General features: G+C 72.0%; 50 protein-coding genes (1 of these 50 only partly in view). 32 read left to right on the forward strand and 18 right to left on the reverse strand.

What is annotated here, in order from left to right; translation table 11 throughout:
- Positions 1–316 precede the first annotated feature (316 nt).
- On the forward strand, positions 317–1,627 hold the full coding sequence (locus AB0J64_RS34975; protein ID WP_364036766.1) for an MFS transporter: 1,311 nt from the start codon (positions 317–319) through the stop codon (positions 1,625–1,627).
- On the opposite strand, the gene AB0J64_RS34980 is transcribed toward AB0J64_RS34975, so the two are convergent.
- Both AB0J64_RS34980 and AB0J64_RS34985 read right to left on the reverse strand, forming a co-directional pair.
- A complete protein-coding gene (locus tag AB0J64_RS34980; RefSeq protein WP_364036769.1) occupies positions 1,575–2,507 on the reverse strand; it encodes an SPFH domain-containing protein in 933 nt (310 codons plus the stop codon). The two genes, AB0J64_RS34975 and AB0J64_RS34980, sit on opposite strands and share 53 nt — an antisense overlap.
- Positions 2,508–2,581: 74 nt before the next feature.
- Entirely contained in the window at positions 2,582–3,916 is a 1,335-nt protein-coding gene (locus AB0J64_RS34985; protein ID WP_364036772.1) for an MFS transporter, read from the reverse strand.
- A gap of 96 nt (positions 3,917–4,012) precedes the next feature.
- Between AB0J64_RS34985 and AB0J64_RS34990 the strand changes: the two genes are divergently transcribed.
- The 5 genes from AB0J64_RS34990 to AB0J64_RS35010 are packed head-to-tail and all read left to right on the forward strand — an operon-like array spanning position 4,013 to position 6,665.
- Complete coding sequence (locus AB0J64_RS34990; protein WP_364036775.1) at positions 4,013–4,687, forward strand: GntR family transcriptional regulator; 675 nt, start codon at positions 4,013–4,015, stop codon at positions 4,685–4,687.
- Between the two features lie 10 nt (positions 4,688–4,697).
- The gene (locus AB0J64_RS34995; protein ID WP_364036778.1) at positions 4,698–5,060 is read left to right on the forward strand and encodes a DUF2203 domain-containing protein; all 363 of its coding nucleotides are present in this window, start codon (positions 4,698–4,700) and stop codon (positions 5,058–5,060) included.
- Positions 5,061–5,100: 40 nt separating this feature from the next.
- A complete protein-coding gene (locus AB0J64_RS35000; RefSeq protein ID WP_364036781.1) occupies positions 5,101–5,853 on the forward strand; it encodes an SDR family oxidoreductase in 753 nt (250 codons plus the stop codon).
- A 1-nt stretch (position 5,854) separates the two neighbouring features.
- Complete coding sequence (locus AB0J64_RS35005; RefSeq protein WP_364036784.1) at positions 5,855–6,190, forward strand: metalloregulator ArsR/SmtB family transcription factor; 336 nt, start codon at positions 5,855–5,857, stop codon at positions 6,188–6,190.
- Positions 6,183–6,665, forward strand: a complete 483-nt coding sequence (locus AB0J64_RS35010) for an SRPBCC domain-containing protein (protein WP_364036787.1) — start codon at positions 6,183–6,185, stop codon at positions 6,663–6,665. The genes AB0J64_RS35005 and AB0J64_RS35010 overlap by 8 nt, the downstream gene beginning before the upstream one ends.
- On the opposite strand, the gene AB0J64_RS35015 is transcribed toward AB0J64_RS35010, so the two are convergent.
- A complete protein-coding gene (locus tag AB0J64_RS35015; protein ID WP_364036790.1) occupies positions 6,644–12,883 on the reverse strand; it encodes a CHAT domain-containing tetratricopeptide repeat protein in 6,240 nt (2,079 codons plus the stop codon). The genes AB0J64_RS35010 and AB0J64_RS35015 overlap by 22 nt on opposite strands.
- Positions 12,884–13,080: 197 nt before the next feature.
- Here AB0J64_RS35015 and AB0J64_RS35020 point away from each other — a divergent pair, with 197 nt between their 5' ends.
- Entirely contained in the window at positions 13,081–13,485 is a 405-nt protein-coding gene (locus AB0J64_RS35020) for a nitroreductase family deazaflavin-dependent oxidoreductase (RefSeq protein WP_364036793.1), read from the forward strand.
- A gap of 48 nt (positions 13,486–13,533) precedes the next feature.
- On the opposite strand, the gene AB0J64_RS35025 is transcribed toward AB0J64_RS35020, so the two are convergent.
- Positions 13,534–16,869 carry a S8 family serine peptidase gene (locus tag AB0J64_RS35025; protein ID WP_364036796.1) on the reverse strand — a complete coding sequence of 1,112 codons (3,336 nt, stop codon included), beginning with the start codon at positions 16,867–16,869 and terminating at the stop codon, positions 13,534–13,536.
- A 91-nt stretch (positions 16,870–16,960) separates the two neighbouring features.
- On the opposite strand from AB0J64_RS35025, the gene AB0J64_RS35030 reads away from it, so the two are divergent.
- Positions 16,961–17,962, forward strand: a complete 1,002-nt coding sequence (locus tag AB0J64_RS35030; protein ID WP_364036799.1) for a helix-turn-helix domain-containing protein — start codon at positions 16,961–16,963, stop codon at positions 17,960–17,962.
- Between the two features lie 13 nt (positions 17,963–17,975).
- On the opposite strand, the gene AB0J64_RS35035 is transcribed toward AB0J64_RS35030, so the two are convergent.
- A complete protein-coding gene (locus AB0J64_RS35035; protein WP_364036802.1) occupies positions 17,976–18,536 on the reverse strand; it encodes a DinB family protein in 561 nt (186 codons plus the stop codon).
- Positions 18,537–18,580: 44 nt separating this feature from the next.
- Positions 18,581–19,753: a glycogen synthase gene (glgA, locus tag AB0J64_RS35040; RefSeq protein ID WP_364036805.1), complete on the reverse strand. Its 1,173-nt coding sequence runs from the start codon at positions 19,751–19,753 to the stop codon at positions 18,581–18,583.
- A 157-nt stretch (positions 19,754–19,910) separates the two neighbouring features.
- Here glgA and glgC point away from each other — a divergent pair, with 157 nt between their 5' ends.
- On the forward strand, positions 19,911–21,146 hold the full coding sequence (gene glgC, locus AB0J64_RS35045; RefSeq protein ID WP_364036808.1) for a glucose-1-phosphate adenylyltransferase: 1,236 nt from the start codon (positions 19,911–19,913) through the stop codon (positions 21,144–21,146).
- Here the strand turns inward: glgC and AB0J64_RS35050 are convergent.
- On the reverse strand, positions 21,143–21,697 hold the full coding sequence (locus AB0J64_RS35050) for a TetR/AcrR family transcriptional regulator C-terminal ligand-binding domain-containing protein (RefSeq protein WP_364036811.1): 555 nt from the start codon (positions 21,695–21,697) through the stop codon (positions 21,143–21,145). The two genes, glgC and AB0J64_RS35050, sit on opposite strands and share 4 nt — an antisense overlap.
- Before the next feature lie 116 nt (positions 21,698–21,813).
- On the opposite strand from AB0J64_RS35050, the gene AB0J64_RS35055 reads away from it, so the two are divergent.
- Positions 21,814–22,440: a VC0807 family protein gene (locus AB0J64_RS35055; protein WP_364036814.1), complete on the forward strand. Its 627-nt coding sequence runs from the start codon at positions 21,814–21,816 to the stop codon at positions 22,438–22,440.
- 50 nt (positions 22,441–22,490) lie between these two features.
- Here the strand turns inward: AB0J64_RS35055 and AB0J64_RS35060 are convergent, their stop codons facing one another.
- The 4 genes from AB0J64_RS35060 to AB0J64_RS35075 all read right to left on the reverse strand — a co-directional run bounded on the left by AB0J64_RS35060 (position 22,491) and on the right by AB0J64_RS35075 (position 27,702).
- Complete coding sequence (locus AB0J64_RS35060) at positions 22,491–22,793, reverse strand: hypothetical protein (protein ID WP_364036817.1); 303 nt, start codon at positions 22,791–22,793, stop codon at positions 22,491–22,493.
- A gap of 109 nt (positions 22,794–22,902) precedes the next feature.
- Complete coding sequence (locus AB0J64_RS35065; protein ID WP_364036820.1) at positions 22,903–24,951, reverse strand: alpha/beta hydrolase-fold protein; 2,049 nt, start codon at positions 24,949–24,951, stop codon at positions 22,903–22,905.
- Positions 24,952–25,108: 157 nt separating this feature from the next.
- Complete coding sequence (locus AB0J64_RS35070; protein ID WP_364036823.1) at positions 25,109–26,065, reverse strand: hypothetical protein; 957 nt, start codon at positions 26,063–26,065, stop codon at positions 25,109–25,111.
- 113 nt (positions 26,066–26,178) lie between these two features.
- Positions 26,179–27,702, reverse strand: a complete 1,524-nt coding sequence (locus AB0J64_RS35075; protein WP_364036826.1) for a hypothetical protein — start codon at positions 27,700–27,702, stop codon at positions 26,179–26,181.
- A gap of 152 nt (positions 27,703–27,854) precedes the next feature.
- Here AB0J64_RS35075 and AB0J64_RS35080 point away from each other — a divergent pair, with 152 nt between their 5' ends.
- The gene (locus AB0J64_RS35080; protein WP_364036829.1) at positions 27,855–28,517 is read left to right on the forward strand and encodes a response regulator transcription factor; all 663 of its coding nucleotides are present in this window, start codon (positions 27,855–27,857) and stop codon (positions 28,515–28,517) included.
- Positions 28,514–29,629 carry a HAMP domain-containing sensor histidine kinase gene (locus tag AB0J64_RS35085; protein ID WP_364036832.1) on the forward strand — a complete coding sequence of 372 codons (1,116 nt, stop codon included), beginning with the start codon at positions 28,514–28,516 and terminating at the stop codon, positions 29,627–29,629. Before AB0J64_RS35080 ends, AB0J64_RS35085 begins: the two co-directional genes overlap by 4 nt.
- Positions 29,630–29,773: 144 nt before the next feature.
- Here the strand turns inward: AB0J64_RS35085 and AB0J64_RS35090 are convergent, their stop codons facing one another.
- A complete protein-coding gene (locus AB0J64_RS35090; RefSeq protein ID WP_364036835.1) occupies positions 29,774–30,748 on the reverse strand; it encodes a sporulation protein in 975 nt (324 codons plus the stop codon).
- Positions 30,749–30,872: 124 nt separating this feature from the next.
- Complete coding sequence (locus AB0J64_RS35095; RefSeq protein ID WP_364036838.1) at positions 30,873–31,547, reverse strand: GntR family transcriptional regulator; 675 nt, start codon at positions 31,545–31,547, stop codon at positions 30,873–30,875.
- A 261-nt stretch (positions 31,548–31,808) separates the two neighbouring features.
- Between AB0J64_RS35095 and AB0J64_RS35100 the strand changes: the two genes are divergently transcribed.
- The 7 genes from AB0J64_RS35100 (at position 31,809) to AB0J64_RS35130 (ending at position 39,058) form a co-directional block, all read left to right on the forward strand.
- Positions 31,809–33,125 carry an MFS transporter gene (locus AB0J64_RS35100; RefSeq protein ID WP_364036841.1) on the forward strand — a complete coding sequence of 439 codons (1,317 nt, stop codon included), beginning with the start codon at positions 31,809–31,811 and terminating at the stop codon, positions 33,123–33,125.
- 3 nt (positions 33,126–33,128) lie between these two features.
- A complete protein-coding gene (locus tag AB0J64_RS35105; RefSeq protein ID WP_364036844.1) occupies positions 33,129–34,025 on the forward strand; it encodes a dihydrodipicolinate synthase family protein in 897 nt (298 codons plus the stop codon).
- Positions 34,022–35,158, forward strand: a complete 1,137-nt coding sequence (locus AB0J64_RS35110; RefSeq protein WP_364036847.1) for a mandelate racemase/muconate lactonizing enzyme family protein — start codon at positions 34,022–34,024, stop codon at positions 35,156–35,158. Before AB0J64_RS35105 ends, AB0J64_RS35110 begins: the two co-directional genes overlap by 4 nt.
- An 85-nt stretch (positions 35,159–35,243) precedes the next feature.
- Positions 35,244–35,792 (forward strand): RNA polymerase sigma factor, encoded by a 549-nt coding sequence (locus tag AB0J64_RS35115; protein WP_364036850.1) that lies wholly within the window; start codon positions 35,244–35,246, stop codon positions 35,790–35,792.
- Complete coding sequence (locus AB0J64_RS35120) at positions 35,789–36,664, forward strand: hypothetical protein (RefSeq protein ID WP_364036853.1); 876 nt, start codon at positions 35,789–35,791, stop codon at positions 36,662–36,664. The genes AB0J64_RS35115 and AB0J64_RS35120 overlap by 4 nt, the downstream gene beginning before the upstream one ends.
- Before the next feature lie 47 nt (positions 36,665–36,711).
- A complete protein-coding gene (locus tag AB0J64_RS35125) occupies positions 36,712–37,584 on the forward strand; it encodes an NAD(P)H-binding protein (protein WP_364036856.1) in 873 nt (290 codons plus the stop codon).
- 94 nt (positions 37,585–37,678) lie between these two features.
- Entirely contained in the window at positions 37,679–39,058 is a 1,380-nt protein-coding gene (locus AB0J64_RS35130) for a xylan 1,4-beta-xylosidase (protein WP_364036859.1), read from the forward strand.
- Positions 39,059–39,073: 15 nt separating this feature from the next.
- Here the strand turns inward: AB0J64_RS35130 and AB0J64_RS35135 are convergent, their stop codons facing one another.
- Positions 39,074–39,655, reverse strand: coding sequence for a TetR/AcrR family transcriptional regulator (locus AB0J64_RS35135; protein WP_364036862.1), 582 nt, complete (start codon positions 39,653–39,655; stop codon positions 39,074–39,076).
- A gap of 80 nt (positions 39,656–39,735) precedes the next feature.
- Between AB0J64_RS35135 and AB0J64_RS35140 the strand changes: the two genes are divergently transcribed.
- The 9 genes from AB0J64_RS35140 to AB0J64_RS35180 all read left to right on the forward strand — a co-directional run bounded on the left by AB0J64_RS35140 (position 39,736) and on the right by AB0J64_RS35180 (position 49,929).
- Positions 39,736–40,536 (forward strand): alpha/beta fold hydrolase, encoded by an 801-nt coding sequence (locus AB0J64_RS35140; RefSeq protein ID WP_364036865.1) that lies wholly within the window; start codon positions 39,736–39,738, stop codon positions 40,534–40,536.
- 78 nt (positions 40,537–40,614) lie between these two features.
- Complete coding sequence (locus AB0J64_RS35145) at positions 40,615–41,112, forward strand: pyridoxamine 5'-phosphate oxidase (protein ID WP_364036868.1); 498 nt, start codon at positions 40,615–40,617, stop codon at positions 41,110–41,112.
- A 125-nt stretch (positions 41,113–41,237) separates the two neighbouring features.
- A complete protein-coding gene (locus tag AB0J64_RS35150) occupies positions 41,238–42,641 on the forward strand; it encodes an L-fucose/L-arabinose isomerase family protein (protein ID WP_364036871.1) in 1,404 nt (467 codons plus the stop codon).
- A gap of 216 nt (positions 42,642–42,857) precedes the next feature.
- Positions 42,858–44,978: a SpoIIE family protein phosphatase gene (locus tag AB0J64_RS35155; protein WP_364036874.1), complete on the forward strand. Its 2,121-nt coding sequence runs from the start codon at positions 42,858–42,860 to the stop codon at positions 44,976–44,978.
- A 101-nt stretch (positions 44,979–45,079) separates the two neighbouring features.
- Positions 45,080–46,582, forward strand: coding sequence for an ABC transporter substrate-binding protein (locus AB0J64_RS35160; protein WP_364036877.1), 1,503 nt, complete (start codon positions 45,080–45,082; stop codon positions 46,580–46,582).
- Entirely contained in the window at positions 46,582–47,547 is a 966-nt protein-coding gene (locus tag AB0J64_RS35165) for an ABC transporter permease (protein ID WP_364036880.1), read from the forward strand. The genes AB0J64_RS35160 and AB0J64_RS35165 overlap by 1 nt, the downstream gene beginning before the upstream one ends.
- Complete coding sequence (locus AB0J64_RS35170; RefSeq protein WP_364036883.1) at positions 47,544–48,338, forward strand: ABC transporter permease; 795 nt, start codon at positions 47,544–47,546, stop codon at positions 48,336–48,338. The genes AB0J64_RS35165 and AB0J64_RS35170 overlap by 4 nt, the downstream gene beginning before the upstream one ends.
- Entirely contained in the window at positions 48,335–49,126 is a 792-nt protein-coding gene (locus tag AB0J64_RS35175; RefSeq protein WP_364036886.1) for an ABC transporter ATP-binding protein, read from the forward strand. Before AB0J64_RS35170 ends, AB0J64_RS35175 begins: the two co-directional genes overlap by 4 nt.
- Positions 49,123–49,929 carry an ABC transporter ATP-binding protein gene (locus AB0J64_RS35180; RefSeq protein WP_364036889.1) on the forward strand — a complete coding sequence of 269 codons (807 nt, stop codon included), beginning with the start codon at positions 49,123–49,125 and terminating at the stop codon, positions 49,927–49,929. The genes AB0J64_RS35175 and AB0J64_RS35180 overlap by 4 nt, the downstream gene beginning before the upstream one ends.
- Before the next feature lie 36 nt (positions 49,930–49,965).
- Here AB0J64_RS35180 and AB0J64_RS35185 read toward each other — a convergent pair whose 3' ends face one another.
- Positions 49,966–50,478, reverse strand: coding sequence for a GNAT family N-acetyltransferase (locus AB0J64_RS35185; RefSeq protein WP_364036892.1), 513 nt, complete (start codon positions 50,476–50,478; stop codon positions 49,966–49,968).
- An 89-nt stretch (positions 50,479–50,567) separates the two neighbouring features.
- Here AB0J64_RS35185 and AB0J64_RS35190 point away from each other — a divergent pair, with 89 nt between their 5' ends.
- A complete protein-coding gene (locus tag AB0J64_RS35190; RefSeq protein ID WP_364036894.1) occupies positions 50,568–51,557 on the forward strand; it encodes a sulfotransferase in 990 nt (329 codons plus the stop codon).
- A gap of 118 nt (positions 51,558–51,675) precedes the next feature.
- On the opposite strand, the gene AB0J64_RS35195 is transcribed toward AB0J64_RS35190, so the two are convergent.
- Positions 51,676–52,575 (reverse strand): hypothetical protein, encoded by a 900-nt coding sequence (locus AB0J64_RS35195; RefSeq protein WP_364036897.1) that lies wholly within the window; start codon positions 52,573–52,575, stop codon positions 51,676–51,678.
- Positions 52,576–52,704: 129 nt separating this feature from the next.
- Here AB0J64_RS35195 and AB0J64_RS35200 point away from each other — a divergent pair, with 129 nt between their 5' ends.
- Positions 52,705–53,439 (forward strand): MBL fold metallo-hydrolase, encoded by a 735-nt coding sequence (locus AB0J64_RS35200; RefSeq protein WP_364036900.1) that lies wholly within the window; start codon positions 52,705–52,707, stop codon positions 53,437–53,439.
- Positions 53,440–53,525: 86 nt separating this feature from the next.
- On the opposite strand, the gene AB0J64_RS35205 is transcribed toward AB0J64_RS35200, so the two are convergent.
- Positions 53,526–54,284, reverse strand: coding sequence for an SDR family NAD(P)-dependent oxidoreductase (locus AB0J64_RS35205; protein ID WP_364036903.1), 759 nt, complete (start codon positions 54,282–54,284; stop codon positions 53,526–53,528).
- Between the two features lie 61 nt (positions 54,285–54,345).
- Here AB0J64_RS35205 and AB0J64_RS35210 point away from each other — a divergent pair, with 61 nt between their 5' ends.
- Complete coding sequence (locus AB0J64_RS35210; protein WP_364036906.1) at positions 54,346–54,807, forward strand: MarR family transcriptional regulator; 462 nt, start codon at positions 54,346–54,348, stop codon at positions 54,805–54,807.
- Positions 54,808–54,848: 41 nt separating this feature from the next.
- Here AB0J64_RS35210 and AB0J64_RS35215 read toward each other — a convergent pair whose 3' ends face one another.
- A complete protein-coding gene (locus AB0J64_RS35215) occupies positions 54,849–56,195 on the reverse strand; it encodes a cytochrome P450 (RefSeq protein ID WP_364036909.1) in 1,347 nt (448 codons plus the stop codon).
- Between the two features lie 405 nt (positions 56,196–56,600).
- Between AB0J64_RS35215 and AB0J64_RS35220 the strand changes: the two genes are divergently transcribed.
- Positions 56,601–56,637, forward strand: partial view of a TerC/Alx family metal homeostasis membrane protein gene (locus tag AB0J64_RS35220; protein WP_364036912.1) — the 5' portion only. 1,001 nt of this gene lie beyond the right edge of the window; 37 of the gene's 1,038 nt are visible here — the first part of the coding sequence; the start codon lies at positions 56,601–56,603; the stop codon falls past the right edge of the window.

Here is a 56,637-nt window from a genome sequence, read left to right on the forward strand (position 1 = left end):
GGCGAGCACGAGCACAGGGGCGTCCGGCGGCAGGGACGTAGGCACAGGACGGCGGTGGCGGCCGCCGCCCGGCCGGGGGGAACGTTCACGTACAGGCAGGCTCACAGGCGCGCAGTTTATGCCTATTCGGGGGCGGTTGTTCTGGGAATAGATGGCGATTCCGTCACAACGCGACGGGTGTGAACGAGATCACATCGTGATCCCTCAAAACGTTGACTTACCCGTACAAAACGGAAAGCTTGGAGCCACTAGAAACGCGTTCTAGAGCGACATCCCGCCCGACACAGTCCGAGGACCGTACGCCGGAGGATGGGGAATGAAGCCGTTCTATGTCCGCGAGCTCAGCGTGTACCCGGTCGGCGGCCGCCGGATCTTCCTGCTGGCGATAGCCGTGCTGGCCAGCCTGGTGGCCAACTTCGAGACCACCGTCGCCACCATCCTGCCGCTCCTCATGGACGACCTGAGGATGTCGCTCACCGAGTACGGGCAGATCGCGGCGCTGTCGGTGCTGATCGGCGGGCTCTCGGCCGGGTTCGGCGGCATCCTGTCCGACCGGTGGGGCCGGGTGACGATCCTGGTGCCGACCCTGACCGTCACCGCCGCCTGCAACTTCCTGCTGGCCACCGTGGACAGCGTGGCCGGGCTGTTCTGGGTCCGCTGCCTGATGCTGTTCATCGAAGGGGCGGGCATCACGATCACCGCGTCGCTGGTGCGGGACTTCTCTCCGCGCATGGGGCGGGCGCAGGCGTTCGCGTTCTGGACGTGGGGGCCGGTCGGGGCGTCGTTCCTGGCCTCGTTCATCGCGGGGTTCACGCTGCCGCTGTTCGGCAACGCGTGGCAGTCCCAGGCGATCATCATGGGCGTCCTGTCGCTGGCGATGTGCGGGGTCGTCATCTGGCAGATCGCCGAGCCGTCGGCGGCGCTGCGGGCGCAGGTGCTGCAGGCCGAGCAGGCCGTGCAGGCCGAGGGGCACACCCAGCACGGACGGCTGGGAGAGCTGTTCAGGCACCCCCACCTGTGGGCGCACGTCTTCGGCAACACCGGCTGGCAGGTGCTCTACTGGACGTTCGCCATCTTCGGCCAGACCATCCTGAGCGGCGCGTTCGGCATGGACGCGGCCGCGGCCAACCGTGTCGTGGCGCTGGGCATCGTGCTCAACGCCCTGGCCGTGGTGGTCGTCGGCCGGATCTCCGACCGGATCCAGCTGCGCAAGCCGTTCACCGCCGCCGGCACGGTCCTGACCGTCGCGGCGCTGGCGTACTTCATCGCCATCGTCGGCCCCGGCGTGCCGGCGGCGCAGGTCACGATCGTGTACGCGCTGCTCTACCTGTTCATGGGCATCGCGTACGTGCCCTGGATGGCCAACTTCTCCGAGGACGCCGAGGACGTCGAGTCCCGCCTGCAGGGCTCCGCGCTGGGCATCTGGGGCATGGTCGTCCGCGTCATGATCGTGGTCCTGCTGGTGGTCTCCCCCGTCGTGGTGAAGGCCGGCGGCTGGCAGACGTGGCTGACCGTGGCGCTCGCCGGCCAGGTCGTGTTCCTGGTCTCGATGGCCGCCTTCAGAGGCAGGTGGTCTACCGGGCCGGCACCACGACCGACTGCGGATTACCCGGGGCGTACACCGTGATGCCCTGCGGCAGCGACTTGAGCTTCTCGATCTCGGCGCAGGCGGGGCACTTGTCGTAGCCCTCCTGCCTGGCCCGGTTCGCCTCCGCCTCGGCCTTGGCCTGGGCGACCTTCGCCTGGGCCTCGGAGACGGCCGCCGAGGCGGCCAGCGAGCGGTCCACGGCCTGCTGCACCTCGCCCGGCAGCGTCACCTTGACGAGCGTGAAGCGCAGCCCGGTGAAGAAGTCGCCGCCCAGCGTCGCCGGCAGGTCGCGGGCCAGCGTCGCGTTGACCGCGTCCTGGACCTTGACGATGTTGGTGTTGCTGTCCTGCGGCTTGAGCGCGGCGCTCTCCAGCAGCGCGCACGACGGCACCAGCTCCGCGCAGCGCATGGCGCCGATCTGGCCGCGCAGCGCGTTGTCGATCACGGGCCGGACGGCCTGGCCGAAGAAGGCCGACCAGCCGTCGTCGCCGTCCCACGGGTAGAGCGAGCTGTCGTCCTGCGTGCGGAAGGTACGGGTGCCGTACTTGTCGTCGAACGTCTTCAGCGTCGCGTGGTCCAGGTTGAGCGTGAAGTAGAGGGTGCCTTCGATGCCGAGGTTCACACCGTCGCTGCTCGGCACCGTCACCACGTCCACGCCGAGTCTCGTGGCGCGCTTGGCGTCGGCGGTGATCGTGTAGAAGCGCTGCTGCGCCGGGTAGAGGTGGGTGGACGACCACATGCCGGTCCAGGTCAGGCCCGAACCGGGGTCGATCACCTGGCGTACCTTGTTGTCGTCGAGGGGGCCGCCGTCGCGAATGACGGCCACCTCGCCGCCGCCCGTGCTCTCCAGGCCCCCCACGCCCCCGATCAGCAGGGGGACGGCGATGAGCGCGGCGATGATGATCAGGGTGATTCTCATCCGGGCCCTTCCGCGCGGGCGGCGGAGGCAGCCGCCGCCCGCGGCTTTCGCGGCGTTTCAGGGGAAAGTGCGTGTCAGGCGAACGGTCCCACCTGGCCGGGCATGGGCGCTTTGGCCTGGGGCGCCTCGGCGAGGTCGAGGTCGAGGTCGCGGGTCTCCGGGGCGATGGCCAGGCCTAGGGCCGTGACCGCCAGGGCGACGACCACGTAGATCGACACCGCGAGCGTGGATCCGTACGCCTCGAACAGCTTGAGCGCGATGATCGGGGCCAGCGCGCCGCCGACGATGCCGGCCACCTGGTAGCCCATGGAGGCTCCGCTGTAGCGCAGGCGCGTGCTGAACAGCTCGGCGATGAACGCCGCCTGCGGCCCGTACATCGCGGCGTGGGTGACCAGCGCCACCACGGCGGCCAGCGCGATCAGCGGGAACGACCTGCTGTCGAGCAGCGGGAAGAACGCGAACGCCCACACCGCCGCGCCCACCACGCCGGCGAGGTAGACGGGCCGCCGCCCGAACCGGTCGGACAGCGCGCCGGACAGCGGGATCAGCACGAGCTCCAGCGCGGACCCGATCAGCACCGCGTTCAGCGCGTACGAGCGCGGCAGGTGCAGCACAGTAGTGAGATAAATGATGATGTACGCGGTGAAGATGTAGAAGGCCGCATCCACCCCGATCCGCGCGGTGAAGGCCGACAGCAGGGCCCGCGGGTGCGTACGCACCACCTCGAGCAGCGGCATCCTGGCCTTGGCGCCCCGCTCCTCGACCTCGGCGAACAGCGGCGACTCGCTGATCTTCAGCCGCACCCACAGGCCCACGAACACCAGCACCCCCGACAGCAGGAACGGCACCCGCCACCCCCACGACAGGAACGCCGCGTCGGACATCGCGAACGACAGCACCGTGAGCAGCCCGGTGGCCAGCACGTAACCGGCGGGCACGCCGACCTGCGGCCAGCTGGCGTTGAAGCCGCGCCGCCGCCCGTCGCCGTGCTCGAGTGACATGATCACCGCGCCGCCCCACTCGCCGCCGAGCCCCAGACCCTGCACGAACCTGAGCAGCGCCAGCAGGATCGGCGCCGCCACGCCCACGCTCGCGTAGCCGGGCAGCACGCCGATGAGGAACGTCGAGACGCCCATCACCAGGAGCGTCACCACCAGCACGGTCTTGCGGCCCGCCCGGTCGCCGAAGTGGCCGAACACGACGCCGCCGAGCGGCCGGGCGACGAACGCCACGGCGTTGGTGGTCAGCGACGCCAGCGTCGCGTTGAACGGGTCGAGCGAAGAGAAGAACAGCTTGGGGAAGACCAGGGTCGCGGCCGTGGTGTAGAGGAAGAAGTCGTACCACTCCAGCGACGTGCCGATCAGGCCGGCGAGGATCACCCGCCGGGTCTGTTGCGCGGAGCCTGTCATTCGATCGCTCCTCGATGTCAGCTAAGGGGGCTCTCCTCAACATAAGAATCGTTGAACAATTCGACAAGAGGTTTGCTCCATGATTCCCTGTGAAATGTGGATGACGTGGTTGCCGACCTCGCCCAGGACCGCTCCCGGCTGGGCCGCACCAGCACGGCGGAGCGGGTGGCCGACATCCTGCGCGACCGCATCAGCGAGGGCTTCTTCCGCCCTGGGCAGCGACTGTCGGAGGAGTCGATCTCTGAGGGGCTCGGCGTTTCCCGCAACACGCTGCGCGAGGCGTTCCGGCTGCTCGGTCATGAGCGGCTGCTCGACCACAAGCTCAACAGGGGCGTCTTCGTCCGGCTCCCGTCCGCCGAGGACGTCGCCGACCTCTACCGGGTGCGCCGCGTGCTCGAAGGGGCCGCGGTACGCCTCAGCCCGCCCCCCGAGGCGCTGGCCGTGATCAAGGAGGCCGTGCTCGACGCCGAGCGGGCCGCCGCGCAGGACGACTGGCAGGGCGTCGGCACCGCCAACATCCGCTTCCACCAGGCGCTCGCCGCGCTCAACGGAAGCCCACGGATCGACGAGGCCATGCGCCAGCTGCTGGCCGAGCTGCGGCTGGTCTTCCACGTGATGGAGAATCCGCGGTCGTTCCATCAGCCGTTCGTCGACCGCAACCGCGCGCTGCTCGGCCTCATGGAGTCGGGACAGCCGGAGAAGGCCGCCGCGTACCTGGACGACTACCTCGACCACGCCGAACGGCTGCTCATCGACGCGTACGCGCCGTAACGTGTGGCGCATGGACCGGATCTTCACCGTTGACGAGGCCCGCGCGCTGCTCCCCGAGGTCATCGAGGACGCCCGCGCGGTGATCGCCGCCCGCGCCGACCTGGCCGAGATCGAGTACGACCGGCGCACCGGGGGCGCATCACCGCTCGGCGGCCTGCCGGAGATCAAGGGGCTGCAGGCCCGCATCGAGGAGATCATCAGCGGCTGGATCGAGCGGGGCATCGAGGTCAAGGGCATCGCGCCGGTGCTGGTCGACTTCCCCGCCGTGCTGGAGGGGGCGTCCGTACGGCTCTGCTGGATCGAGGGCGAGCGCGAGCTCGGCTGGTATCACCGTACGGAACTGGGCTTCACGGGGCGCCGGCCCCTGGGTTAGCATTCAACTCATAGGTTGATAAACCGAAGGGTTGAATGCCATGCTCCTTCAGGACAAGGTCGCCGTGGTCTACGGCGCGGGCGGCCCGATCGGCGGCGCGGCGGCGCGGGCCTTCGCCCGCGAGGGCGCGCGGGTCTTCCTCGCGGGCCGCACCCAGGCGCCGCTCGACCAGGTCGCCGCCGGCATCCGCGCCGCCGGAGGGACGGCCGGGACGGCTCTCGTGGATGCGCTGGACGAGGAGGCGGTCGGCGCGTTCGCCGACTCGGTGGCCGAGCGGGCCGGCGGCATCGACGTCTCGTTCAACGCCATCGGGGTCCAGGACGTGCAGAAGCCGCTGCTGGAGATCTCCGCCGCGGAGTTCCTGCGGCCGATCGAGGTCGCCGCGCGGACGCAGTTCCTGACCATCAGGGCCGCCGTCAAGCACATGATCCCCCGCGGGTCCGGGGTGATCCTGCTGTTCGGCGGCGGCGGGCCCCAGACGCAACCCGGGCTCGGCGGGTTCAAGGTCGCGCTCGACGCCATGGAGGGCATCCGGCGGCAGTGGGCGTGCGAGGCCGGCCGGTACGGCGTCCGCGTCGTCACCATGATCACGGGCGGCGTGCCGGAGAGCCTGCCGGGCGACTTTCCCGGCAGGGACGAGCTCGAGGCCGCGCTGCGCGAGCCGACCCTGCTCCAGCGGACCGCGACGCTGGCCGACGTGGGCGACGTCGCCGCCTTCGTGGCCTCGGACCGGGCCAGGACCATGACCTCCGCGACCGTGAACGTCTCCTGCGGCGCCATCGTGGACCACTGACGTGCCCGACGACCAGCTGAGCCGCACCTTCGCCGCGCTGGCCGACCCGACGCGCCGCGCGATCCTCGCCCGGCTGGCCGAGGGCGAGGCGACGGTGAACGAGCTGGCCGAGCCGTTCGACATCAGCCTCCAGGCCGTCTCCAAGCACCTCAAGGTGCTCGAACGCGCCGGGCTGATCAGCCGGGGCCGCGACGCGCAGTGGCGGCCCTGCCGCCTGGAGACGGCTCCGCTGGACAGCGCCGCGGAGTGGATCGTCCGCTACCGCGACCGCTGGAGCGACCGGTTCGACCGGCTCGAGCAGGAGATCAGGAAGATCCAGAGGGGTGAGCATGAGTGACACGGAGTTCGTCATCGAACCCGGCCGCCAGGACATCGTCATGATCCACGTCTTCCACGCGCCCCGTGAGGTGGTGTTCCGGGCGGTCACCGACCCGGAGCTGGTGCCCCGGTGGTGGGGGCCACGCTTCCTCAGCACCCGCGTCGACGTGATGGAGGTCCGGCGGGGCGGCCTGTGGCGGTACGTGAACGTCGACGCCCGTGGCCGGGAGTACGGCTTCCGTGGCGTCTATCACGACGTGGTGGCGCCCGAGCGGTTCGTACGGACGTGGGAGTTCGAGGGCACGCCCAGGGACGTCGCGTTGGAGACGGTCACCCTGGAGGAGGTCCCTGGCGGGACGCGCTACGTCGCCCGATCCGTGCACCCGTCGGTGGAGGCGCGGGACGCGATCGTGCGGGCCGACGGGGCGCGGGGCGGGCGCGAGTCCATGGAGCGCCTGGCCGAGGTGCTGGCTCAGAGGCCCACCAGGACGTAGGGGGCCCACAGGTCGGGCTCGGCGGGGCCGTACAGGTCGCGGAGTTCCAGTACGGCCGCGCGCAGCGCCTGCGCGGGGGCCGTGCCGGAACGCAGCCTGGTGTGGAAGTCACGCATCAGGGCCGCGGCGACCTCGGCGGAGACCGGCCACAGCGGGAGGAGCACCGATCTGGCGCCCGCGTGCAGGAGCGCGTGGGTCAGCCCGGCCAGGTCGTCCCCGCTCGTGGCCCCGCCCTCCTGTGCGGTGAGGACGACGAGCCTGGCGTCCACGTTCATGCTCATGAGCTGCCTGGCGGTCAGGAGCCCATCGGCGAGCCTGATGCCCGATCCGAACGGGTCGCGGGCGTCGAACACGGCCTGGCACGACAGGTGCACCACGTCCCAGGTGCCGGAAATGGTGGTCGCGGTGGCGTCCGGGCCGGTGAGGGGCTGGGTGCCGAGCAACGCGGCGACGTCTTCGAGCCCGGCCTGGCTCTTGGGTTCCGTGGTGCAGCCGAGCGCCAGTGACCGGGTCGCGGTCGAGGAGGCCCGCTGTGCGAGGCGGGTCAGGGCGGCGACGGAGGGGGCGTACGTCACGGGGAAGCGCTCGATGAGTGGGCGGCCGTTCGGGGCGAGGGCGTGGAGCGGGACGCGGTGGAGTCCGGCGTGCGGCACCAGGTAGAGGTGGTCCAGGCCGTCCTTGAGCGCGTCGAGCGCGTCCGCGAGGAGGAGGTCGGCCAGGCGGCGCCAGAGGGCGGCCCGGTGGCGGCGCGCCTCGATGTCCAGCAGGTCCGGCCGCCGCCCGTCGATGGTGGCGGTGAAGGCGGCCAGCAGGTCGTGGCCCACGATGGTGGGGAAGACGCGCGGCTCGGGCCAGCCGGTGCGGTGGGCGAGCACCGTCACGCTCTCCTCGCCGACGTGGAAGCCGACCAGTGCGGTCGCTCCACCCGCGTGGCCGGGGGCGGTCGCTGCGCCTGCCTGGCCCGGGGCAGTCGCTCCGCCCGCGTGGCCCGGGGCGGTCGCTCCGCCTGCCTGGCCGGGGGCGACGAGGGCGTCGAGCTGAAGCCGGCCGGGCGGGGTGCCCCGGCGCAGCGCCACGTGGCCGGGGGCGAAGGGCTCCATGCGCCGCCACAGCGCCTCGACATCGGCCCGCGCGGCACGAGCCCGCCGGATGAGCGCCGCGGCCTCCGCCGGGTCGCGGGTGTTGCGGGCGGCCGCCACGAGCGTCCGCACGGCGTCGAGCCCGCGCCGCTCGTCCTCCAGCAGCTCGCCGGGCACGTCGCCGCCGCCTTGTGCCACCCCGAGGCCGAGCTGTGCGGCCGGCGTGCGGGACTTGGCCTGCTCCACGTACCTCCAGGCCGTCATCCCGCGTCCCAGGCGGACGGCGAGACCGATGGCCCTGTCGGAGTCGTGGCCCAGCTCGCGGGCGCGTTCTGCGTCGGCGAGCGCGCCCGGCAGGTCTCCGAGTTCCTCCGCCGCCAGAGACCGGTGGTGCAGGGCGAGGCCCAGCTCCAGGTCGTGACCGAGCTCCTCGAGCAGCTCCACGGCCTCGGTCAGCCGCCAGTGGGCACGGGTGTACGACCCGGAGGCCAGGTCGAGCGCGCCGAGGCGGCCCAGGGCGAGCGCCGCCCCCGGCCAGAAGCCGATGTGCTGGGCCAGATCCGCGGCCTCCTCCAGAGAGACCTCTGCCCTGGCGGGGTCCTCGAGGCGGGCACGCATGATGAGGGCCAGGACCACGCCGCGGGTCCGCCCGCCGGCGCGTTCGAGCTCCACGGCCCGTTCGGCGAAGCCGCCGGCCTGCTCCCTCTCGCCTCGCAGCGCGCAGACCAGGCTGAGGTCGGCGTAGGCGTCCGCGAGGTCCGGCCGGCCGCCCAGCTCCTCCCCGATCGCGATGGCCTCCCGGTACCGGGCCTCGGCCTCCGCCGGCTCGTCCAGCTTCAGGTGCAGCGCGGCGCGTCCGGCCAGCAAGGAGACCCGCATCGCGCGCCAGATCGGCGAGGACACCAGCCCCAGGCCCTCGTCGAAAGCCTCGGCGGCCTCCTCCCAGCGGGCCTGGTCGGTGCGGACGCGGCCGAGCAGGTCGAGCGCCCGTACGAGATCGGCGGGGAGCGCGGCGTCCGCGTCGCGGGCCAGGGCGACCGCCTGGGCGAGGTGCTCGGCGGCTTCGTCCGTACGGCCCAGTCCCCTGTCCGCCGCGCCCAGGTTGCGCAGGTGGTCGATCACGAGGTGGTCGCGCAGCTCGTAGCCGCGGGCGGCGTACGCGTGGGCGGCTTCCAGGTCCCCCAGCGCGCGGCAGAAGGCGGAGAGCTTGACCAGCAGGAACGAGCGGTGCCGGGACGCGGTGGAGCGTCCGCCCGCGCTCAGCTCGGAGACGACGGAACGGCTGTTCAGGGCGCGCTCGGCAAGGGTGCGGGCGGTCTCCAGGTCGCCTGCGGCCTCGGCCTCCTCGATGAGGAGCCATGTCTCCAGCCGCTCCGTCTGGTCGCCGCCCGCCCTGATCGCCTCCGCCAAGGTCGCGTGGCCGCGGGTGACGTCCCCGAGGGTGAGCTGGATGCTCGCCAGCCGCGCCAGCAGCTCCGCGTCCAGCCCTCCGCCTCCGCCCATGGCCGCGATGAGCTCGAAGGAGCCACCGGCCTCCGCCGAGCCACCGGCCTCCGCCGGACCGCCTCGCTCCGCCGGCTCGCCACTGCCGGGGCCGCCGTCTTCACGCGAGCCGCCCGGCTCCATGGAGCCGCCACGCCCTGCCAAGCCGCCGCCTCCACGCGAGGCGCCCGGCTCCATCGAGGCGCTGGAGCCCGCCGGGCCTCCGCGCCCCGCCAAGCCGCCGCTCCCGGTCGAGCCGCGGCCGACGTGTGTCGGGTGGAGGCCGGCGCGCGTCCGGCCGAGGCCGTCGCGTGGCGAGTCGACGCCGTCGCGTGTCGGCTCGACGCCGTCGCGGCCTCGGCCGACACCGTCACGTGGCGGCTCGACGCCGTCGGAGGTCGGCTCGACGTCGTCCAGTGCCGGGTCGAGGCCGGTGAGGCCGGATTCGAGGGCCGTGCGGGCGCGGTGGAACTCGCCGCGTGCCTCCAGAGCGAAGCCGAGCTTGATCGAGGTGAGCGCCGCCAGCTCCCGCAGGCCGCTCGCCCGGAAGCCCGCAGCCGCCGCCTCCAGCGCCTCCACCTGCGCATCCAGGTCACCGGTACGGGCGGCCAGCGCGGCCAGCCGGTCGTGGACGACCGCCTCCTTGAGCGGGTCCCCGCCGGCCAGCCTCAGGGCCGAGCCGAGCCGTTCCCCGGCCTCCTGCCACGAGCCCAGCCGCGCGTCCAGCTCGGCCTGCCCCAGCGTGGTGGTGAGCAGGGTGGCCACGTCGCCCTCCGCGGCGGCCAGCTCCAGCGCGCGCTCCAGGTCCGCCGACGCGTCCTCGAAGCGGTCAAGGAGGATCAGGCAGGAGGCGCGCATGGTCAGCGCCGAAGCCTCCTTCGCGGCAGCGCTCAGCCGGGCGAACGCCTTCCCAGCCGCCCCGAACTCCTCCAGCGCCCGTTCCGTGTCCCCCTCCGCGTACGCGAGCACGGCCAGGTTGTAGCGCGCCGAGGCGGCCCCGTCGTAGTGGCCGAGGGCTTCGTACTCGCGTTCGGCCAGCTGAAAGGCCATCCTGGCGCCGCCCGCGTCGCCGCGTTCGCGGCGGCGGCGCGCGATGCGGTACCACTCGTCGGCGGGCTCGCGCCGCTCCCCCCTGCGCCGCACGATCTCCACCAGCCGCGTCTCGCAGGCGGCCGCCTGGCCGGGGTGGCCGCGACCGGCCAGGAGCACGGCCTGCGCGTCGAGCGTCCTGCAGGCCTCCTCCCACGCCCCGGCCGCCTCCAGCTCGATGGCGCACGCGGCGATGCGCTCGCCCGTGGCCGTGAGGTCGTCCTGGTCGAGGGCCGCCCTGGCGGCGGGCACGAGCACCAGGGCCGCCTGCCGGGCGTCGCCGAGCCCGAGATAGAGGTCGCGGGCCCTGGCCGCGCAGGAGACGGCGCCGACGGGGTCGCCGGCGGCCAGGCAGGCCTCGGCCGCGTACCCCTGCTGGGCCGCCTCCTCCGCGGCCAGCCCGGCGTCCTCGCACAGGGTGGCGGCCCGCTGGTGGTGTTCGAAGGCGCGGGCCGGGTGCCCCGCCTGGAGGAGGACCAGGCCCATGTGCCCGAGCTGGAGCGCCTCGGAGCCGGCCGCGCCCAGCGAGCGGTAACCGGCCGCCGACCGGTCGAAGGACTTCAGAGCCAGGTCGAGCTCGCCCAGCTCCTGGTGGACGAGCCCCTGCTCGGACAGCGCGTACGCCATCCGGGCTCCCCCGCCGAACGCCTCCGCGGCCCGCCCCAGCACAACGCAGGCCGTGCGCCGCCGCCCGAGCTCGCGCAGCCGCTGCCCGGCCTCCAGCAGGAACTCGCCGGGTGAGTCGGCCTGCCGCTCGGCGTAGCGCAGCAGCTTGACCGCCACCTCGCCGTCCGGGGAGTCCGGCAGGGCCAGAGCCAGCTCGGCGGCGGACTGGGCGAGCCGCGGGTCCGGCGGCAGCGGCCCGTCGAGCACCGTGCCGAGCCGCGACAGCAGCTCGGGGTCCCCGTCCCTGGCGAGCGTGAGCACCTCGTCCAGGTCGCGCGGGTCGCCCTGGGCGGAGAAGCGCGCCAGCAGCGCCCGGCACAGCACGCGCCGCGCGGAGCCGCCCCGCCCGTCCTCCGCGCCCCCGTCGGAGTCCGGCGCCTGGTCGCGGGGGGTCTTCACGGCCGGCTCGAGGCCCTGGCGGGCGGCCTCCACCGCTTCGTGCAGGTCCTCTACCTTCCCCGTCTGCGCGGCCCGCCGGCGCAGCACTTCCGAGACCAGCTCGTACGCCTCCGCCCGGAACGCCGGCCGCTCACCGGCCGCCAGGGCCTCGCGCAGCACGGCGACGGCCTCGTCGGCGTGGACCGGGCTGAGGTCCAGGTGGAGCGCCCGGCCCAGCGTCAGAAGCGCCTCGGCCCTGGCCGGGTCCCGCTCATCGTGTGCCGCGAGCGCGGCGCGGGCGGCGACGATGGGCTCGGCCGGGTCTCCCCCGGCCACCGTCGCCCGCTCGAGCAGCGCGTTCGCCAGGTTCGCGAGCAGCCTGGCGCGGTCCGGGTGACCGTTCGGCACGAGCTCGGCCGCCTCGCGCAGGACCTCGACGGCGCTCTCCAGGTCGGCCGGATCCCCGGTGACGCCGTAACGATTCCAGCGGCGGTCGCCCAGCAGGCCGAGCCGGACGACCGGGTCGGTCCCGAGCCCCCGCGCCGTCTCGTCGGGCGCCACATGGAGGGCCTCCAGCATCTCGGTGCCGGCCTCCAGCGAGCGCTCGTCGCCCGTGACGACGAACCACTCCACCAGCCCGGCCGCGTACGGCGCCAGCACACCAGGATGGGCCCACTGCTCGTGCCAGAAGTCCAGCGCGCACTGCCCCACCCTGATGAAGGCCAGCAGGTCGCGGTCGGCGAACGACCCCGCCGACCGCGCGTGCGCCAGCTCGACCAGCGCCAGCAGGGCCCGTGACCTGTCCTGGCCGCGCGGCGCCGTCTCCGTGGCCGCCAGGTACGCCCTGACCAGCTCCTCGTCCCCGAACGCCGCCATGCCGAGCGCCGTGGCCAGCTCACCCGCGTGGGACGGCTCGGCCAGCGCCGCCCTGAACAGCACGTGCACCGCGTCGTCGATGTGCTCCCGCTCCCCCGTCACCCCGAACAGCCGCACCAGCCCGCCGCCCAGCACCGCGAGCGCGCCGGGCGCCCAGGCGGGGTCGGGCGAGCGCACCGACTCCTGTAACAGCAGCTCTCCGAGCCGGTCGGCCACCTCGGGCGTGGGGTCGGCCATGGCCCGCGCCACCAGGGCCTGGACGAGCAGCCCCACATGCGGGTACGTGGCCGGGTCGACGTGCTGGAACACCTCTTCCAGCAGCCCCGCCCACGTGTCGGCCGAGTCCTCCGACAGTGCCTTCGAGCCGCGCAGCCGCTCGGGAAGCCGCCTGGGATCGGCCACGGCCACGGCGGCGAAGAACGCGCCCGCGACCGCGGCGTCCTGCGTGATGCGCTGGTCAAGCCGGTAGCGGGCCAGGTGCAGCATGCCGATCAGCCGCCAGGTGGCCGCGTCGGACCGGTCGCCGGCGCACGCGCGCATCGCCTGCTCGGCCTCGGCCGGCGCCGCGGGATCCCAGATCAGGCCGGGATCCGCGCTCTGCTCGAACCGCTCGATGCGGGCGGCCAGCGCGGCGGCCGGTTCGGTCATGGGCACAGGCTCTCACCGGGGTGCGTACCCGTACAGAACCGTGCCTTCGACCACATCGCCCCGTACGGTATCGCGCCCCGGCGCGCGCGGTCGCCCCTTTACGGTGTCAGCCGCCTTCACCTCGTGACTTGTTAAGTTCTCGCCCAGGCCTCGGACAGCACCGGTGAGGTCGCGCCCGCGATGGGTAGCCCGGGATCATGCTCTACGGCAAGGAACACGTACAGCGTTATCAGGAGACCAACGGCGCGGAGGGACACGACTGGAACAACACCACTGTCCTGCTGCTCACCACCAAGGGCCGCAAGTCAGGCCGGCCCTACACGACACCGCTCATCTATCAGAAGCACGGCGAGGACCACGTGGTCGTGGCCTCCAAGGGCGGGGACCCGGATCACCCGCAGTGGTACAAGAACCTCCTGGCCGACGCCGAGGCGGAGGTGCAGGTGCTGGGCGACAAGTTCAGGGCCCGCGCCCGCACGGCCTCGCCTGAGGAGAAGCCGGAGCTCTGGGGGCTGATGACCCGGACCTGGCCGGACTACGACGAATACCAGAAGAAGACCGACCGCGACATCCCGATCGTGGTCCTGGAGCGCGTCGGATGACGCCTCGATCACAAGAGCCCCGCCGTCGCGCGGCGGGGCTCCCTGAACTCACCTGATCTCGTAGGCCCTGACGACGGTCTCGGTGAAGGCGTTGCCGCCGCGGTCGGCGGCCGTGACGCGGAGCGAGGCGAACTTGCCGCGCGCGCTCACCGGGTGCCAGGTCTCGGCGGACCAGGCGTTGCCGCCTGACGGGTGCACCAGCGTGGGCAGCCAGGTGCGGCCGTCGTCGTAGGAGATCTCCAGGGTGAGCGTGCGCAGGCTCAGGGCGGGCGAGCCGCTCTGGCGCTGGACGCTCAGCGGGATGCTCGCGTGACCCGCGGCCGCCCGGTTGCGCTCGTCCAGTTCGGGGGCGATCTTGACGGTCAGCAGCGGCAGCACCTGCCGCTTGCCTGTCCCGGGCGACTTCGACCTGAACCGCCACTCGGCACTGACCCGGGTGGACACCTTGGTCTGCTCGGCGTCGCGGTCGGCGGTCATGGTCAGCCGATATTCGCTCTCCTTGGTCTCCGTGGGCACGTCGACCGGGCCGATCAGGTAGTCGGCTGCGAAGATCTCCTTGCCGTCGCGGTAGACCTTGGCCTGCGGCGCGGTGTACTCGCCGTAGGAGATGCGCTCGGGCGTGCTGTCCTCGAACAGGCCGGCGGAGAACTGCAGCATGTTCTCCTCGCGCCAGTTGTAGTCGCCGTGGGGGTCGAGCGCGGCGGCGAAGACGCCGGTGTTCCACCGGTCGGTGGTCTTCTCACCGGCCCGGTAGACCTTGGTGGCGCCGAAGAAGAACTGGTCGGTGTCGTTCCAGCCGTCCGGCGGCGTGCGGTACTGGATGAAGGAGGGGTACCAGCCGGTGTCGGCGGGCGTGTAGTACTCGGTCCTGCGGAACGGGAGCGCGAACCGGGACACCTGGCCGTACGGCGTCCACGCCATCGTCGACCCGTACAGGACGGGCAGGGCGAAGCGCTCGCCGAACTTGACGTCGTTCTGCGTGGCGTACGTCGAGGTGACCTGGGCGAGGTCGCGGCGGCGCGGGCGGTAGCCGGGGTCGGCGGGGATGCGCGGCTCGGCCTTCATCAGGTGGTAGAAGTACGGGCTGTCGTCGAAGCCGCCGTCGCCCTTCGGCCTGGCCCACTGCGTCCAGCGGTAGAAGGCGAAGTTCTTGCTGACCGTGCGGCTCGTCGGGATCGCCTTGATGCCTTCGACGCGGTCCGCGCCCTCCATGCCGGCCAGGTCCACGTCCACGCCGAAGGGCTGCTGGCCGGGGACGAGCTGGAGCAGGCCGAGCATGCCGTAGGCCAGCCGCGCGGTCGGCTCCTCGGTGCGTACGTCCACCGGCCTCGCCTTGCGGGCGTCGGCGGCGACGGTACGGTCGGCGTCGAGCGTGAACTCCGGATCGGCGCCCATCACCATGGTGCCGTCGCTGTCCAGCAGGAGGCTGACCACGCTGTAGCGGTGGCCCCGCTGCAGCCTGAGGTCCAGCGTGCCGCTGGAGATGTCGTAGTTGCGCTGGTCCTTGGCGTCGAGGTCGATCACCCCGGCGAACGCGGCCTGGGCGGGGCGGCCGTCCGTGCCGGTGAAGGTCAGCTTGACCGAGCGCTTCTCCGGCTCGACGCGCATGCCGATGCCGGTGCGTACGGAGACCTCGGCGTTCCTGGCGATGACCGTGCCGCTGAACATGCCGACCGGGCCGGGCTCGGCGCTCACCTTGACCTGGGCGGTGCCGTGCACGGGCACCTCCACCGCCGTGGCGCCGAGCTTGAACGGCGTCACCGTCGCGCCCTCGCCGTCCTTGGCGATCACGCTGAGGTCCAGCCGGACCGCGGCGTCGCCGTCGTTGCGGTAGGTGAGCGTCTTCTCCCTGGGCCCGGAGCCGGGGAGCTCGACCTCGCCCATGTCCAGGGTGGCCGGCTCGGCGGTGACCTGCTGGGTGATGGCGCGGGCGACGTCCACGCGGCCGGAGCCCTGGACGTACGCGCCCAGCTCGTCGCCGGACGCGGTGGAGGCCATCAGCGCCGCCTTGATCTGGCCGGCCTTCCAGCCGGGGTGCTGCCCCGCGACGATCGCGGCGGCGCCCGCCACGTGCGGCGTGGCCATGGACGTGCCGCTCAGCGCCGTGTAGGAGTCGTCCACCGGGCTGCCGAGCGAGGTGCCCGCCGCCCTGGCGGCGACGACGCCGACACCCGGCGCGATCAGGTCGGGCTTGACGGCGGCGTCGCCCTGGCGCGGGCCCGTGCTGCTGAACTGCGCGACCGTGTCGTTGTCGCGGTAGGAGGCGCCGACCGAGAGCGCGCGGTCCGCGGTGCCCGGCGAGCCGAGGCTCTGGGGGCCGTCGTTGCCCGCCGCGATGACGAACAGCGTGCCGTACGTGTCCGACAGGCTGTTGACGGCCTGCTCGACCGGGTCCTCGCCGGGGGAGTCGGGCTCTCCGAGGCTGAGGTTGGCCACGCGGGCGCCGTTCTCGGCCGCCCAGGTCATGGCCTCGATGATGGCGGAGTCGGGGCAGTAGCCGCTCTGCACGCAGACTTTGCCGATCATCAGCTTGGCGCCGGGCGCGACGCCCTTGTACCTGCCGCCCGCGGCGGCGCCGGAGCCGGCGATGGTGGCGGCGACGTGGGTGCCGTGGCCGTTCAGGTCGCGTACGTCGGGCTCTTCGGTGAAGTTCCGGGCCTTGGTGACCAGGCCCTGGAGGTCGGGGTGGTCCGGGTCGTAGCCGCTGTCGAGCACCGCGACGGGGACGTCCTTGCCGGTCTGTCCCGCCGCCCACGCCTGGGGCGCGCCGATGTGCGGGACGCTGACGTCGAGGGAGAGCTTGGCCTTGCCGTCCAGCCAGATCTTCGCGGGCGCGGCCGCCGCCGTCCTGGCCTGACCGGTCAGGCTCTTCCAGAGCGTGCCGGCGCCGGTGCGGGGCTCGCTCCGGGCGATCCCGTTGATCGCGGGCAGCGGGCGCCCGCCGTCGGCGCGCAGCGTGGCCGCTCCGCTCTCGTCCGGGTACGTCAGGATCAGCGGGAGCGACGGGCTGGCCGCGTCGTCGTAGCCGAGCGCGGCGAGCCGGGTGACGTTGAACAGCCTCGGGTCCAGCCTGCCCGCGGCCAGAAGGGGCATCGCGTCCGCGGGGACGATGCTGAGCCCGTCCTTCGCCCGGCGGTGCACGAAGGTGACCTTCTCCCTGCCGGGGCCTGGCTTGACGTCGAGCTGGGTCTGCTTGCCGGGCAGCTCGCGGAGGGTGACCTTGTCGCCGGTGATGAGGGTGATCGTCTTGGGCGGCCCGGCCTGGGCGGGGGCCGGAGTCGCCTTGACGGACGGGGCGGGGGTGGGAGCCGCCTGGGCCGGTGTGGCGGCCGCTACGGCGGCCGTCAGCACGACGCCCAGAATGACGGACTTTCTCTGAAGCACACCCCGGTTTCTAGTTGTCAGGGAAAATAGGTGACAAGGTGGTTTCTGTGGCCTATTGCGGCAACTGCCGGAAGTGGCCAAGATCGAGGGCATGCTTGAGGACGGCCGGGCGCTGGAAGTCGTGGGGATCAGCGCCTTCGACGAGCGGATCTACCGCGGGGTGCTGGCCTGTCCCGGCATCACCGTTCAGGAGCTCGTCAGGCGGAGCGGGGAGAACGCGGGGCGCATCCAGTCGTCGCTGAGCAGGCTCCGCGCCAAGGGCCTGGTCAGCCGCTTGTGGGGGCGCTCGCCCCGCTGGACGGCGACGAACCCCGGCACCGCGATCCGTTCACTGGTACGCGGCCTGCAGAGCGAGCTGGACCGGCTGACCGACACGGCCGACGAGCTGGAGGCGGCCTTCCGCACCGTCGGCCAGAACCCGGAGGAGGGCGGGCAGCTCGAGGTGCTGGCGGGGCCGGAGGAACAGGCCCGCTGGTACGTGCGGCTGCAGCAGGAGGCCAAGGAGGAGGTGCTGACCTTCGACCGGCCTCCGTACGTGCTGGACTACCACAACCCGCTGCAGACCGGCCTGCTGCGCAGCGGCGTCCGCTACCGGACCATCTACACGCCGGAGGCCTTCGATCACGCGGGGGCGTTCGACGAGGTGGGCACCCTGATCAAGGCGGGCGAGGAGGCGCGGATCCTGCCGGAGCTGCCGTTCAAGATGGCCATCGTCGATCGGTGGCGGGCCGTCATGCCGCTGAGCATGGATCCGCCGCTCACGCGCGGGGTGCTGATCATGGGGTCCACCATGGTGGTGGCGCTGGTCGAGCTGTTCGAGCGGCTGTGGCGGGAGGCGCTGCCGGTACGTCCCGAGCTGTGGCAGGAGCCCGGCGCGCCGGAGCCCGACGGCGAGGCGGCGTCCGAGCTGGGCGCCGAGGATCGCCGGCTGCTGGCGCTGCTGGCGGCCGAACTCAAGGACGACGCCATCGCCCGCCAGCTCGGCACCAGCCCGCGCAGCCTCCGGCGCCGCCTGCGCCACCTGCTGGACGAGCTGAACGCCGAAACCCGCTTCCAGGCCGGCGCCCAGGCCAGCCGCCGCGGCCTGGTGTAACGGGCCGCCGTCCCTACTGCCCTACCCGGCCGTCGACGCATTCGCGGAGCAGGTCGGCGTGCCCGCAGTGGCGGGCGTACTCCTCGATCCGGTGGATCCACAGCTCCCGCAGAGCGATGCCGTCCCGCCCCACCCGCTCGCCCAGATCCGCATACTCGGCCAGCGCCGCATCGGTGGCCGCCTGTTCGCGAGCGAGGTCGGCGAATGCGCCGTCGACCAGCGCCTGCTCCCCGACGGCTCCCTCGAAGTCGGCATCGCGTGCTCCGTACAGCTTCGGCGCCGCGTCTCCGGGCACGATCCAATTGCGCCAGTCGCGCTCCACCTCGGCAAGATGGCGGACCAGACCCAGCAGGGACATGGTCGAGGGTGGCACCGACCGGCGCGCCAGCTGCTCCGGATCCAGCCCCTCGCACTTCATCCGCAGGGTCAGCCGATAGTTGGCCAGGTAGTCCTGCAGCGTCGCCAGCTCGCCGTCCGGGCTGGCACCCTCGTTGTTGCGGGGATCCTTGTCGGGGTCGGCCCACATGTCGGGGTAGACGCTGGCCTGGGTCCACCGCTCGGGTACGTCGCTCATCGGGCTGATGATGCTGAGCGGCGGCCCGGCACGCAAGCGAATATTCAGGCGCGCAGGGCCGCGTACAGGTCCATCGTGCGGTGGGCGATGCGCTCCCAGGAGAAGTGCTCGACGGCCCTCGCCCGCCCCGCCACCCCGAGCGCGGTCGCCCGCGCCGGCTCGCGGAGCAGGGTGTTGACGCGCTCGGCCAGGTCGGCGGCGAACCGCTCCGGGTCGTGCGGCGTGCCGTCGGGGCCCTGGGAGATCGGGACGAGCAGGCCCGTCTCCCCGTCGGCCACCACCTCGGGGATGCCGCCGGTGGCCGTCGCCACCACGGCCGTCTCGCAGGCCATCGCCTCCAGGTTCACGATCCCCATGGGCTCGTACACCGACGGGCACACGAACACCGCCGCGTGGGTCAGCAGCTGGATCACCTCGGGCTTGGGCAGCATCTCCTGGATCCAGAACACCCCGTCGCGGTCGAGGCCGCGCACCAGCTCCGTGACCTCCGCCGCGATCTCCGGCGTGTCCGGGGCGCCGGCGCAGAGCACGAGCTGGGCGTCGCGGTCGAAGGAGCGTGCCGCGCGCAGGAGGTGGACCAGGCCCTTCTGCCGGGTGATGCGGCCCACGAAGATGACGTACGGCCTGCGCGGGTCCACCCCGTGCCTCTCCAGCACGTCGGTGGCGAAGTCGGGGGCGTATTCGGCGGTGTCGATGCCGTTGTGGATGACGCTGACCTTCTCCGGCGGGATCTCCGGGTAGGCGGACAGGACGTCGCGGCGCATGCCCTCCGACACCGCGATGACCGCGTCCGCACTGGCCAGCGCGGTCCGCTCGGCCCACGACGAGATCGTGTAGCCGCCGCCGAGCTGCTCGGCCTTCCACGGCCGCAGCGGCTCCAGGCTGTGCGTGGTGATCACGTGGGGCACGCCGTACAGGAGCTTGGCGACGTGCCCGGCGAAGTTGGCGTACCAGGTGTGCGAGTGGACGACGTCCGCGCCCTCGCAGGCGGCGGCCATCTCCAGGTCCACGCCGAGCACCTGCAGCGCGGCGTTGGCCCCGGTCAGCCCGTCGGGCACGCGGTAGGCCGAGACGCCGGGCTCGGCGCGTTCGGCCCCGAAGCAGCGCACGCGTACGTCGGCCAGCTTCCGCAGCTCCCTGGCCAGGTATTCCATGTGCACCCCGGCCCCGCCGTAGACCTCCGGCGGGTACTCCCGGCTGAGCAGATCAACACGCATGACATGACCTTATTGGGGCCGTGTCCGGTGGGCCACAGCGACAAGCCGAAGATCAGGGGCTCCCGATCGTGCATTGCACAACAAATCTGGACACGAAGGAAGTTCTCCATGCCGGGTTTCGTCGATAGATCGGCCATTTGGGGGTAGCGTCCTGGACATGAAGTCCCGAAAGGTGCTCGCGGTTGTGCTGGCAGGTGGAGAGGGCAAGAGGCTCATGCCGCTCACGGCGGATCGGGCCAAACCGGCCGTGCCGTTCGGGGGGATGTACCGACTCGTGGATTTCGTGCTGTCGAACCTGGCGAACGGCGGCTTCCTGAAGATCGTCGTACTGACGCAGTACAAGAACCACAGTCTGGACCGGCACGTCTCGCGGACCTGGCGGCTGACCGCGATGCTGGGCAACTACGTGACCCCGGTGCCCGCGCAGCAGCGGCTCGGGCCGCGGTGGTTCTCGGGTTCGGCGGACGCCCTGTTCCAGAACCTCAACCTGATCTACGACGAGATGCCCGAGCACGTGATCGTGTTCGGGGCCGACCACATCTACCGGATGGATCCCCGGCAGATGGTCGAGCAGCACGAGGACTCGGGCGCCGACGTGACAGTGGCGGCGATCAGGCAGCCGCTGTCGCTGGCCGACCAGTTCGGCGTGATCGAGACCGATCCTGAGGGGCGCAGGATCGTCGCGTTCAGGGAGAAGCCGAAGGACGCGGTGGGCCTGGCGGACTCGCCCGACGAGGTGTACGCGTCGATGGGCAACTACGTGTTCAAGACGCAGTCGATGATCGACGCGCTGCGGGAGGACGCCCTCGACCCCACCAGCAAGCACGACCTGGGCGGCAACATCATCCCGATGCTCGTCAAGTCGGGCGGGGCCGACGTGTACGACTTCGCCAACAACATCGTGCCCGGCTCCACCGAGCGCGACCGCGGCTACTGGCGCGACGTGGGGACGCTCGACGCCTACTACGAGGCCCACATGGACCTCATCTCGGCGCATCCCATCTTCAACCTCTACAACGACAAGTGGCCGATCTTCACGGGCCACGACCCGCTGCCTCCGGCCAAGTTCGTGCACAACGAGGGCGACCGCGTGGGGCACGCGATCGACTCGCTGGTCTCCCCCGGCGTGATCGTCTCCGGCGGCACGGCGATCAGGTCGATCCTGTCGCCCAGCGTCGTGCTCCACTCGCACTCGCTGGTGGAGGACTCCGTGCTGATGGAGAACGTCAAGGTCGGCCGGGGCGCCATCGTCCGTAAGGCGATCATCGACAAGAACGTCGTGATCCCGGACGGGGCGCGGATCGGGTTCGACCTCGAGTACGACCGCACCCGGTTCGCGCTGACCAGGGGCGGCGTCGTGGTGATCGGCAAGAACGAGATCGTCGACCGCTAGCCGCGCAGCCTCAGCAGCCGGTCCACGTACGTCCTGGCGTGCTCGGGACCGATCGGCCGGTTGAAGAAGATCGCGTGGTAGTAGATCGGGGCGAGGACCAGCTCCATGAGCTCCAGCAGCTCGGGCGGGTCCTCGCCGCGCCGCCGCGCCCGCTCCAGCATCGCCTCCAGCTGCACCGCCCGGTCCGTCATGTAGGTCCCGTAGTCGTCGCCGCGGGTGCCGATGTGCGCCGCGCGCACGTACAGCCGGCCCAGGGGGCCGGCGACGTCCGCCGCCACCTGCGTCGCGTACGCCTCCAAGTCGCCGCGGAGCGAGCCCGTGTCGGGCACCGGCGAGCCATTGGAGAGCTGCTCGGTCACCGTGTCGTCGACCAGCGCGGGCAGCGTGCCCCAGCGGCGGTAGATGGTCGCCTGGTGGACGCCTGAACGCTCGGCCACCCGGGCGATGCTCAGCGTGTCCCAGTCCTCCTCGCGCAGCAGCTCGAGGACCGCGTCGTGAACGGCCGCCCGGACCTTCGCGCTGCGGCCGCCGGGCCGTCGTGCGGGTTGCATGCCTCTTACTTTAAGGCGAAATCTCTTGCGTTAGCACTCGACCAGGCCTATCTTGAAGCGAAATTCTTCGCATTAAGGGGCGGGGCGTTGGCCGCGCCCCCGGAAAGGACGTGGTCGTGAACCGTTCCGTCATCAAGGTCATCGTCTGGGACGTCCTCCCGTCGGTCGCCGCTTACTACGCGTTACGTGCGCTGGACGCGAGCGAGTACGTCGCCCTGCTGTCCGCCGCCGCGGTGGGCTTCGTACGTGCCGCCTATGTCGGGATAAGGGAGCGCAAGCTTGACGGCTTCGCCGCCTTCATGGGCCTGATCTTCGGTCTGGGACTCGCCCTCGCCTTCGTCACCGGCGACGAACGGTTCCTGCTCACCGTCAAGTCCGTCACCACGGGCTCGGCAGCGGCCGTGCTGGCGGCCACGTGCCTGGTAAGGCGCCCCGCGGCGTACGGGATGGCCAAGCGGTTCGGCGCGGAAGACGCCGCCACGGCCGCCCGCTGGGACCGGCTGTACGAGGCGGACGCCCGTTTCCGGCGGGTTTACGTGGTCATGACGCTGACCTGGGCCGGGGCCCTGCTGGCCGAGTCGGCGGTCCGCATCCCGCTGATCTACCTGCTGCCCGTGGACGTCATGGCCGGCCTGTCGTCGGCGCTGCTGATCGGCACCCTCGTGCTGCTGGCCGCCTGGAGCGCCTGGTACGGCCGCCGCGGCGAGCAGGCCGCCACCGCCGCCCAGCAGCAGGCCACGTGATCCGGGGACACGCCGCAGCGCACCCCCGGAGAACGCAGGCGTACGGGAGCTCAGCCGCCGTCGTCCCAGGCGCTGCGGGCGCTCCACCCCGGACCGCCCCACCGGATGACCCAGGCGGGCTGCGGGGGCCGGCTCGGGTGACGGTCGAGGTAGACCGGGCCAGGGTCGCCGGCGAGGTGCGGGTCGCGGCCCCAGACGGTGCGGTACCAGGTCTCGTAGTCGTCATCACACACCGGATGTGACACGCCGGCTGCGTCCAGCTCGCAGAGACCGGCCTCGGCGGCACCGGCCGGGCCGAAGAGCGCGGCACCGGCGATCAGCACTCCACCTGCGGCTACGACCTTACCTTTCATGATCCCCCCTGTAATCATGACGTGACGACACGACCACTGTAGGAAGCGACGTCCGTATCGCGGCGGAACGGCACGCTGCGAGCCTGCATTCTGTATGGCAAATGGTCTTTTAAGACGTTCTGACCAGGAAGACGTCGCCGTTGCCGAGCGCCACGCCGCCCTTCGGGGCGCCGTAGGTCAGGCCGGTGATCGCCACCTCTCCCGAGGGGGTCGTGGTGGCGTACAGGTTGGGCTCGGCGAACGGGTCCACGGCGTCGTCCCTGGCGGTGCCGAGCTGGGCGGCGGCGAGCTGCCTGCCCCTGCCGTCGAGACGGAGCGTCAGCACGTCGGCGCCGCCCGCCTGGACGCTCACCCGGCCCCGGGTGTAACCGGCGACCTCGACCTCGCCGCCGGCCAGCGGGGTCACGGCGGCGCCCTCGTCGGCGGCGGGGGTCGCGAGCGTGTGCTGCCAGCGCCGCGTGCCCTGGCTGGTGTAGGCGACGGTGCAGGCGTCGCCGCCGCTGCGGCCGGTGGCCACGGCCAGGCCCGTGGTGGTGATCGTCACCGCGTTCAGCCGGTCGTCGGCCGTGCCTCCTGCCGTGGCGGCCCACTTCCTGGTGCCGTCCGTGGTGAATCCGGCCAGCCAGCCGCCAGGGCCGGTCGTGCCGGGGAGGGCGGCGCCGGCGCTGCCCGTGACGTAGACGTTCGAGGCGTCCGCCGCGATGCCGTAGGCCTTGTCCTCGCCCGTGCCGCCGTACTGGCGGATCCACGACACCTCGCCGCCCGGGGCGAGGCGGGCGAGGATCGCGTCCTTGTCGCCGTTGCTCGTGCCGTCGAGCGAGCCCTTGGTGTAGCCCGCCACGTACGCGCCGCCGTCTGGCGCGGCGGTCAGGGCGTAGAGGCGGTCGGCCACGCCGGGCACGCCGAACTGGGTGATCCACCGGACGGCCCCGCTCGCGTCGAGAGCGGCCACGAACGCGTCGTCCGTGGTGTTGCCCGCATGCCGCCCGTCCAGGTCGCCCTTGGTGTACCCGGCCGCCAGCACGCCGCCGTCCGGCAGGGCCGCCACGCCGTAGAGGCGCTCGTCCGCCGGGGTGGCCAGCTGCCTGGTCCAGCCGCCGGCACGGGTCAGCACCGCGTTCCCGCCGGCCGCGTACCCGATGGTGAGGGAGCCGTCCGCGTGGGCCGCCACTCCCCCTGCCCAGTCGGTGCCGGGTGTGCCGTACAGCGGGGCGGGCAGGCCGGTCGGCGGCGTGACGCTCAGGCCGGGGCCCAGCTCGGCCATGGCCTGTTCGAAGGCGGGCGTCCAGACCGTCCAGTCGTGGCCGCCGTCCATGACACGGAGCTGCGCGGAGATCGCCGGCGAGCGCCTGGCGGCGTTGTAGAGGGCGGCGGACTCGAAGTCCAGGTCGTGGCGGGCGTCGGCGGGGGCGGGGTTGGCGTACTCGTCGTCGCCGACCGCCACGAACAGCCGCACCGGCAGGTCGGGGTCCAGCTTCGGCAGCAGCGCCGGGTAGTTGAGCTCCCGGTAGACGTCCTCGGAGAACTTCTCGCCGTCCTTGCCGAACGCCCCGTAGTCGCGGGTGGAGGAGTCGGACGGCGGCAGCGGCGTGTAGACGGCCGGGCTGAGCACGGCGGCGGCGCCGAACAGGTCCTGGTGCGCGAGCGCGAACCGCAGCGCGCCCGCGCCGCCCATCGAGTACCCGCCGACCAGGCGGGCCTGCCTGATGGGCGCGGTACGGTACGTCGCGTCCACGTGCGCGACCAGATCCCTGGTGAACGCCGTCTCCACCGGCCTGCCGGGCAGGTCGGCACCCGTGTAGCGGGAGTCCGTGTACCAGCTGCCGCGCTCGCTCCAGGGCGCGTCCGGCATGACGGCGATGACGGGCGGGATGCGCCTGGTCCGGATCATGTCGTCGAGCACGGTCTTGACCCGGGTCCAGGCCTGCATGGTGTCGCCCCGGCCGTGGAGGAGGTAGAGGACGGGGTGGCGGTCGGTGCCCCGGTCGTAGCCGCTGGGGAGGTAGACGTTGTAGGCGATGTTCTCGCCCAGCGCCGGTGAGGGGGCTGAGCCGGTGGTGAGCGTGCCGCCCTGCCGCACCTCGGTCTCGCCCGGCGCGGCCAGCAGGGTGAGTGACGCGAGGACGGCGAGCACGGCGATCCAGCGGGGTTTGGGCATCGACCGCTCCTGTAAACGTTTACCGTAGGCACCTTGCGGTGTTTCGGGAGAGTTTCATGGTGAAGGTGGGGCGGTGTCAACCATCGCAAGGCGGCGCCGGGCCCCTCCCCCGCGCCGCCCCTGCCCCGCGCCGCCCCTGCCCCGGGCCGCCCCCTGCTCAGCGGCGGAACAGCTCCAGCAGTTCCTCCGCTCGTTCCGTGCGGGTGATCCACACCTCGCGGCCGCGCCGCTCCCTGCTGATCAGGCGGGCGGCGCCCAGCCGGTCGCAGTGGTACGTGATGCTGCTGGGCGTGATCCGCATGTCGGCCGCCAGCCGGCTCATGGTCATGGGCTGTCCGAGCGCGCCGAGCAGGTCCGCGCGGACCGGCCCGACCAGCGCCGACAACTCGTCGAGCGCCGGTGCGGCGGGCGGGCGCCACAGCGTCTGCGCGCCGGGCACCGGGTACGCGATCCAGACCGCCTCCTCGTGGTCCAGGCTGACGATGATCGCGTCCTTGCCCGCCAGCATCGGCACCAGGACGATCCTCCGCTCGCCCAGCTCGTACGTGCTGGGCTCGATGTCGGCGATGAGCAGGCCGCGCTCGCCGTACACGATGCGGTCGTTGAGCGCGCCGAGCAGCAACTCGGGGCCGCCGCGGACGGCGGCCACGCCGACGCGCTGGACCTCCCTGTCCAGCAGGGGGCGGGCGCGCCTCCACAGGGGTTCGGCGGCGTCCCAGACGTCGGCGAGGGCGCTCGCGTAGCCGTCCAGCCAGCGGCCGGGCCGCTCGGCCGCCGGGCGCCAGTGGGCGGGCAGCGGTCCGGGGCCGAACGCCTGGTCCAGATCCTCGATCAGGTTGCCGGGCGGGAGGTCGCGCAGGGCGGCGATCTGGGTCTGGACGGACACGTCGCCGCTGATGGGCGTACGCGGCACGAGGCTGTCGGGGACCACGGAGTAGCCGGGTGCGGCGAGGGGGCGTACGGCCTGGTGTCCCTGCCTGCCGACCCGCGAGCTGATCGCTCTGCGCCAGGGCTCCGGCAGGCCGCGGCGGCGGCCGGCGAGGGCGTCGGCGATCATGGCGAGGGCGGTCAGGTGCGGGGAGATCGAGATGGACAGCTGGGGCGTGGAGGTCATGCGCAGTTCGCTCCACACAGCATGCTGGTTTACGTCGGCTCCTTCAGGTCGGACTCGATCAAGCAACGGTGTCCGAACCTATTCCTGACGCTTTCCCCTTACTTGACGCCCGCTTAATGCGGCACTTTTCTGCGGTGTACGGCCATCGCCGCCCCGAGGGCGAGGACGGCATATCCGCAGGTCACGGCCAACCCCGCCCAGGGCGGGAGCGGGTAGTAGCCCTCGAGCAGCGACGTCCCCACGTCCACATGCGCGAACGTGGGGATGCTCTGCGTGATCGCGAACCCGGCGGCAGGAGTGATCATCAGCAGCCATGGCGCCAGGCCCGCGGTCGCCAGCAGGTCGGGCACGACGACCAGCGCGATGACCAGCCCGCCGGCGATGACGGCCCGCTTGACCAGCGCGGCGAGGCCCAGAGCCAGTACGGCGGCGGCTGCGGTGAAGGCCGCGAAGCCGACGATCATCCGCAGTTCGGTTCCCAGGGTGATCGGCTGAACCGGGTTCTGATGGGCACGCAACAGCGCCAGGCCGACGGGGACCACGACCCCCGAGGTCACCAGCCCCGCCACGAACGCGACCGCGCCGACCACCACGGCCTTGGCCGCCAGCAGCCGCGCCGGATGCGGCTCGGCCGGCACACCGCTCCCGATCAGCCCCCGCCGGTGGTCCGCCGTGAAGAACGTGACCGCCGCCACGAGCACCAGGATCAGCCCCAAGGCCCCGCCGATCAGCATGAGGTCAGCGCGCACACCGCCCTCCACCGTGGCGGGCCCGATGTCACCGCCCCCGGTCACGATGAGCTTGTCGCCGGACTCGACGACCCCGCCGGGGTGATGCGGGGTCTTGCCGTCGGACTCCAGGATGACGCCGACGTCGTCGTGGCGCCACGAACCGTTCGCGCCCTGCAGCGTGATCTGGTCGAAGGTGGCGGTGGCCTGGGCGAAGGCTTGCGCCATGTCCCACAAGGCGCCTGGTGAGGTGGCGAACAGCCCGATCTCGACCGTCTCCGGCAGCCCGGTCAGCTTGACCGTGCTGACCTCGGTCCACGTCTTGCCGTCGTCCGACTCGTGGCCGGTGATGGTGTCGCCTGACCTGGTCAGCCGGAGCCACTGGGGGCCGTTGTGCGGACCGCCGGGCACGTCGTGGGTGTAGTTGTACTGCATCCGCACGCCGTGATCCCCCGTGAGCATGACGGCGGCGTACGGCGTGCCCTGCTTGAGGCTCTGCCTGACGAGGAGCCCGGCCTTCGCCCACGGCACCACTCCCTGCTTGATGTTGCGGACCCCGGGTACGGCGTCCGGCAGCCGCATCTGCCCGGTCATGTCCGAGACGCGGGCGGTGATGCTGCCGTTCCCCTTGAGCGGCTGGTGCACGAAGTAGTACTTGTCCTGCACCGCCGTGCCATCGGGTCCCACCAAGGGCGCGGGGCAGGCGCCCTCGCCCTTCCCGGTCACGCAGGTGGTGCGGGCGCCCCCGGCCACCAGCAGTCCGAGCGACACGGTGACCAGCACGGAGGCCGCCATGGTGAGCATCCAGCCGCGCGCGGAGCGGAACCTGGTCCACTGCGCGCGCAGCAAAGCGGAGAAGCCGTCCTGGCCGGCCCGTTGGCCGGCTCGGTGAGGCGTGAATGAACTCATGGCGACGGTTGTACGCGGCACCCGGTTCCAGCCGGGTCGCAGTCGCTGCGACCCGGTTGCGACCGGGGTTCTGGCATCGTTGAAGGCATGGCATCTCGAGCCGGCGACCGGTGGGTCCGCCCTGCCCGCACGACGAGCGGCGGTGAGTGGCGGTGAGGGTCCTCGTCGTCGAGGACTTCGAGGTCCTCGCCCGTTCCATCGGCACCGGACTGCGCCGCGAGGGCATGGCCGTCGACGTCGTCCTGGACGGCACCGCCGCTCTCGACCGCCTGGCCGCCACCCGCTACGACGTGGTGATCCTCGACCGCGACCTGCCCGGCGTCCACGGGGACGAGATCTGCCGGCGGCTCGCGCACGGCCGCTGCCAGACCCGCGTCCTGATGCTCACGGCCTCCGGCACGATCGAGGACCGCGTCGACGGGCTCAGCCTCGGCGCCGACGACTACCTGCCCAAGCCGTTCGCGTTCGCCGAGCTGGTGGCCCGCGTCCGCGCCCTGGCCCGCCGCGCCACCCCGCCGCTACCGCCCACCCTGGCCTGCGGGGACATCACCCTCGATCCGGCCCGCCGTACCGCGTCCCGGGCCGGGCGGCGCCTTGAGCTGAGCCCCAGGGAGTTCGCCCTGCTCGAATGCCTGCTCGCCGTGCCAGGCCTGGTCATCTCCGCCGAAGAACTGCTCGAACGCGTCTGGGACGAGGCAGCCGACCCCTTCAGCAGCGCCGTCAAGCACACCATGCACCGGTTGCGGGCCAAGCTCGGCGACCCGCCTGTGATCGAGACCGTCCGCGAAGGCGGCTACCGCATCGGACCGGCATGATCCCCCAGCAGCTCGCCAGAAGGTCCTTGCAGAGGCGGCTCGCGCTCGCCTACGCGGCGGGCATCTACGCCGCCGGGGTCCTGGTGGTCGTCCTTCTCGCCGTCCCGCTCGCCGGCGTCCAGGCGACCTCCCCCCAGGGCCACCCCTCATCGAGCGCGATCACCGGGACCGGGTCCGGGATCGGCCTGCCCCAACTCCTCACGGGATCCGCCGCCGCCTTGGTCGTTCTGATCCCCGTGGCCCTGGCTCTCGGCTGGTTCGTCGCCGGCCGGTTCCTGCGACCGCTGCGCGCCATCACCGCCACCGCCAGAATCATCTCGGCCGGAGACCTCCACCGGCGCCTTGACCTCGGCGAGCCCACGGACGAGCTGACGGAGCTCGGCCACACCCTCGACGACCTGTTCGCCCGCCTCCAGGCCGCCTTCGACGCCCAGCGCCACTTCGTCGCCAACGCCTCCCACGAGTTGCGCACCCCTCTGGCGGGCCTGCGTACCCTGCTTGAAGTCGCCCTGGCCGACCCCGATGCCGACACCGAGACCCTGCGCGCGGCCTGTCAGGAGGCCCTCGCTCTTGGCGGGCACCAGGAGCGGCTCGTCCAAGCGCTGCTCGCCCTGGCCACCAGCGAGCGTGGCGTCACCCGCTGGGACACCCTCGACCTCGCCCACGTCGTCGAAGGAGTGCTCGCCTCCCGCCGCGACCAGGCAACGGAGGCAGGCGTCGACCTTGCCGGACACCTGACATCCGCGGTGACGGCCGGAGACCCGAGACTGATCGAAAGCCTGGTCGCCAACCTCATCGACAACGCCATCCGCCACAACCACGCGGACGGGCACGTCAAGGTCACCACGCGGACCTCCGGCACGCAGGTGGCCCTTACGGTCACCAACAGCGGGCCGGTCATCCCCGACGACCAGATCCAGCGCCTCTTTCAGCCCTTCCAGAGACTGGCGCCCGATCGTCACGGCCGCCGCGACGGTTACGGTCTCGGCCTCGCCATCGCCAATGCCGTCACGCAAGCGCACCACGCCACCCTCACCGCCGGCGCACGCCCTGAAGGCGGCTTGTCCATCACCGTGCGCTTCGCCCACGGACCTCATCCGGACCGTCCCTGACGTCAAGGGGATCGCCGGCCCTCGGGGTCTGCCTCTCCACGGCAGCGCGGAGCACCGCACCGAACCGGTCCGGTGCGTCCAGCGAAGTCCGGCGGCGGGTGGGTGAGCCGGCCCGCCGCCGTGAGCTATCGGGTCAGCCCCCGATCACCAGTCGTCGCCGCCTCCTTCGTCGCCCTCGAAGAACTCCTCGGCCACTTCCTCGACGATCTCGCCCGCGACGAGTCCGCCCACGACGCCCGCGGCGCCGGCGGCGGCCACCGTCCCCCAGCCGGGACCACCGTGGTGCTCCCCGTGGTGCGAGCCGTAGTGGCCGTCGTAGTGCCCGCCGTGGTGCCCGCCGTGAGCGGGTCCGTAGTGGGCCAGGCCGTCCAGCCAGCGGCCCAGCTCGCTCTCCCAGTCCGTGTGGAGCGCGTCCTGGTGGCTGACGTGGAAGCGGCCGATGGCGTCGCTCGACGAGAAGCGCCCCGTACGCTTGTCCGCCTCCAGCACCACCGCCAGCCCGGCGGAATCGGCGACGAAGGTCACCTCGACCTCGCCCACGAGGCCCGCGTACCGGCCCGTCGGGTAGAACTCGATCTCCTGGTAGAACGGCAGATCCTGGTGCACCCCGTAGAGGTGGCCCGCCTCCAGGTCGGCCGACTTGAAGCCGAACCCGAGCCCCAGGAACGCCTCCAGGATGCGCAGCTGCGACGGCAGCGGCTCGATCGCCACCATGTCGAGGTCGCCCTTGTCGACGGCCTTGGCGATGGCCAGCTCGGTGCGCACGCCCACCGCCATCCCGGTCAGCGGCTGCCCGCTGATCTCGCTGATCGGCGCCTCCCACGGCACCGCCAGCTCGAAGCCGAGGACGCGCTCCTCCCCCTGGCGCAGCGTGAACGGGCCGGACACCCGGGCGCGGGAGAACTCGCCGACTCCGCCGTACTCGCCGTCCCCGTGCTCGATCTCCACGCGGGCCACCAGACCGAGGGTGATGTGCTCGATCTCGGCGTCGAAGTCGCCGCCCTTGAGCCGTACCTCCCCTCGCAGTGTCCCGCCCGGCTGGGTCCTCGGGGTGGACAGGACGGTGTCCACCGAGGGCGCGCCGACGCCGAAAGCACCCAGCATCCGTTTGAAGACCACGGCTCTTGTTCTCCTGTCGAAGATCGGTTGTGTGCCGCTGGGCTAACGATCCACGCGGACGTGCGAGTTCCGGGGCGCGGCACATGCGCCTTTAGTCGGCTATGGCACGCCTCTGCGGGGACGGTCAGGAGGAAGGAGAGGGGTCGCCGTTGGACAGGGCGCGCTCGACGAAGCGGCAGATGTGGTCGCGGAGCAGATCGGCCGTTTCCGCGGGCGAGCCCGACTGCGCCGCGCGCAGGATGTCGCGGTGCTCCTCGGCCTCCCGCTCCCACGTGGCCGCGCGGCTCCAGGCCGCCGCCGAGATGAGGGCGGTCTGGTCGCGCAGCGAGTCGAGGGTGGAGACGAGCAGGGGGTTGCCGCAGCCGGCGTAGAGGGCGCGGTGGAAGTCGCGGTTGGCCATGCTGCGGTCGGCGCGGTCGGCGGCCGCGTCGGCGCGGCTCAGGGCCTCCGCGGCCGGGGCCAGGTCGGCGCCGCGCTGGACCGTACGGGAGACCGCCTCCGGCTCCAGCAGCAGGCGCAGGTCGTAGACCGACTCCATCAGCGCGGTGTCGACCGTGCGCACCGACGCGCCCTTGTACTCGCTCATGGTGACCAGGCCGGCCCCCGCGAGGGTCTTCAGAGCCTCGCGTACGGGCGTCTTCGACACCCCGAGCTGCTGGGCCAGCTCGGTCTCGACCAGGGGCTGCCCCGGCTGGAGCACGCCGGTCAGGATCGCGTGCTTGATCGCCTCCAGGACGACCGTGCCCCGCGACGACATGGACCTGGGCTGCCCGCCGAAGACGGGGGACGCGATGCTCATGACCATGAAAGATATCTTACATCGCATCTCGTATATGACCGGAATTTCGGTTACAGTCGCGTCAATTACGGTTCACGAAGGGAGATCCGTACAAGAGAGCCGTCCGGTGTGACCCGCGGACACGGGCCACACCGGTGATGCCGGCTCACCACGCACCAGGACCGGACGGAACACCGGAGGACGCCGTTGGCGCGGCGCCGACCGGGACACGATCCGGCGGTCCCGCGTGGCCACTGCACTGACCTGCAGCATGGAGCTCGAATGCAGTCTAACTCCGCTATGCCCGCCCCCGCCGTGCCCGCGACAGCGCGACCCGCACGGTCCCGACTCCGCTGGACGATCATCACGCTCTCGGGCCTCGGCCTGACGATCGCCTACCTCGACCGGTCCAGCCTCAGCGTCGCCAGCACCTACATGCAGCAGGAGCTGGGATTCGACCAGACCATGAAAGGGGTCCTGCTCTCCTCGTTCTTCTGGAGCTACGCGATCTTCCAGCTGCCCTCCGGCTGGTTGCTCGACAAGTTCGGCCCGCGCGTCATCTACCCCATCGCCGTCGTGTGGTGGTCGCTGTGGACCGCGGCCACGGCCCTGGCCCAGGGCTTCGGCTCGCTGATCGTCTGCCGGCTCGGCCTCGGCATGGGCGAGGCGCCGGTGCAGCCGGCCAACATCAAGGTGGTCTCCGCCTGGTTCCCGCGCAGGGAGCGGGCGCTCGCCTCCAGCCTGTTCGACACCGGCCAGCAGGTCGGCGTGGCCCTGTCGGTGCCGGTGGTGACCGGGCTGATCGCGGCCTTCGGCTGGCGCGCGGCGTTCGTCGTGATCGGCCTGCTCGGCCTGTTCTGGGTGGTCGGATGGCTGATGATCTACCGCTCGCCGCAGGAGCACCCGCGCATGTCCCAGGCCGAGCTCGACTACATCGAGGGCGGCGACGCGGCCGTGCCCGAGAGCGGGCCGAAGATGCGCTGGGTGTCGCTGCTGCGCTACCCCACGGTGTGGGGGCTGGTGCTCGGCTACATCTGCCGCTCGGCCACCGGCGCGTTCTTCCTGACCTGGTACCCGAGCTACCTCGTCGAGGACCGCGGCTTCACGATCCTGGAGCTGGGCGTGTTCGGCTCGATCCCGGCGCTGCTCGGGGTGGGCGCCACGATCGCGGGCGGCGCGTTCTCCGACTGGCTGGTACGCCGCGGCGTCCCCATCGCCCGCGCCCGCAAGATCCCCATCATCACCGGCATGCTGCTGGCCTCCACGATCGCGCTGACCACGTTCGTGGACGGCAACGTGGCCGTCATGATCCTGCTGTCGGTGAGCAACTGCGCCCACTCCTTCGCCGGCGCCGCCATCCTCAGCCTGCCCGCCGAGGTGGCCCCCGCGCCGTCGGTGGTCGGCTCCGTGGCCGGCTTCCAGAACTTCGGCTCGCAGATCGGCAACATCATCAGCCCGATCCTCATCGGGTTCTTCCTGACGCTGAGCGGCAATTCCTACACCGGGCCGATGCTCTTCGCCGGGGCGATGGCCGTCCTCGGCACGTTGATCTACGGCTTCGTGGTGAAGATCCGCCCGCTGAACGAAAGCAGAGCTTGATCCATGCGTACAGTGCTGAACGACGTCGTGGCCGTCACGGTCACGCCTTTCGACGCGGCGGGCGCGGTGGATCTCGACGTGAACGCCGAGCTCGTGCGCAGGCTGGTCGACGCGGGCGTCAACGTGATCACGCCGAACGGCAACACCGGCGAGTTCTACGCGCTCAGCCCGGCCGAGCGGCGGCTGATGCTGGAGTCCACCGTGGCCGCCGCCGGTGCCGACGCCACCGTGCTGGCGGGCGTCGGGCTGGACCTGGCCTCGGCCGTGGAGTCCGCCCGGCACGCCCGTGACCTGGGCGTGCGCATGGTGATGGTGCACCAGCCCGTGCACCCGTACGTGTCGGGCGAGGGCTGGGTGGCCTACCACCGCGAGATCGCCGCCGCCGTGCCCGAGCTGGGCGTCGTCCCCTACATCCGCAGCCCGCGGGTCACCGGGGCCGAGGTGCGGCGGCTGGGCGAGGAGTGCCCGAACGTGATCGGGTTCAAGTACGCCGTCCCCGACCCCGTCCGTTTCGCCACGGTCGCCAGGGACGCCGGGCTCGACCGGTTCGCCTGGCTGTGCGGGCTGGCGGAGCCGTACACGCCGGCGTACTGGGCGGTCGGGGCGCGCGGTTTCACCTCCGGCCTGGTCACCGCGGCCCCCTCGCTGACGCTGCGGATGCGCGACGCGCTGCGCGCGGGCGACTATCCCGCGGCGATGGAGGTATGGGAGCTGATCAGGCGGTTCGAGGAGCTGCGTGCCGCGGACGCCTCGGCCGACAACGTGTCGGTCGTCAAGGAGGCGCTGGCCCAGCTGGGGCTCTGCCGCCGCGACGTCCGGCCGCCGAGCCGACCGCTGCCCGACGCCGTACGGGAGGAGGTGGCCGCGATCCTGGCCGCCTGGCGGGAAGGAGAAAAATGAAAATCACCGCTTTGCGGACGTTCATGCAGCGTGTCGGGAACCGGCCCCGGCTGCTCGTGAAGGTCGAGACCGACGAGGGTGTGTCCGGCTGGGGCGAGGCCTACAACCACGGGCCCGACTACGCGCTGCCGCCGGTTCTGGAGTACATGTTCCGGCAGATCGAGGGGGTGGATCCGCGGCGGGTCGAGTACGTGGTGCGCCGGCTGCTCCAGGAGGCCCGCTTCCCGCCGGGCGCGATCGGCCTGGCGGCCCTGTCCGCCATCGACCAGGCCCTGTGGGACATCTCCGGCAAGGCGGCGGGCCTGCCCGTCTACATGCTGCTCGGCGGCAACGTACGCGACCGCGTCCCCGTCTACTGCGGCGTCTACACCGCGCCCGACCCGCCTGCCTGCCGCGACCTCACCCAGGAGATGAACGACAGGTACGGCTTCACCGCCTTCAAGCTGAGCCCGTACCGGCGCGACATCTACGCCGGGCGGTGGGGCAACGTGTGCAAGGAGGCGGCCGACTACTTCGCCGAGATCCGCTCGATCAGCCCGCCTGAGTGGGAGTTCGCCTTCGAGGCGCACGCCCGCATCTTCGAGCCGCGCCAGGCGATCCAGCTCGGCAACGCGCTGGCCCCGTACGACCCGCTCTGGTTCGAGGAGCCGATCAGGCCCGAGTACATCCCGGCGTGGGGGCACCTGCGGGCCCAGCTCGACGTGCCGCTCGCCACCGGGGAGTCGCTGTTCCTGCCGCAGGACTTCCTGGCCCTGCTGACGGCCGGCGGGGCGGACATCGTCCAGCCGGACGTGTGCGTGGTCGGCGGGCTGGCCCAGCTGCGCCGGATCGCCACGATCGCCGAGGCGCACTTCGTGAGCGTGGCCCCGCACAACCCGATGGGGCCGCTGGCGACGGCGGTGAACGTGCACTTCGCGGCCGCTCACCACGGGCTGAAGCTGCTGGAGTACAAGCCCGACGAGACGGCGTGGTGCCCGGACCCGTACCTGCCGGTGGACGGCCACCTGGAGCTGCGGCCCGACCGGCCCGGCTGGGGCGTGGAGATCGACGAGTCGGCCCTGCGCACCGACGACTACGTGCATTGGGAGCGCGTCCTGCCCATCCGCCCCGACGGCTCGACCGGATACGTCTGACGCTCGCCGGGGCTGAAATTCTGCCGTCGTCCACGGACACGTAGGGAGTGAAACCAGTGTTCGGACGCTCCCACGAGGATGACGCGTGAATGAACAACATGATCAGTCCCGGTTCGAGGCGGTTTACCGGGGAACTCATGAGCAGATCCTCGGCTACGCCGTACGGCGGTGTTCCTCTCCGGAGGACGCCGCCGACGTCGTGGCCGAGACCTATGTGATCGCCTGGCGGCGGATCGCCGAACTCCCGGACGGCGACGCCGGCAGGTTATGGCTGTACGGCGTGGCCCGACGGGTCCTGGCCAACCACCGCCGCGGCGAGCGGCGCCGCCTCACCCGGCACACCGAACTCACGGACGAGATCGAATACCTCTACGCCGCTCCCTCCCACGAGAGCGGGCACGACGGCGTGGACGAGGCCCTGGGCATGCTCTCCGACGCCGATCGCGAGCTGCTCGCCCTGGCCCTGTGGGAGGGGCTCGACCCCGGCGAGATCGCCCAGGTGATGGACTGCTCCCGCAACGCCGCCCGCATCCGCCTGCACCGGGCCCGCAAACGCTTCGCCAAGGCGCTGGAGCAAGCCCGCCCATCGGCCCGTTTCGCATCACAACCGCTCGTCGAGAAGGAGGCACGGTGAACAACGACCAGCTCTTCAAGAGCCAGGCGAGGGTGCTGGACGAGGACCTGACCGGCCGGGCGTCCACCGCGGGGGCGGACGCGCTGCTGGCGCAGATCGTCTCGCTGGAACCCGCTCTGGAACCCGCTCCGGCCCGGCGCCGGCTCATGCCCACCCCTCGCCGCGCCCTGCTCGGCCTGGCCGTGGCCGCCGCCTTGGCAGGGGCCATCGTCGTCGGGCCGTCCCTGTTCGGAGCGTCCGAGCAGGTCTACGCCAGCCAGGCCGTGACGATCGACCGCGTCGGCGACGAGTACGCCTTCTACTTCACCGAAGGCGACCCCGATCCCGCCGAACTGAAGAAGGCCTTCCACAAGGTCGGCCTGGACAACCTCACGGTGAAGCTGATCCCTGTCTCGCCCCGGCAGCCGCCGGGCTCCGTCTTCGGATTCGAGGCGTCCGACCACGGCGCGAAAGCGACGTTCAGCGGGGACAGCTGCCCTGAGCGGGTCGAGGACTGCCTCACGGCCTTCAGCGTCACCGCGGACATCAAGGGGCCCGCCGAGGTCAGGCTGGGCCGCCCGGCGAAGCCCGGCGAGAAGTACGCCTACCCCGCCGACGCCGGCTGGCCGGGCGAGGCGCTGGAAGGGGTGAAGCTCCAGGGACTCTCGGCGGCCGAGGCGGCCCGCGTCGTGCGCGAGCACCACCTGAAGGTGTCCTACGGCCTCGACTGGCCGCTGCGGAACGGCGACACGGGCACGCGTTTCGAGGAGGACGTGCCTGTCTCCCGTATCGATCCAGGCTGGCAGGTGGCGACGGCGGAAACCTTCAACGACGGCGTGATCGTGCTGCATGTGGTGCCGGACCCGTCAGCCACCCCGCCGCCCGGATTCTGACCTGACCCGATGTCACACTTCGGTCGCCGGCTCCACTCTCAGGAGGCATGACACAGAACACGATCCTGGTGACCGGCGCGACCGGCACCATCGGGCGCCCCCTGGTTGAGCTGCTTGTCGCCGAAGGCGCCGAGGTCCGCGCCGTCAGCCGCGCCCCACAAGGGGCGCGGCTCCCGGCCGGGGCGGAGGTCGTCGAAGGGGACCCGTCCAGGCCGGGCACGCTGGCCCGGCATCTGGACGGCGTCACCGCCGTCTTCCTGCATTCCCGCGCCATCGGCGAGTCCGCGGACGAGCTGCTCGCCCTCGCGAAGGAGCGCGGCGCGTCGCGGGTGGTCGCCCTGTCGGCGACGAACATCGACGAGCCGCTCGACCAGCAGCCCTCCCGCTGCCGCGGCGACAGGAACAAGGAGTCCGAGTACGCCGCCGTCGCCAGCGGCCTGAGCTGGACCAGTCTGCGGGCCGGCCCCTTCGCCTCCAACGCGGTCCAGGCGTGGGCCGCGCAGATCCGCGCGGGCGACACGGTCCGGTACGTGTCCGCGTCGTTCCCCGAGGTGCCGCTGGACGACCGGGACCTGGTCGAGGTGGCCGCCCGCGCGCTGCTCAGCGACGAGCCGGCCGGGCGGCGCGCCGAGCTGACGGGCCCGGAGGCGCTGTCCCACGAGGAGATGGTGGCGGTCATCGGCCAGGCGATCGGCCGGCCGCTGCGCTTCCAGGAGGTCCCGGCGGAGGCGTTCGAGCAGGGCATGATCAGGAATGGGTTGCCTGAGCCGTTCGTGCGGGCCCTGCTGAGCAGGTACGTCAGGAACATCCCCGAGCCCGTGACCGACGAGGTGGCGAAGATCCTCGGCCGCCCGGCGCGGACGTTCGCCGAATGGGCGGCCGACCACGCGCGGCTCTTCGCCGGGAGCGGCGAACGATAACGATTAGCTGTGAACCCTGCTCGTAGGTGTGCCCCTTTCCCGCCGCCCGTGGAACGCTACAGGCGTCACGATGACGAGGATCGGGTGAGATTCGGTGGCATCGACTGGCAGGGGATGGATCAGGGGGCGGCTCGGCCGGGCGGCCGTGTTATCGGCGGCCGTGGCGCTGGCCGTGACGGGCTGCTCCCTCGCGAACCGGGCGGACCGGGCGGAGCGGGGGGCCACCGGCGCCCAGCAGGAGCGGCGCTCCCCTGCCGAGTCCCAGCCGGCGCCCGAGGACCGGCCGCGGGTGGACGAGGGCTGGCCGCGCTGGGGCTTCACGCACACGGGCGTCAGCGCCAACAACGTCAACCCGGACTTCGAGCAGGACGTCGCCAGGCGGCTGTCGCAGACCCCGATGCTGCAGAACCAGCACATCATGGGCTTCGGCGCGCTCAACCCGGAGCCGTACCGGGGGCAGTACTACTGGGAGGACCTGGACAGCCGGCTGAACCTCATGAAGGAGTCCGGCGCCGTCCCCGTCATCACGCTCTGCTGCGCCCCCGACTGGATGAAGGGCGGCCCCGAGGGTCCCACCGAGGGCTCGGCGTGGGGGGAGCACCTGGAGGACGCCCCCTATCCGGAGCACTTCGATGACTTCGCCAGGCTGGCGGCGGCCGTGGCCTCGAGGTACACGGACGTCAAGTACTTCATGGTGTGGAACGAGCTGAAGGGTTTCTGGCGGGACCACGCCAGGCCCGCGGACTACAAGGGCTACACCGAGCTGTACAACAAGGTGTATGAGGCGGTGAAGAAGGCCCGGCCCGACGCCAAGGTCGGTGGCCCGTACCTCGGGTTCGACAGCAACAAGGGCGGCGACTCCGAGCTGCGCGGCGACTGGGGAGTCGTCAACCAGAACGTCCTCGACGCCTTCGACTACTGGTTCGAGCACAAGAAGGGCGCCGACTTCGTCGTGGTCGACGGCGCCTCGCCCACCGACGCCCACGAGCTGCTGCCCGACGAGTTCGGTGCGCTGGACAAGTTCGCCGCGGTCACCAAGTGGCTGCGCGACAAGGTCGGCGACCTGCCGGTCTGGTGGTCGGAGTGGTACTTCGTGCCCGAGGACGGCACCACGTGGGCGGAGCCCAAGCGGCTCGCCGTACAGGCCGCCTCGATGATGGAGTTCGCGCGGAGCGGCGCCGCCACGGCGCTGTACTGGAACCCGCAGACCAAGGACGGATCCTGCCCGGCGTGCCTGTGGGACCCGCGCAGCGGCGCGGAGACGCCGACCGGCCGGCTGCTGGCGGACTTCGCCAGGTGGTTCCCCGCCGGGGCCGAGCTGGAGCAGGTCACCTCGTCGGACGCCAAGGTGCGGGTGCTGGCCCAGGCCGAGCGGCTGCTGCTGGTCAACACCGCCGATGCCGAGGTCACCACGACCGTGGACGGCAAGGAGTACGCGCTCAAGCCGTACGAGGTGAAGTGGACCGGCCGCTGAGGCGCACGCTCCCGTTCAGCGGGCCTCGCGCAACAGGGCGAGAGCCGCCTGCTTGGCCAGCCGGGCGGCCTCGCCCTCTCCGTGGTGGTCGGCGAGCACGGTGGCGCCCTCCACCAGCATGAGCAGCTGCCTGCCCAGGGCCTCCGGAGCACGGGCGCCGGCCCGGCGGGCGATGTCGGTCAGCAGGTCGAGGTGGCGGTCGAGGTGCCGGGCGGCGACGGCCCGCGGCGGGCCCTCGTGCCACTGGGTGGAGGCGTTGACGATCGCGCAGCCGCGGAAGGCGGGCTCGGCGTACCAGCTCCCGAGGGCGTCGAAGACGGCGGCGAGCTGGTCGGCGGGATCGTCGCCCGCGCCGGCCGCCGCCGCCCGCAGCCAGTGCACGACGTGGTCGCTGCGGGCCTCGAGCACGGCCTCGACGAGCCCGTCCTTCGAGCCGAAGTGCCGGTAGAGCGTCTCCTTGGACGCGCCGACGCGCGCGCACAGCTCCGCCACCCCGACGCCGTCGAGCCCCCGCTCGTACAGCAGGGTCGTGGCGGCGCGCAGGATCGTCGCCCGGGTCTGCGCGGGGTCGAGCGAGGCGCCTTTGGGAACGGGCATGCGGTACATGGTACCGGACGGTTCCAACTCTCTGCTAAGTTCGCTCATCGAACCGACCAGTTCGATGATGGAGATCTCGCATGGCTCACAGTGCCCTCACTCCCCCGGCCGGCACGCCGGCGGTCACGTTCGACAGCGGCGGCGAGCGCCTGCTCGGCGTCCTGCACCTCCCGGCGGGTCCGGGGCCCCATCCGATCGTGGTGCTCCTGCACGGGTTCCCGGGGAACGAGCGCAACTTCGACCTGGCCCAGGCGTTGCGGCGGGCGGGCTACGCGGCGCTGGTGTTCCACTACCGGGGCTCGTGGGGTGTGGGCGGCTCCTACTCGTGGCGGCACGTGCTGGAGGACGCGGCCCGCGTGGTGGCGGCCGTACGCGAGGACTCCCGGCTGGACCCGGCGCGGCTCGGCGTGGTGGGGCACAGCATGGGCGGGTTCGCGGCTCTGATGACGGCCGCCGCCGATCCGGCGGTCCGTGCGGTCGCCTCGGTGGCGGGCTTCGACGTGGGTCCGGCCGCCGCGGCGTGTCTCGCGGATCCGGCGGTGCGGGCGGCGTACGTACGGGATTTCGAGGGCGAGCTGCTGCCGCTGCGGGGCACCAGCGGTGCGGCGCTGGTGGCCGAGATGGAGGCCAACGCCCAGGAGTGGCGCCTGGCCTCGCTCGCCCCGCGCCTGGCCGACCGCCCCGTGCTGCTCATCGGGACCGGCCGCGACCCCGTCACCCCGGCGGAGACGCACCATCATCCGCTGGTGCGGGCTTTTGACGCGCATCCGGTGCCGCGGCTGGAGCACCACCTCTTCCTGACCGATCACGCGCTCTCGGACCACCGGCTGGAGCTGATCCACACGGTCACCGACTTCCTGGACCGGACGCTTACCGCTTGATGTTCTTCACCTCCGTCGGACCGATGAGTTTCCGGTGGGTCTGTGGTCAACACCTTCGAACCAAGGAAGGAAGGGACCATGACAGACTTCTCGCAGGGTGACGTGCGGTTGCTGGAGACCGACATCGCACAGCGCCTGCTGCACTCGACGATTCCCGCACGTCTCGCGTACGTGGCGACCGACGGGACACCTCGGGTGATGTCGACCTGGTACGTCTGGAACGGCGAGGAACTCGTCATGGCGACGTACGTCAACTGCCCCCCGATGGGGATCACCCGCCCGGCCGGGCGGCTCCGGGCCCTGCGCGCCAAGCCCGACGTCGCCATCACCATCGACACCGAGTCCCAGCCGCCGGACGTGCTCCTGCTGCGCGGCCGCGTCTCCATCACCGAAGTCGACGGCATGGTGCCCGAACAGGCCCAAGCGGCGCGCCGTTTCCTCGGCGAGGAAGGCGGCGCCGGCTACGTCGCCCAGGCCGATCACCCCGAAACGAGGATGGTCCGCATCGCCCTCCGCCCCACCTGGGTGGGCGTCCTCGACTTCCGGACCCATCTCCCCGGCATGATCGGCGCCTGACCGCCGGACAGGAAGGAGGACTGATCTCGGCTGGCCGGCGCCCTCTGGTGAGGTTTCGGAAAGGATCTATACTTTTGTCCGAAACTTCCCGGCATCCTCCCTTCACCCCTCAGGAGGGCTTCACCGTGGCACGCAAGACGAAGACCCGTATCGGACTGGTAGCCGGCGGGCTGGGCGCGTACTGGCCGCAATTCCCCGATCTCCTGCCCCAGCTCCAGCGATCGGCCGCGCGGGTCTCTGAACGGATGCGGGAGCTGGACGCGGAGATCGTGGACGTCGGGTTCATCTCCGACGCCCAGGAGGGCGCGGTGGCGGCAGAGAAGCTGCGGGCCGCCGACTGCGACCTCATCGTCGGGTTCCTCACCACCTACATGACGGCCACCATGCTCGTGCCGATCGCGCAGCGCAGCGGCGCGCCCGTGCTGCTGATCAACCTGCAGCCGACCGAGTCGATGGAGCACGCCACGTTCGACACCGGCCAGTGGCTGGCCTACTGCGGCGCCTGCCCGCTGCCTGAGATGGCCAACGCCTTCCAGCGGTGCGGCATCCCGTTCCGCTCGGTCTCGGGCTACCTGGAGGACGAGCGCGCCTGGGCCAGGATCACGAGCTGGGTGCGGGCGGCCGGGGCGCGTGCCGCCCTGCGGCACGGCCGCCACGGGCTGATGGGCCACCTCTACCCGGGCATGCTGGACGTCTCCACCGACCTCACGCTCGTCTCGGCGAACTTCGGCGGGCACGTCGAGGTGCTGGAGTTCGACGACCTGCGGGTACGCGTGGAGAAGGTCACCGACGCCGAGGTCGCCGCCAAGCGGTCCGAGGCCGAGAAGATCTTCGAGCTGGCCGAGAGCGTCAACGAGGTCGACCTGGAGTGGGCCTGCCGCGTCTCCGTCGGCCTCGACCGGCTGGTCGAGGACTTCTCGCTGGACAGCCTGGCGTACTACCACCGGGGCCTGGACGGCGAGATGCACGAGCGGCTCGGCGCCGGGATGATCCTGGGCGCGTCCCTGCTCACGGCGCGCGGCATCCCGGCGGCGGGCGAGTACGAGCTGCGCACCAGCCTGGCCATGCTGATCATGGACCGGCTGGGCGGGGGTGGGTCGTTCACCGAGCTCCAGGCGCTGGACTTCCACCGCGGCCACGTCGAGATGGGCCACGACGGGCCCGCCCACCTCGCCATCAGCGCCCGCAGGCCGCTGCTGCGCGGGCTCGGGGTCTACCACGGCAAGCGCGGATGGGGCGTCTCGGTGGAGTTCGACGTCAAGCACGGGCCGGTGACGGCGTTCGGCATCATCCAGCGCCGCGACGGGCGCTTCGCCCTGGTGGCCTCGGAGGGTGAGACCGTGGACGGGCCGCACCTGCAGATCGGGAACACCACCTCCCGCGTGGACTTCGGCCGTGATCCCGGCGAGTGGACCGACGACTGGAGCGCCACCGGCATGTCCCACCACTGGGCCCTCGGCACCGGCCACCGCGCGGCCGAGCTGAAGGCCCTCGCTCATCTGCTGGACACGGAGTTCGTCCAGATCTGACCCCCGCCGCTCCCCGACCCCCGGCCGCCGATGTGGGCGCGGCCGGGCCGGCGGCCCCCGCCGTACGACATGGCGGATATTTCGCAATTACGTCAAGCGGAATCTTCCTCCGCGCCGTTTTCCTAGATCTATGCGCTAGCGCAACGTAAGCAATCTGCTACATATGCGCGGGTATCCTGCCCGATATGAGTGGTTTTCGCCGATTCTGGTGCTCGCGTGACGGGCGCTAGGCGGGCCGAGGCGGCGCAGGGGGACGTCGCGTCGCCGAGCCGCTCGTCCCGCCTGGACGAGCTGTTGATCGATGTCGTCGTCAGCACGGGAGCGCACATCGGCGCCACGTACCTCATGGACGAGGACGGCACGGTCCTCCACATGGACGCGCACCTGGGACTCCCCGCGCTGATCGCCAGGGCGTGGGCCAGGGTCAGGACGAACGACCCGGTGCCGATCGCCGTGACGGTGCGCCGTCGGCGGCTGTTGTGGCTCGCCGGCCTGGAGGACCTGGCGCGCATGTCCCCGGCCGCGGCGCTGTCCCTCCCCTACCACTTCGCGGTCGCGGGCTCGCCCATCAGCAGCGGCGACACCGTCTGGGGCGGGTTCCTGCTGCTCTGGCCGGGCGGGCGGGTGGCCCGGCTCTCCCAGCACCAGCTCGACCTCATCGAGGACGCCACCGCCAGGATGGCCGGCGTGCTCCAGGAGGCGGCCGAGCAGGGGCGTCCGATCCGGCCGGGGCCGCAGCCCCGCGCGCTCGACCTGCTGCCGGAGGCCGACCCGAAGGCCGACCTGGTCGCGCTCGACTGCCTCAACCGCCTGCCCGAGGGCCACTGCTCGCTGGACGCGGAGGGGCGCGTGACCCTCCTGACGGCCCCGGCCGCCGACCTGCTGCGCAGCTCCACGTCCGAGCTGCTCGGCAGGCGGCTGTGGGACGCGCTGCCGTGGCTGGACGACCCTGCGTACGTGGACCGCTACCGCGCCGCGGTCGTCGGCAGCCAGGACACCCACTTCACGGCGCGCAACCCCGCGGGGCAGCAGCTGTCGTTCCGTCTCTTCCCCGGCCTGACCGGGATCTCCATGCGCATCACGCCGAGCGCGGGCGCCCGCGGCCCCGGCCGGCTCGCCGGCTGCGCCGAGCGGTCGTCGAAGACGGTCGCGCTGCACGAGATGCTGCAGCTGGCCACCGCCCTGTCCCGGGCGGTGACCGCACAGGAGGTGGTCGACCTGGTGGCCGACCACGTCATGCCGCTCTACAACGTCCAGGCTCTGTGCATCCTCACCTCGAAGGGCGGCCGGCTGCGCGTGGACGCCTCGCGCGGCTACAGCAGGGAGGCCATCGAGGAGTTCGACGGCCGTCCCGTGATCCTGCCCAACCCGGCGAACCACTCCTTCGACGCCTGCCAGCCGGCGTTCTACTCCACGTGGGACGAGCTGCGCCAGGCCTACCCGGACGCGGTCCGCTCGGACGACATGTCGGCCTGGGCGTTCCTGCCGCTCGTCACCTCGGGCCACCCGATCGGCACGTGCATCCTCGCGTACGACCGCCCGCACCGGTTCAGCGCCGACGAGCGGGCCACGCTCACCGCGCTCGCCGGCCTGATCGCGCAGGCGTTCGAGCGGGCCCGGCTCTACGACGTCAAGCATCAGCTCGCCCAGTGCCTGCAGCAGAGCCTGCTGCCGCGTACGCTGCCCGAGATCCCCGGCCTCGAGCTGGCCGCCCGCTACCTGCCCGCCACGCCGGGGATGGACATCGGCGGCGACTTCTACGACCTCATCCGCCTCAGCGACACCATGGCCGCGGCCGTCATCGGCGACGTGCAGGGCCACGACGTGACCGCCGCCGCGCTCATGGGCCAGGTGCGCACCGCCATCCACGCCCACGCCACCGGCGGGGCCACCCCCGGCGAGGTGCTCGCGCACACCAACCGGCTGCTCTGCGAGCTGGCCCCCGACCGGTTCACCAGTTGCCTGTACATCAGCCTCGACCTGCGCAGGCGCACGGCCTGCCTGGCCAGCGCGGGCCATCTGCCGCCGCTGCTCGCCCGGCCCGGCTGGCGCACCCAGATCCTCGACCACTCCCCCGGGCTGCTGCTCGGCGTGGAGCATGACGCCGAGTACACCACCTCGGAGCTGCCCCTGCCGCCCGGCTCCGTCCTGGCCCTCTACACCGACGGCCTCATCGAGGAGCCGGGGGTCGGGCTCGGCGAGGCCATCGCCGAACTGGCCGAGTCCTTCACGCCCTCGACCGGCGAGCCCCTGCACGACCTGGCGGAGTCGCTCATCAAGGGGGTCGCCGTCGAGCAGCGTACGGACGACATCGCCGTACTTCTCTGCCGGACGTGAGCACCGCCCGCTCGACGAGGTGCCCCTGACCTGAGGAACGCACAAAGACGGTATAGTCCCACTAAACCTACCCATTTAGTGCGTATCCCTCAGGAGCTATCTTGACCAGCAAGTTCGCCGGCGTAGCGGCGGCCCTCGCCCTGGCCCTCGCCGCGTGCGGCTCGGGGAACGCGGGCGGGAGCGGCGCGCCGGCCACGCCCGACGCCGGGGCCGTGATCGAGATCGGCTCCCTGTACGAGCCGCAGAACCTCGACAACACCGCCGGCGGCGGACAGGGCGTGACCGAGGCGTTCAACGGCAACGTCTACGAGGGCCTGTTCAAGCTGACCGACGACGGCAAGGTCGAGCCGCTGCTCGCCGAGGGCCACGAGGTCTCCCCTGACGGCCTCACGTACACGTTCAAGCTGCGCAAGGGCGTGAAGTTCCACTCGGGCAAGGCGCTGACCTCGGCCGACGTGAAGTCGAGCATCGAACGTGTCATCGCGGACGGCTCGCAGTCGGCGCGCAAGAGCAGCCTTGAGGCGGTCAAGTCTGTGGAGACCCCCGACGACGGCACCGTCGTGGTCAAGCTGAAGAGCCGGTCGATCTCGCTGGTGTACAACCTCTCGTACGTGTGGATCGTGAACGCCGCCGCGAAGGACCTGGCCACGGGCGAGGACGGCACGGGGCCGTACAGGCTGGGCTCGTGGAAGCGCGGCTCCACGCTCAGCCTGGAGCGCTTCCCCGGCTACTGGGGCACCCCGCCCGCCAACAACGGCGCGGTCTTCCACTACTTCACCGACGCCGCCGCGCTCAACAACGCACTGCTGACGAACGCCGTGGACGTCGTCACCAGCGAGCAGAGCCCCGACGCGCTGGCCCAGTTCACCGGCAACCCGGACTACAAGGTCAGCGAGGGCCACTCCACGACCAAGCTGCTGCTCGCCTTCAACGACAGGAAAGCCCCGTTCGACAAGCCGCTCGTGCGCAAGGCCGTCTCCTCGGCCATCGACGACGCCAAGCTGCTGGAGTCGATCTGGGCGGGCCACGGCAGCGTCATCGGCTCGATGGTGCCGCCGACCGACCCGTGGTACGAGGACCTGACCAAGGTGAACCCGTACGACGTGGAGCTGGCCAAGCGGCAGCTCGCCGAGGCCGGATATCCCAAGGGCTTCCGTTTCACGCTCGACACGCCAAACTACGACCCGCACCCGACGGCCGCCACGTTCATCAAGAGCGAGCTGGCCAAGGTCGGCATCACGGTCGACGTCCACGTCATCACCGCCGACCAGTGGTACTCGAAGGTGTACAAGGACCGCGACTTCGCGGCCACGCTGCAGGAGCACGTCAACGACCGTGACGTGGTCTGGTACGGCGACCCGGACTTCTACTGGGGCTACGACAACAAGCAGGTCACCGAGTGGGTCGGGCAGGCCGAGCAGGCCGGCACCGAACAGGAGCAGACCGACCTGCTGAAGAAGGCCAACCGGCAGATCGCCGAGGACGCCGCGAGCGACTGGATCTACCTCTACCCGCAGATCGTCGTGGCCTCCTCGAAGCTGTCGGGCTACCCGGTCAACGGCCTGAACTCGCAGTTCTACGTGTACGGGATCAAGAAGGGCTGATGGCGCGCTACCTGCTGCGGCGCACCGCGTTCCTGCTGGGCTCCCTGCTGCTGGCGGCCTCGGCGCTGTTCGTGCTGCTGCGGCTGCTGCCCGGTGACCCCGCGAACGCGCTGCTGCCGGTCGGCGCCACGCCCGAGCAGATCGCGGCGGCGCGCCGGCAGATCGGCTCCGACCTGCCGCTGCCGGAGCAGTTCGGCGCCTGGCTGGGCGGGCTGGCCCGGCTCGACCTGGGCACGTCGCTGGTCAGCAGGCTGCCCGTCGGCTCGGAGATCGCCGGGCGACTGGCCGTCACCGTGCCGCTGACGCTGCTGGCGTTCGCGCTGGCGGTGGCCGTGGCGCTGCCGGTGGGGTTCCTGGCGGCGTGGCGGGCGGAGCGGTGGTACGGGCCGCTGCTGAACGGGATCGCCCAGCTCGGCATCGCGGTTCCGGTGTTCTGGATCGGGATGCTGCTGGTGACCGTCTTCGCGCTGCGCCTGCGGCTGCTGCCCGCGGGCGGGTTCCCGCGTGAGGACTGGGCGGACCCGGCACGGGCCCTGACCTCGCTGGCGCTGCCCGTCGTCACCATCGCGGTCGTCATGTCGGCCTCGCTCATCCGGTACGTCCGCGCGGCCACCGTTGACGTGCTGGGCAGCGACTACCTGCGTACGGCGCGGGCGCTCGGCTCGTCGTTCGCGGGCGCGATGTGGCGGCACGGGCTGCGGAACGCCTCCGTGCCCGTCATCTCGATCCTCGGCATCGAGCTGGCCACGACGTTCCTGGGCGCGGTGGTCGTGGAGAGCGTGTTCGCGCTGCCGGGGCTCGGAACCTTCCTGGTCAAGGGCATCGCGGAGCACGACTACCCGGTCATCCAGGGCGTGCTGGCGGTCAGCACCTTCGCGGTGCTGGTGATCGGGTTCGCCGCCGACGTCGTGCAGCGGCTGGTCGATCCGCGCCTGCGGGCGCACGTCGCCGGGGGCCGCCCGTGAGGGGGCGGCGGTCGCTCGTGATCGGGTGCGTGCTGGTGGGGGCCGTCCTCGCGGTGGCCGTCGTGTCGCTGGGCTGGCTGCCGTACGATCCGTCGGACACCTCCGGCGGGCGGCTGTCGCCGCCGGGTGGCGCGCACCTGCTCGGCACCGACAAGCTGGGCCGCGACCTGCTCACCCAGCTCATGGTGGGCGCCCGCATCGCGCTGACGGTCGGCGCCGGGTCCGTGCTGCTGGGCGGCTTGCTCGGGGTGGCGGCGGGGCTGGCCGCCGGGTTCGCGACGCGCTGGCTCGACGACGTCCTGTCGGCCGGGCTGGACATTCTCATCGCGTTCCCGACGCTGCTGCTGGCCATGCTCGTGGCGGCGGTGCGCGAGGCGTCGCTCGGCTCTGCCGTGCTGGCGATCGGGCTTGCCATGTCGGCCGTCGTGGCGCGGCTGACGAGGGTGCTGGTGAAGCGGGTGCTCACGCAGGACTACATCACGGCGTCCCGTACGTCCGGCGCCTCGTGGCCGCGCGTGATCGTCGAGCACGTGCTGCCGAACATCTGGCCCACCCTCCTGGTCAACCTGGCCCTGCAGCTCGGCCTGGCCGTGCTGGCCGAGGCGTCGCTGTCGTACCTGGGTCTCGGCCCGCCACCGCCGAACGCCTCGTGGGGCCGCCTGCTGCAGGAGGCGCAGGCCACCGTGCTGACCGCGCCGACCGGCGCCATCGCGCCCGGCGTGCTGCTCGTCGTCCTCGTGGTGGGCGTGAACCTGCTGGCCGACGGCCTGCGCGATCGGAGGGCCGGATGACGCCGCTGGAGGTGGAGGACCTGTCCGTACGGCGGGCGGACGGCCATGAGCTGCTGCGCGGCCTGTCGTTCTCCCTCGGGCCCGGCGAGCGGCTCGGCCTGGTCGGCGAGTCCGGCTCGGGCAAGTCGCTGACCGCGCTGGCCGTCATGGGCCTGCTCCCCGCGGGCATGGCCGCGTCCGGCAGCGTGCTGCTGGGCGGGACCCAGGTCATCGGCGCCCCTGCCCGGCGGCTGGACGGCGTGCGCGGCCGGGTCGCGAGCGTGGTCTTCCAGGAGCCGCTGGCGGCGCTGGACCCGCTGATGCGGGTCGGCGGGCAGATCGCGGAGCCGATCCGGCGCCGCCACGGGCTGCGCGGCGGCCGGCTGCACGCCGCCGTGCTGGCGGCGCTGTCGGAGGTACGTCTGCCGGAACGGGTGGCGAGGGCGTACCCGCACGAGATCTCCGGCGGGCAGCGGCAGCGGGTGGCCATCGCGATGGCGCTGGCCTGCGAGCCCGGCCTGCTGATCGCCGACGAGCCGACCACGGCGCTGGACGTGACCGTTCAGGCGGAGGTGCTGGCACTGCTCGACGGGCTGGTGACAGGCAGAGGGATGGCCCTGCTGTTCATCGGGCACGACCTGGCCGTGATCGCGGACGTGGCCGACCGGGTCGTGGTGCTCAAGGACGGCTCCATGGTGGAGTGGGGAAGGACACGTGACATCGTGCGCGAGCCGCGCCACGCGTACACGCGCTCTCTGGTGGACAGCGCCTGGGCCCTGGAGGGCGAGCTGGATCGGCTGGCCCCATGAGCGGTGCCGTGCCGGCCGGCGGTGCCGTGCTGGCCGCTCACGAGGTCGGGTTCGCCTACAGAGGCGGGCCGCCGGTGCTGGACGGCGTCTCCGTCGCCGTGACGGCGGGGCGCAACCTGGCGCTGGTCGGCGAGTCCGGCGCGGGCAAGACCACCCTGCTGCGGCTGCTGCTCGGCCTGGTCATGCCGACCTCCGGCCAGATCTTCTTCGACGGCGCCGAGCTGTCGCCGCGTGACCGGGCCTTCAGGAGCGCCGTCCAGCCGGTGTTCCAGGATCCGTACTCGTCGCTGGACCCCCGCCAGCGGGTGGGCAGGATCGTCTCCGAGCCGCTCCGGGCGATGGGCCTGCTCGCCCCGGGGTCGAGGACGGCCAGGCGGCGCGAGGCGGCCGAGCGGGTGGCCGAGGCGCTGGAGTCGGTCGGACTGCCCGCGGACGCCGCGCGCCGCTATCCGCACGAGTTCTCGGGCGGGCAGCGGCAGCGTGTCGCGATCGCCAGGGCCGTGGTGTGCGGGCCCCGCGTGCTGCTCGCCGACGAGCCGGTCAGCGCGCTGGACGTCTCGACCAGGGTGCGCGTGGTCGAGTTGCTGGCCGAGCTGGGCGAAAGCCGGGGGCTGACGGTGGTGGTCGTCTCGCACGACCTGAGCGTGGTGGCCGCGCTGTGCCAGGAGACGGCGGTCATCGAACGCGGCCGGATCGTGGAGCAGGGCTCGACGGCGAAGGTGCTCGGGTCGCCCGAGCACCCGTACACGCGCCGGCTCATCGAGAGCGTCCCGCGCCTCAGCCGCGCCGCGCGCCTGCGGTGAGCGGGCGCCGGGTCCCGCGGTGAGCAGGCGCCGGGTTCAACGCCCGGCGCTCTGATGGGAGGGCCGCCGGGCAGGTGTGCCGCCGGTCCGCGCCCGAAGGTCCTTGACGAACGCCAGCGGCCCGCTGCCGGGCCGGTCGTCCACGTCGAACCGGGGCTCGTACCCGCTGGCGAGGTAGAGCGCGACGGCCTCCGGCTGGCGCGGGCCGGTGGTCAGGTGGACACGGCGGTAGCCCCGCCTGGCCGCCTCCTCCTCCAGCTCACGCACCACCAGCCGGCCGAGCCCGTTGCGGCGGTGGCCGGGGCGCGTCCAGATCCGTTTCAGCTCCGCCGTCTCGTCGTCGTAGCGGCGGAACGCGCCCCCGGCCACCGTCTCCCCTTTGGCCACGACGATGAGGAAGGTCCCGTGCGGCGGCGCGAACTCGCTGCCCGGGTATCTGGTGAGCTCGTCGTTGGGCCCGTACCGGGAGGTGTATTCGAGGTGCAGGCCGACCAGCAGGGGCGCGACGGCGGGATCGGTGACGTCGACGTGCCGCACCTCGAACTTCAATGGATCCTCCTCGGAATTCCGAATACCCTGTTAGACAGTAGGAAAACTAGGTATTGCTGTCAATGAAGCCGCTGGAAGGACGTGTACCCATGCCCTTGCCGCACTTCCTGGTGATCGGCGCGCCCAAGGCCGGCACGACGGCCCTGCACGCGGCGCTCCAGGCCCACCCCGCGCTCTACCTGTCACAGGTGAAGGAGCCCAAGTTCTTCCTCACCGGCGGTCCGCCTCCCGCCCGCGGCGGGCCCGGCGACGCGCAGACGTACCGCGAGCACGTCTGGCGGCGCGCCGATTACGAGGCGCTCTTCGACGGCGCGCCCAGGGGCGCCCTGCTCGGTGAGGCGACCCCGTTCTACCTGTACGACCTGGCCGCGCAGCGGCGCATCCACGCGCTGATCCCGCGGGCGCGGCTCATCGCGATCCTGCGCGACCCCGTCGAGCGGGCCCACTCCAACTGGACGCACCTGTGGTCGGCCGGGCTGGAGCCGATCGGCGACCTGGTGCGCGCCTGCGCGGCCGAGCCGCGCCGCGTCGCCGCCGGATGGGCGCACTTCTGGCACTACACCGGCCTCGGCCGGTACGGGGAGCAGCTCGCGCACCTGCTCACCTTATTTCCCCGCGATCAGGCCCTCGTCTTCAGGTACCGGGACCTGCTGGACACGCCGGCCCAGGCGCTCGACCGGATCTGCGGGTTCCTGGGGGTCGAGCGGGGGCTGCTCACGGAGGTGCCGCGGGAGAACGTGACCGCGCATCCGGAGGCGGGCGGCCGGCACCGGGTGCTGTCGGCCGCGCTCAGGGCGGGGGCGCGGGCGGGGCGGCTGCTGCCGTACGAGCTGGCGGGGGCGCTGACCGAGCCGATCGAGCGCCTGCTCCAGCGGCGCGGGAACCCCCGGCGCCCGCTCACCTGGGACCAGCGGCGGGAGCTCATCCCGTACTTCGCCGACGACATCGAGCTGTTGCAGAGCGTCACAGGCGAGGACTTCTCGGACTGGCTGCGGCCGCGGGAACGCTCGGGCGGGCTGGTCGGCCGGCGCCCGGAGGGCCGGCACCAGTCCCGCAACGGCCGCCCTCGCAGCAGCTGAACCGCCGCACCCGGCACCCGGGACCCGGGGAAGGGATCAGGCCGCGGCGCCGCCGACGTGGGCTGCGGTCCCTGTGTGGTGGAGTGAGCGGGGCGATGGCGCCTGTTCGCGTCGTCGGTCAGGCGCGCAGCTCGGTTCGCAGCTCGTGTGCGCCGTCGGCGCGGGTGTACTCGTAGTAGAGGCGGGTGCCGCCTCCCGGCAGGTCCACGAGGTCCAGGTAGCGCAGGCCGCCGCCCGCGTGGGGCGACTCCGCGGCGGGCCGGTCGCCCGTCGCCTCGAGGGCGGCCGGGTCCGTGCCGGTGGCGACGCCGGTGCGCTCCTCGTAGTTCTCGGCGGCGCTCGCCCGGCCGTCGTAGAAGGCCACCACTCCCTCGTCCGTGAACCGGACGGCGCTCACCCGGGTGCCGCGCGAGTCCCAGTGGCCGGGCCGCCCGCTCAGCGCGGTGCCGTGCCAGGCCCAGGACAGGCCGTCCTCGCTGGTGGCGTACCGGGTCACCATCTGGTCGGCCTCGTCGGGGTCGGCCAGCGGGTGGCAGGAGGCCCACAGGTGCCAGGTGCCGTCCCGCTGCACGATCACCGGGTCCTTGACGCCGGTCTTGGGGTCGCCGGGCAGCACGGTCGTACGCAGTCGCGAGTCGAACCCCGCCGGGTCGCCCGCGTCGATCGCCTCGATCCGCCAGTGCTTGGTGCCGTGGGTGGCGCAGCTGAGGTAGAGGCGCCAGCGCCCGTCCGGGGTCGGCACCAGGTAGGGGCGCTCCAGGGACTCGGCGTCCATCTCCTCCCTGCCGATGGTCAGCAGCGTCTCGAAACGCTCGCCGTCGCCCGAGCGCGCCACGACGACCGCGTGACCGCGCCCCTCCCCCACGGGCCTGCGCAGCCGGTACGCCAGGTAGATCCACGCGTCGCCGGCCACCGCGCTGGGCGCGCCCGCCCAGTGACCGGCCGCGGTTTCCGGCGGGGCGACGGCGAGGGTCGAGCGTCCGGGGTCGGGGAGCCAGGCATTCACATCGATCGTCATGGGGACGAGACTAGGCGCCGGAACGCGCGGCGCCCTGGAGACCGATCCTTCATGGTCGCCTTTTGACCCGGGCCGGGCCCGCGCGGCCGGCCTTTGCGAGTGACCATCGGGGCGTGCGACGATCATCGGATGCGGGTGCGCTTCGTCGGCAGTGGGGACGCGTTCGGCAGCGGCGGCAGGTTCCAGACGTGCGTCAGCGTCACGTCCGGCGACCGCGCGCTGCTGGTCGACTGCGGGGCCACCAGCCTGACGGCGCTGAAGTCCCAGGCCGTCGATCCGCAGTCGGTCGACGCCGTGGTGATCTCCCACCTGCACGGCGATCACTTCGGCGGTCTGCCGTTCCTCGTGCTCGACGGTCAGTTCAGCCGGCGGACCAAGCCGCTGCACGTGTTCGGCCCCGCGGGCACGGGCGAGCGGCTCACCCAGGCCATGGAGACGCTCTATCCCGGCTCCAGCCGGGTCACGCGGCGCTTCAAGGTCGAGGTGCGCGAGCTGCCCGCGGACGGGTCGCCGTCGGAGTTCCACGGGTTGACGATCCGGGCGTGGCAGGTCGTTCACGAATGCGGTGCGCCGCCGCTGGCCGTACGGGTGGAGGACGACGAGTCGGCCTTCGCCTACTCCGGCGACACCGAGTGGACGCCGGCGCTCGCCGAGGCGGCCCGGGGGGCGAGCCTGTTCGCCGTCGAGTCCTACACGTACGACCGGCCGATCCGCTATCACCTGGACTACCGGACCTTGCGCGCGCATCTGGACGAGCTGCGCGCCGACCGCGTCGTGCTGACGCACATGTCCCCGTCGATGCTGGCCAGGCTCGCCGACACGGATCTGCCCGCCGCGTACGACGGCATGACCCTCGACCTGTGATCCTCCCTTCACGTGCTGGTGAGGGCGAGGTGCCCGTCGCGTACGTGACCGTCGTCGCCGGGGGCGGCGGCACGCGACGACGACGGCTAGCGCGTCAGGTGCCGCCCGCCCGCCACCGAGAGCACCTCGCCGTTGGCGTGCCCGTTCGCGGCCGAGCCCAGATAGGCGACCGCGGACGCGACGTCCTCCGGCGTGCAGATGCGCCCCGTCGGCGTCTTCGCCCCCTCGGCGTCCACGACCTCCTGCCCGAACTGGGGCCAGGTCAGCGCCTTCTCCGTCAGCGTGAAGCCCGGCCGTACGACGTTGGTGAGGATGCCGTGCCGGGCCTCCCGTACGGCGAGCACCTTCGCCGCCGTCTCCAGCGCGCTCTTGGCGGCCGGGTACGCCACCCCCGCCGGTAGCGGCTGGTCCACCACATCGGACGAGATCAGCACCAACCGCCCCCATCCGGCGCTCCGCATGCCGGGGAGCACGGCGTCGACCAGCGCGAGCGTCCCCGCCACGTTCGCGGTGAGTCCCCCGGTCAGGGTCTCCCACGTCTCGGGCGCCGCCACCGGCCAGGCGACGGCGTTCGCCACCAGGACCGCGACGTCGCCGAGCTCCCGCTCGACCTGGCGCGCCGCCGCCTGCGCCGACCCCGGGTCATGCTGGTCGGTCCGAACGGTGATCGCCTTCCCGCCCGCCTGGTTGATCGAGTCGACGAGGGCGAGCGCCCGCTCCTCGTTGCTGTGCCAGCCCGCGGCGACCAACGCCCCCTCCGCCGCGAACGCCCTGGCGATCGCGCGGCCGATGTCGCCCGACGCCCCGGTGACCAGCACGACCCTGCCGTTGAGTCCGAGATCCATCAGTATCTCCAATAGTTAGCCGACTACTTATTAGCCGACTATACACCGGTAGGGTGAAGGTGTGGATGCCAGTGAAGTGGGGCGCATCAACCGGGCGCTGAACAAGATGAGCAAGCTCTACCGCGTCGCCAAGGCGCGCAAGCTCGCGGCGATCGGGCTGCACCCAGGCCAGGATGTGCTGCTGTGGCTCCTGACCCAGGAGCCGGAGGGCATGACCGTCAAGGAGCTCGCAACGCGGCTCTCGATCGAGCCGCCGACCGCGACCCGCACCCTGGCCCGGCTGGAGGGCGGCGGCTGGTTCCGGCGGGAGCCGGTGCCCGGCGACCGCCGCCAGGTGCGCATCCTGGCCACGGAGGCCGGCCACGCTCTGGTGCCCGCCATCGAACGCGCATGGGCGGAGCTGGCCGAGGAGGCCCTGGGCGAGACGGGCGAGGAGTGGCGCGAGATCGCGCTCACGGTGCTCGAGCAGGCCAACGACCGGCTCCGCCGTATCGTCGGCGACGACGTCCTGGCCGAGGAGTGAGCCGGCCGGTCCCACGGGCGCGCCCGGGACCGGCCGCCTTCTCATCGTCCGCGGCGCAGCCCCCGCAGGAAGCCCCACAGCCCGGAACGTGACGCCGTCTGCCCGGCCTCATCCGCCGGCGCCGGAGGTGCCGCCGGCACGCCGCCGTCCGTGCCGCGGCCCCCGGTGGGGACGTAGCTCTCGGCGAGCTCGTACTGGACGGGCAGCGAGCGCAGCGCCCGCATGAAGGGAGAGGGACGCCAGGGCAGCTGGTCGGCCGGGAGCGCCAGCTTGACCTTGGAGAGCCGGGCGAAGAGGCGGCGCACGGCGGTCGTGGCGATCTGAACCGCCAGCCGCTGCCCCAGGCAGCTGTGTGGCCCCGCTCCCCAGGCCAGGTGCGCCCGGGTGCTGCGGATGGCCTGCCGATCGAGCGCGCCCGCGAACCGCGGATCGGCGTGGGCGCCCGCGACGGAGAGCATCACCGCGTCGCCCGCGGCGATCGTGTAGTTGCCCATCTTCACGTCCGCCCTCGCAAAACGGAAGGTCAGGTTGGCCATGGGCGGGTTGAGCAGGGCGACCCGGTTCACCGTCTCGTCGATCGCGCCGACCGACAGGCTGGCCCGCACGTCGGGATTGGAGACGACCTCGACGACCACGTTGCAGACCAGGCTCGCGGTGAAGTCGAGCAGACCGGGCAGCATGAGCAGCTCGCGAGCCAGCTCGTCCAGCGTGAAGTCCGGGTTGGCCGCCATCATGTACGAGGCCAGATCGTCGCCGGGGCGTTCCCGCACGGTCGCCGCGAGTTCCGTCATGGCCGCGTACAGGCGCTCGAACGCCGCCGCCGCATCCGGCCCCGCGTCGACCAACCGCCAGATGTCCATGACCACCTCCTCGCCGCGCTCGGCGGTGAAGCCGAGCATGCGGTTGGCGACCATCAACGGGAGCGGCCTGGCGTACTGCGCCGCCAGATCCGCGAACCCTGCGGAGCCGCCTTCCGCCAGCACGCCGATGAGGTCGTCGGCGTACTGCTCGATGTCCCGCTCCAACAGCTGGGCCTGCGGGTGGGACTGGTCCTGGAACGGCGCCAGCGCCTGCGTCCACGCGGCGCGGAACCGGCGCTGCGCGGCGCCCTCCGAGAACGCCGAGTTGTTGATCTGGAAGACGGGCAGCAGGGGCCAGTCAGCCGGGATCCGGCCCTCCGCGCTCGCCCGCCACCTGTCCACATGCTTGCTCCAGATGCCGCCCTTGTTCTGCAGGACGTTGAGGACCTCCTCGTAGCCGAGGACGAACCAGACCGGCACACCGAGGAGATCGAGCGGGGCAACCGGGCCGTACCTGCCGCGCAGGCGTTCGTGGACGAGTGCGGGGTCCGCGTCATACTCCCTGGTCAGCAGCGGTTCTACGGACATCGACTCCAGGGTTTCTGCGGGCTGCTGGGGCCACGGGCCGTTGATCACGGGGATGAACTACCTCTCTGGTTGCCGCCCCCTCGCAACGTCGCTGCATATGTCACGGCACGAGTGACGCGCTCTGGGAGCTTTCGGCCGATTCGCTTAAGAGGTCTGCAAGCATCACGCATAGCGCCGATCACCGCAAGAGCCAAATATACTCACCGTCTCGAAGTGCGGACGCTACGTGCTCCCGGCATAGTGGCTCATTGGCCGGATTTGTCCTACCCTGAGGCAAGCGAGGGGAGTACTTCCCAAGCGTCGATCCGGTCAGTACGGACGCACCCGCGTCCCCGGACGGCCGCCCGCACCCCCGGGTGAAGGAGACCTCGAACGGCTGAGCACGTTCGAGGAGGTTTCATGTCCATGGGGACACTTCTGGTTGCGCCCGATCAGGGCACCA

Origin of the sequence: Nonomuraea sp. NPDC049695, from assembly GCF_040674955.1 — a bacterium.
In the GTDB taxonomy this organism is placed as follows: Bacteria; Actinomycetota; Actinomycetes; order Streptosporangiales; family Streptosporangiaceae; genus Nonomuraea; species Nonomuraea helvata.

Bases quoted from the DNA above. Each gene is read 5' to 3' on its own strand.
- AB0J64_RS35135 (WP_364036862.1), bottom strand. From the start codon at position 39,655: ATGCCCGTTCCCAAAGGCGCCTCGCTCGACCCCGCGCAGACCCGGGCG.
- AB0J64_RS35105 (WP_364036844.1), top strand. From the start codon at position 33,129: ATGCGTACAGTGCTGAACGACGTCGTGGCCGTCACGGTCACGCCTTTC.
- AB0J64_RS35110 (WP_364036847.1), top strand. From the start codon at position 34,022: ATGAAAATCACCGCTTTGCGGACGTTCATGCAGCGTGTCGGGAACCGG.
- AB0J64_RS35140 (WP_364036865.1), top strand. From the start codon at position 39,736: ATGGCTCACAGTGCCCTCACTCCCCCGGCCGGCACGCCGGCGGTCACG.
- AB0J64_RS35165 (WP_364036880.1), top strand. From the start codon at position 46,582: ATGGCGCGCTACCTGCTGCGGCGCACCGCGTTCCTGCTGGGCTCCCTG.
- AB0J64_RS35205 (WP_364036903.1), bottom strand. From the start codon at position 54,284: ATGGATCTCGGACTCAACGGCAGGGTCGTGCTGGTCACCGGGGCGTCG.
- AB0J64_RS35180 (WP_364036889.1), top strand. From the start codon at position 49,123: ATGAGCGGTGCCGTGCCGGCCGGCGGTGCCGTGCTGGCCGCTCACGAG.
- AB0J64_RS35145 (WP_364036868.1), top strand. From the start codon at position 40,615: ATGACAGACTTCTCGCAGGGTGACGTGCGGTTGCTGGAGACCGACATC.
- AB0J64_RS34980 (WP_364036769.1), bottom strand. From the start codon at position 2,507: ATGAGAATCACCCTGATCATCATCGCCGCGCTCATCGCCGTCCCCCTG.
- AB0J64_RS35035 (WP_364036802.1), bottom strand. From the start codon at position 18,536: ATGAGCGACGTACCCGAGCGGTGGACCCAGGCCAGCGTCTACCCCGAC.
- AB0J64_RS35100 (WP_364036841.1), top strand. From the start codon at position 31,809: ATGCAGTCTAACTCCGCTATGCCCGCCCCCGCCGTGCCCGCGACAGCG.
- AB0J64_RS35060 (WP_364036817.1), bottom strand. From the start codon at position 22,793: ATGAAAGGTAAGGTCGTAGCCGCAGGTGGAGTGCTGATCGCCGGTGCC.
- AB0J64_RS35030 (WP_364036799.1), top strand. From the start codon at position 16,961: ATGCTTGAGGACGGCCGGGCGCTGGAAGTCGTGGGGATCAGCGCCTTC.
- AB0J64_RS35195 (WP_364036897.1), bottom strand. From the start codon at position 52,575: ATGACGATCGATGTGAATGCCTGGCTCCCCGACCCCGGACGCTCGACC.
- AB0J64_RS35015 (WP_364036790.1), bottom strand. From the start codon at position 12,883: ATGACCGAACCGGCCGCCGCGCTGGCCGCCCGCATCGAGCGGTTCGAG.
- AB0J64_RS35000 (WP_364036781.1), top strand. From the start codon at position 5,101: ATGCTCCTTCAGGACAAGGTCGCCGTGGTCTACGGCGCGGGCGGCCCG.
- glgA (WP_364036805.1), bottom strand. From the start codon at position 19,753: ATGCGTGTTGATCTGCTCAGCCGGGAGTACCCGCCGGAGGTCTACGGC.
- AB0J64_RS35070 (WP_364036823.1), bottom strand. From the start codon at position 26,065: ATGACCTCCACGCCCCAGCTGTCCATCTCGATCTCCCCGCACCTGACC.
- AB0J64_RS35010 (WP_364036787.1), top strand. From the start codon at position 6,183: ATGAGTGACACGGAGTTCGTCATCGAACCCGGCCGCCAGGACATCGTC.
- AB0J64_RS34995 (WP_364036778.1), top strand. From the start codon at position 4,698: ATGGACCGGATCTTCACCGTTGACGAGGCCCGCGCGCTGCTCCCCGAG.
- AB0J64_RS34985 (WP_364036772.1), bottom strand. From the start codon at position 3,916: ATGACAGGCTCCGCGCAACAGACCCGGCGGGTGATCCTCGCCGGCCTG.
- AB0J64_RS35020 (WP_364036793.1), top strand. From the start codon at position 13,081: ATGCTCTACGGCAAGGAACACGTACAGCGTTATCAGGAGACCAACGGC.
- AB0J64_RS35200 (WP_364036900.1), top strand. From the start codon at position 52,705: ATGCGGGTGCGCTTCGTCGGCAGTGGGGACGCGTTCGGCAGCGGCGGC.
- AB0J64_RS35085 (WP_364036832.1), top strand. From the start codon at position 28,514: ATGATCCCCCAGCAGCTCGCCAGAAGGTCCTTGCAGAGGCGGCTCGCG.
- AB0J64_RS35095 (WP_364036838.1), bottom strand. From the start codon at position 31,547: ATGAGCATCGCGTCCCCCGTCTTCGGCGGGCAGCCCAGGTCCATGTCG.
- AB0J64_RS35075 (WP_364036826.1), bottom strand. From the start codon at position 27,702: ATGAGTTCATTCACGCCTCACCGAGCCGGCCAACGGGCCGGCCAGGAC.
- AB0J64_RS34975 (WP_364036766.1), top strand. From the start codon at position 317: ATGAAGCCGTTCTATGTCCGCGAGCTCAGCGTGTACCCGGTCGGCGGC.
- AB0J64_RS35175 (WP_364036886.1), top strand. From the start codon at position 48,335: ATGACGCCGCTGGAGGTGGAGGACCTGTCCGTACGGCGGGCGGACGGC.
- AB0J64_RS35125 (WP_364036856.1), top strand. From the start codon at position 36,712: ATGACACAGAACACGATCCTGGTGACCGGCGCGACCGGCACCATCGGG.
- glgC (WP_364036808.1), top strand. From the start codon at position 19,911: ATGAAGTCCCGAAAGGTGCTCGCGGTTGTGCTGGCAGGTGGAGAGGGC.
- AB0J64_RS35190 (WP_364036894.1), top strand. From the start codon at position 50,568: ATGCCCTTGCCGCACTTCCTGGTGATCGGCGCGCCCAAGGCCGGCACG.
- AB0J64_RS35215 (WP_364036909.1), bottom strand. From the start codon at position 56,195: ATGTCCGTAGAACCGCTGCTGACCAGGGAGTATGACGCGGACCCCGCA.
- AB0J64_RS35050 (WP_364036811.1), bottom strand. From the start codon at position 21,697: ATGCAACCCGCACGACGGCCCGGCGGCCGCAGCGCGAAGGTCCGGGCG.
- AB0J64_RS35065 (WP_364036820.1), bottom strand. From the start codon at position 24,951: ATGCCCAAACCCCGCTGGATCGCCGTGCTCGCCGTCCTCGCGTCACTC.